The organism is Plantactinospora endophytica (genome assembly GCF_016862915.1).
GTDB lineage: Bacteria > Actinomycetota > Actinomycetes > Mycobacteriales > Micromonosporaceae > Plantactinospora > Plantactinospora endophytica.
In genome coordinates this window covers 170513-227769 of record NZ_BONW01000022.1, presented here as the reverse complement: position 1 = coordinate 227769, position 57257 = coordinate 170513, and the positions used below count along the sequence as shown (strand labels likewise).

Below are 57257 nucleotides of genomic sequence, written 5' to 3'. Positions count from 1 at the left end.
GGCACGAGCGCGGCCAGGAGATCGCCGGCCGGACGTACCCGTTCGACGACCGGGTCGAGCTGGCCGCCGCGCTGGCCGCCCGGTTCGGCACCCTGGTGGAAGGCCGCCGATGATCCCGCTGACCCTGGCCGAGCTGGCCGCCGCAGTCGACGGCCGGCTGGCCGCCGCCGACCCCACGGTCCGGGTGACCGGGCCGGTCGAGTTCGACTCCCGCAAGGTGCGCCCCGGCGGGCTCTTCGTGGCCTTCCCCGGGGAGAAGGTGGACGGGCACGACTACGCGGCGACGGCGGTCGCCGACGGTGGTGCGGTGGCGGTGCTCGGCTCCCGGCCGGTCGACGGGGTACCGATGGTGCTGGTCGACGACGCCCGGGCCGCGCTCGGCAGGCTGGCCCGGGCGGTGCTGGACCGGCTGCCCGAGCTGACCGTGATCGGGTTGACCGGCTCGTCCGGCAAGACCACCACCAAGGACCTGGTCGCCCAGCTCACCGCCCGGCTCGGCGCCGCCGTGGCACCGCCCGGCTCGTTCAACAACGAGCTGGGGCACCCGTACACGGCGTTGCAGGCCGACGCGGAGACCCGGTTCCTGGTGCTGGAGAAGGGCGCCCGAGGGCTGGGACACATCCGCTACCTGTGCGAGATCGCGCCGCCCCGGATCGCGGTGGTATTGAACGTGGGCGTGTCGCACATCGGCGAGTTCGGCTCGCAGGAGGCGATCGCCCAGGCCAAGGGCGAACTGGTCGAGGGGCTGCCGGCGGACGGGCTCGCCGTGCTGAACGCCGACGACGAGCGGGTACGCGCCATGACGGCCCGTACCGCCGCCCGCACGGTGCTGGTCGGCGAGGCCGACGACGCCGAGGTACGCGCCGAGGACGTCAGCCTGGACGATCGCGGGCGGGCGTCGTACACCCTGGTCACGCCGGAGGGGCGGGCGGCGGTACGGCTCGGCGTCAGCGGGCGGCACCAGGTCGGCAACTCGCTCGCGGCGGCGGCGGTGGCCCGGGAACTCGGCATGCCGCTGGCCGAGCTGGCGGAGGCGCTCGGCGGGCTCGGCCTGCCCTCGACCCGCCGGATGGACGTCTTCGACCGTACCGACGGGGTGACGGTGATCGACGACTCCTACAATGCGAACCCCGCCTCGACCTCCGCCGCACTGCGGGCGCTGGCCGGGATGGGTGAGCGGCGGCGGTCCTTCGCGGTCCTCGGCTACATGGCCGAACTGGGTGATTTCGAACGGGACGGGCACGAACAGGTCGGCCGGCTCACGGCCGAGTTGGGCATCGACCGGCTGATCGTGGTCGGTGAGCCGGCCGCGCCGATCCACGACGGCGCGGTGGCGATCGCACATTGGGGAGGAGAGTCGGTGCTGGTTACCGATCAGGCGGCGGCGGTCGAGGCGCTGCGCCGCGAGTTGCGGCCGGGCGACATCGTCCTGGTGAAGGGCTCGCGCTACCGCACCTGGGAGGTGGCCGACGCGCTGCGCGCCGAGGCCGTTCCGCCGACCGGGGGCGGTGCCCGATGAGCGTGCCGCTGGTCCGGGTGTCGGTGGCGGCGGAAGGCGTCGCGGCGTGAGGGCGGTCATCGTCGCCATCTTCGTGGCGTTCCTGATCTCGCTCTTCGTCACACCGGTCGCGATCAAGGTGTTCACCCGGCTCAAGGCGGGGCAGCCGATCCGGGCCGAGGGCCCGATCATGCACCAGGGCAAGAAGGGCACGCCGACGATGGGCGGCGTGGTGTTCATCGTCGCCACGGTGATCGCGTACGTCGCCGGGCACCTCGCCCTGACCACTCTGCCCGAGGCGCAGATCGCCCAGGTCACCCCGACCATCACCGCACTGGTGCTGCTCGGCCTGATGGTCTTCTCCGGTGCGGTCGGCTTCCTCGACGACTTCCTCAAGGTCCGCAAGCGGAACAGTGCCGGGCTGAACAAGCGGGGCAAGCTGCTCGGGCAGATCCTGGTCGGCGCCGTCTTCGGGGTGGTCGCCCTCTACTTCCCGAGTACCGCCGGCGTGACCGTCGGCAGTACCGCGCTCTCCTTCATCCGGGACATCAACGCCCTGGAGGTCGGCAAGGTCGCCTCGGTCGTCATCTTCATCTTCGTGGTGATGGCGACGACCAACGGGGTGAACCTGACCGACGGGCTGGACGGGCTGGCCACCGGTGCCTCGGTGATGGTGCTCGCCGCGTACGCGCTCATCGCGTTCTGGCAGTACCGGCACTGGTGCGCGGACACGGACTACGCCCGGGGCGGTGCGTACTGCTACGAGGTGCGGGATCCGCTCGAAATCGCGTTGATCGCCGGAGCGGCGGCCGGGGCGTGTGTCGGCTTCCTCTGGTGGAACACCTCGCCGGCCCGGATCTTCATGGGCGACACCGGGGCGCTCGGCCTGGGCGGACTGATCGCCGGCATGGCGATGGCCACCCGGACCCTGCTGCTGCTGCTGATCCTGGGCGGACTCTTCGTGATCATCACGATGTCGGTGGTCATCCAGATCATCTCGTTCCGCACCACCGGGAAACGGGTCTTCCGGATGTCGCCCCTCCAGCACCACTTCGAGTTGGCCGGCTGGAGCGAGGTCAACATCGTCGTCCGGTTCTGGATCATCGCCGGGATCGGCGTGGCGATCGCGCTGGGCCTGTTCTACAGCGAGTTCCTGGCCTCCGTCACCTGACCGCCCCGACGAAGCTCCGTCCTCGGCGCTGGGACACGCCGTACCGGTCCGACACGCCGGCCGGTCACCTGCGCCAGGGTGGCCGGACCAGCGTCGATGATGGGCGGATGGGGGAGGACGAGGGGTCGGCGCGGTGACCGAGGAACAGCCACGACGGCCGGCGGGCACCGGCGCCCCGCGACCGGGCCGGACCGGCGATACCGGGCGTCCGGGCCGGACGAGCGATACCGGGCGTCCGGGCCGGGCCGGGGAGGACGGCGCGCGCTCCGGCGACACCACGCGCTCGGGCCGGGCCAGGGAAGGCGCCACCCGCTCCGGCGACACGCCACGGTCGAGCCGGGCCGGCGAGGGCGGCGGGCGGTCCGGGGACAGCGCACGTACGGCCCGTGCCGGGGACGGTGGCAGCCGGTCCGGCGACGGTGCGCGTACGGCGACGGACGGCGGTACCCGACCGGCCGGCGCCGGATCGTCGGGTGACGCCGCCGGGCAGCCGGCCGGCGTCGACCTGGCCGGCGGGCTCGCCGCGCTGCGCGGCCTGCTGGCCCGGCCGCTCGCCTCCTACTACCTGCTCATCTCCAGCGCCGGACTGCTGCTGCTGATCGGGCTGACGATGGTCTTCTCGGCGACCAGCGTCCGGGCGTCCGCCGCCGACGGCAACGCCTTCGCGATGGTCGCCAAGCAGGCGCTCTTCGCGCTCATCGGGCTGGGGGCGTTCTGGGCCTGCCAGCGCCTGCCGGCCCGGACGTTCCGGGCGGTCGGGCTGCCGACCCTCGGCGTCGCGGTGCTGCTGCTGGTGGTGCTGGACGTGCTGCACCTGTGGGACAAGCTGAACGGCGACGGGGACGCCGTCCTCGGCCCGCTGGAGGCCCGGCTGCTCTGGCTGTACATCGGACCGATCCAGGTACAGCCCTCCGAGTTGGCGAAGTTCGGCCTGGTGCTGTGGGGCGCGGACATGATCGCCCGCAAGGGCGCCGCGCTGGGCTGGTGGCGGGAGCTGGCCACCCCGCTGTTCCCGGTGGTGGGCCTGCTCTTCCTGCTGGTCGGCTACAACGACCTGGGTACGATGCTCTGCCTGCTCGCCGTGGTGGTCGGCCTGCTCTGGGCGGCCGGCATCCGCAAGCGGGTCTTCGGCGCGCTCAGCGTGCTCGGCCTGGTCGGGGTCGGGCTGCTGGTCGCCGCCGCTTCGATCGGGGCCGGCTCCGGCGAGAGCGACCAGAAGAACTACCGGCTGGCCCGGCTCACCATGTTCTTCGACCCGCCGCCGCCGGACGAGTGCGGGCTCACCGACTGCTATCAATACCTCCAGGCCCGGTACGCGATCGACAACGGCGGCTGGTTCGGCGTCGGGCTCGGCAAGAGCAGCCTGAAGTGGAACTGGCTGCCCGAGGCGCACAACGACTTTATCTTCGCCATCCTGGCCGAGGACCTGGGCGTGGTGGGCTGTGCGGTGGTGCTGAGCCTGTTCGCGGTGCTGGCGTACACCGGGTTGCGGATCGCCCGCCGCGTCGCCGACCCGTTCCGCCGGCTGGCCGCCACCGCCGCGACCGCCTGGCTGATCAGTCAGGCAGTGATCAACATCGGCGGGGTGGTCGGGCTGCTGCCGATCACCGGGCTGCCGCTGCCGTTCATCTCCGACGGCGGCAGCGCCCTGGTGGTGACGCTGGCCGCGATCGGCATGCTCGCCTCGTTCGCCCGTGCCGAACCGGATGCCGCGCGGGCCCTGCACGCCCGTCCGGCGCCCCGATGGGTACGGCTACTCTGGGCCCCGTTGCCGCCGCTTCCCTCGGCGCGCCGCCGTGGGAAGGTTGCCGCGCCGGCCCCTCGGGAACCCGCGTCCGGGTCCGGGTCCGGGAGGCGGCGGGAGTCCGAGGCCGGGCCAGCAGGTGGCCGGGCGAGGCGAGGGCGCGCCGGTACGGCGAGCGAGAGGAGACGCTGATGGGTCCGCTGCGGTCGGTGGTGCTAGCGGGAGGAGGCACGGGAGGGCACATCTACCCGTTGCTGGCCTTCGCCGACTGCCTGCGCCGGCACGACCCGGGGGTACGGATCACCTGCCTCGGCACCCCGAAAGGGTTGGAAAACGACCTGATTCCGCCGCACGGCTACGATCTGCGGCAGATCCCGGCATATCAGCTCCCGCGGTCGGTCAACATGAACCTGATGCGTACGCCGGACCGGATGTGGAAAGCCGCCCGGGCCGCCGGAAAGGTGATCGACGAGGTACGCGCCAACGTCGTCATCGGGTTCGGTGGCTATGTCTCGGTGCCCGCCTACCTCGCCGCGTGGCGCCGGGAGCTGCCGATCGTGATCCATGAGGTGAACGTGCCGCCGGGGGTGGCGAACCGGCTCGGCATGAAGTTCACCAAGCACGTGGCGGTCGGCTTCCCGCACCAGCCGGCCCAGGCCGAGTCGCTGCGCGACGCCCGGGTGGTCGGCGTACCGCTGCGGCGCGGCATCACCAGCATCGACCGGGTGGCGCACCGGGCCGCGGCCCGCCGGCAGTTCGGCCTGCACCCGGACCTGCCCACCCTGTTCGTGGCCGGTGGTTCGCAGGGCGCCCGCTCGATCAACCTGGCGGTGGCCGGTGCGGCCAAGTCGCTCGCCGCCGCCGGGGTGCAGGTGCTGCACGTGATCGGCGCCCGCAACGAGCCGGTGAACGTACCGCACGACCTGCCGGTGCCGTACGTGACGCTGCCGTACCTCTCGCAGATGGAGCTGGGCTACGCCGCCGCCGACCTGATGCTGGGCCGGGGCGGGGCGATGACCTGCGCCGAGGTGGCCGCCATCGGGCTGCCCACGGTCTACGTGCCGTACCCGCACAGCAACCAGGAGCAGAAGCGCAACGCCCTGCCGGTGGTCGAGGCCGGCGGCGGGCTGCTGGTCGACGACTCGGAGATGACCGCCGCCTGGGTGGAGCACACCGTGATCCCGCTGATCCGCGACCCGCGCCGGCTGGCCGCGATGGGTGCCGCCGCTGCGGCGTACGGCCGGCGCGACGGCGACGAGGCGCTGCTCGACTTCGTCTACGAGGCGGTCGCCCGATGAGCCGACGTCTACGGGGCGGTCGCCCGATGAACGGACGTCGACGAGGCGCTGCTCCGACGGGCCGACGTCTACCCGGCGGCGGCCCGGTGAGCCGACGACGCGGCGGCGGCCCGACGAACCGCACCGGTCCGCTGCCGGACCGGGCCCCCGAAGTGGGTACGGCCGAGGCCGGCAACCCGGTGACCGCACGGATTCCGAGTGGAAGGCTGGTGTCATGAACACCGCGCAGTTCAGCCCGGTCGGCACGCTCTCCGCCGAGGACCTGGGCAGCATCCACCTGATCGGGGTCGGCGGGGTCGGCATGAGCGGCCTGGCCCGGCTGCTGCTCACCCGGGGGCTCCGGGTCTCCGGCAGTGAGCTGCGGGAGTGGCCGGCGCTGGCCGGGCTGCGGGCGTTGGGTGGGACCATCCACATGAGCCACACGGCGGCCAACCTGGACGGCGTCGACACCGTCGTCTACTCCACCGCGATCCCGCAGGACCACCTTGAACTGGTCACCGCCCGGGAGCGCGGGCTGCGGGTGCTGCACCGCTCGGAGGCGCTGGCCGCTGCGATGACCGGCCGGCGCACCATCGCGGTTGCCGGCACCCACGGCAAGACCACCACCACCTCGATGGTGACGCTGGTCCTCCAGCACGCCGGCCAGGACCCGTCGTTCGTGATCGGCGGCGAGATCTCCGAGGTGGGCTCGAACGCCCACCACGGCAGCGGAGAATACTTCGTCGCCGAGGCGGACGAGAGCGACCGCTCGTTCCTGCTCTACCGGCCGTACGTCTCGATCATCACCAACATCGACGAGGACCACCTCAACACCTACGGGGACTACGCCGGTCTGGAGGAGGCGTTCGCCGACTTCGCCCGGCTGACCGACCCGGAGGGGTTCGTGGTGACCTGCGCGGACGATCCGGGTACCCGACGGATGGCGGAGACGCTGCGTGCCGAGGGCCGTACCGTCTACACCTACGGCACGGCGGAGGACGCCGACCTGCGGCTCACCGAGCTGGTCTCGTCGGCCGGCGGCGTACGCTATCTCGCCGCCCTGGACGGCGAGCCGCTGGGCGAGATCCGGCTGCCGGTGCCCGGCGCGCACATCGGGCTGAACAGCGCGTCGGCGGTGCTCACCGCCGGCCGGCTCGACCTTCCGCTCGACTCCGTGACGTCGACGCTGGCCGCCTTCCCCGGGGTACGCCGCCGGTTCGAGCGCAAGGGCGTGGTGGCCGGCGTCCAGGTCTACGACGAGTACGCCTACCACCCGACCTCGATGACCGCCGCGTTGAAGACCCTGCGCGAGGTGGCCGGTGACGGTCGGCTGATCGTCGTCTTCCAGCCGTACCGGGTCTACCGGACCCGGGACCTCCAGGCCGAGCTGGCCACCGCGCTCGCCATCGCGGACGAGGTGGTGGTGCTGGAGGTCTTCGGCCCGGGTGAGGTCCGGGCTCCCGGCGAGGGCGGCGCGGCGCTGACCGAGGCGGTCGACCTGCCGGCCGACCGGAAGATCTTCCTGCCCTCCTGGGAGGACGTACCGGCCGAGGTCGCCCGGCGGGCCCGCCGGGGTGACGTGGTGGTGACCATGGGTGCGCCGCCGATCTCGCTGATGGGCGACGAACTGCTCGACGCGCTGGCCGGCGGCTCGTCCGCCGGGCAGCCGGACGGGACCGGGACGCCGGGCGTCGGGCAGGAGGCCGGGGCGACCCGGCCGCCGCGCGCCGCCGGGGCGGCCAGCGACGCCGGATGAGCCCGGGCGCGTCCCGGGGCCGGTCCGGCGGTCCGCCGCCGGGTGGCCGGGGCGGCGGTCCGCCGCCGGGTGGCCGGGGTGCCGCAGGACGTGGTGCGGGCCGGTCCGGTCGGGCCGGCCCGGGTACCGGCGGCACCCGCTCCGGCGCGGCCCGGTCCGGAGTCGGCCGGTCCGGCACGGGGCGCGGCACCGACCGGGGCTGGCGGCTGGTCCGGGCCGGTACGGACGCGGTGCCGCCGTCGGTACGCCGCTTCACCCGCCGGGCCCGGCAAAACCGGGTACGCGCCGCGCTGCCGTGGACGCTCTCCGCCGGGATACTCGTGCTCGTGCTGGCCGCCGCCGGGATCGTGTACGGCACTCCGCTGCTCGGCTTCCGGACGCTCCGGGTCGTCGGCGCCACCCTGGTCACCGACGACCAGGTACGCCAGGCTGCCCGGGTGACCGACGGCGTACCGCTGGCCCGGGTCGACCTCGACGCGGTCCGGACCCGGGTGGCCGAGTTGCCGCCGGTGGCCCGGGCGACGGTGTCCCGGCAGTGGCCGAACACCCTGCGGGTCGAGGTGGTCGAGCGGACTCCGGTCGCGGCGGTGCCGCAGAACCGGCGTTTCCTGGTGGTCGACGGCTCCGGGGTGGTCTTCCAGACCCGTGCCGACCGTCCGGCCGGGCTGCCGCTGGCCCGGCTCGGTACGCCCGGTCCGGACGACGCCGCCACCAAGGGGGCGCTGACCGTGCTCGCCGCGCTCACCCCGGAACTGCGGGACCGGCTCACCGAGGTGACGGTGGAGGGTCCGGCCCGGATCACCGTCACGTTGCGCGGCGGCCGTACGGTGCTCTGGGGCGACGCCTCGCGCAGCGACACCAAGGCGCAGGTGGCGACGTCGTTGCTGGCCCGGAAGGGCGACACCATCGACGTACGGACGCCGGACGTGGTGACCATCCGCTGAGCCGGTGGGCGGTGGATGTCGCCGTCCGTCGGTCGGGCAGGTCGACACGCCGGCCGGGTGGTCGGTCAGTGACGTTTATCGGCGGGCGTGCCGACACGCCGCGCAGGTCCTTGGGTTCGGCCGCGCGTCCGCATACGTTGCCCCGAGAGGATCAATGGTTGACATAACTGTAAGCCTCTAGTAGAGGGTGAGGGTTACCCTTCGCCTCCTCGTACCGAATGGTTGTCGGCCAAGCTCCGACGGATCGCCGGGCGGGGTGGGCGGCCCCCCGCCGAGATCGAAGGAAAGGACCCCGATGACACCTCCGCACAACTACCTGGCGGTCATCAAGGTCGTCGGCATCGGCGGCGGCGGCGTCAACGCCGTCAACCGGATGATCGAGGTCGGGCTCAAGGGCGTCGAGTTCATCGCGATCAACACCGATGCCCAGGCCCTGCTGATGAGCGACGCCGACGTCAAGCTCGACGTGGGCCGGGAGCTGACCCGGGGGCTTGGCGCCGGCGCCAACCCGGACGTCGGCAAGAACGCCGCCGAGGACCACCGCGACGAGATCGAGGAGGTGCTCAAGGGCGCCGACATGGTCTTCGTGACCTGCGGTGAGGGCGGCGGTACGGGTACCGGCGGCGCGCCGGTGGTGGCGAACATCGCCCGTAAGCTGGGCGCGCTGACCATCGGTGTGGTGACCCGGCCGTTCTCGTTCGAGGGCAAGCGCCGCCAGGTGCAGGCCGAGGCGGGCATCGACGAGCTGCGCAACCAGTGCGACACCCTGATCGTGATCCCGAACGATCGGCTGCTCGCCCTCGGCGACCGGGGCATCAGCATGATGGACGCGTTCCGGCAGGCCGACCAGGTGCTGCTCTCCGGTGTGCAGGGCATCACCGACCTGATCACCACCCCGGGTCTGATCAACCTGGACTTCGCCGACGTGAAGAGCGTGATGAGCGGTGCCGGCAGCGCGCTGATGGGCATCGGCAGCGCCCGGGGGGACAACCGGGCGGTGGAGGCGGCCGAGGCGGCCATCTCCAGCCCGCTGCTGGAGCAGAGCATGGACGGGGCCCGGGGGGTGCTGCTCTCCATCGCGGGCGGCTCCGACCTCGGCCTCTTCGAGATCAACGACGCGGCGCAACTGGTCACCGACGCCGCCCACCCGGACGCGAACATCATCTTCGGTGCGGTCATCGACGACGCGCTCGGCGACGAGGTACGGGTGACCGTGATCGCGGCCGGCTTCGACGGCGGCGCCCCGGCGTACAAGCCGGTAGAGCAGGCCCGCAAGGTCAGCCCGCCGGCCGTCGCGCCGGTCTCGCCACCGCCTCCGCCGCCGGTGCAGGCCCCGCGCCGGGTGCTCTTCGACGACGTGGACGTGCCGGACTTCCTCAAGAACGGTTCCTGAGCCACCAGATGACCGAACCACCCCTCCCGGCGCCGGACGACGAGCGCCGGGCACAGCTCGCGGCCAACCTGGCCCGGGTGCGGTCCCGGATCGACGCCGCCTGTGCGGCGGCCGGTCGGGACCCGGCCGGGGTCACCATGGTCGCCGTGACCAAGACGTACCCGGCCGCCGACGTGACGTTGCTGGCCGGGCTGGGTGTGCGCGACGTGGGGGAGAACCGCGACCAGGAGGCCGCGCCGAAGGCGGCCGAGGTGGCGGCGGCCGGTGCCCGGGTGCGCTGGCACTTCGTCGGGCAGCTCCAGCGCAACAAGGCCCGATCGGTGGTCCGGTACGCCGACCTGGTGCACTCGGTGGACAGCGTACGGCTGGCCGACGCCCTGGCCGACGCGGCGGCGCGGCACCGGGAGGCGCCGCTGGAGGTGCTGGTCCAGGTCAACCTGGACGGTGCCGCCGACCGGGGTGGTGCGCTGGTCGCCGGGGACGACCCGGACCGGTCCGTCGACCGGGTGGCGGCGGCGGTCGCCGGGGCGGACTCGCTGCGGCTGGCCGGCGTGATGGCGGTGGCACCGCTCGGCGCGGAACCGGAGCCCGGGTTCGCCACGCTGGCCGAGGTCGCGGCCCGGCTGCGGGTCGAACATCCGGCGGCGCTCGCGGTGTCGGCCGGGATGAGTGGTGACCTGGAGGCGGCGGTCGCCTACGGCGCGACACATGTACGGATCGGCAGCGCGTTGCTCGGAATGCGTAGCACGCTGCGGTAGCCTGGCAACCGGACACCAAACTACATCAGTGTTGTTTGAGGCGGCATCCCCACTGGCGGGGGTCGGGGTGAGACCGGTTTCACGGTCGTGCCAGGGGTTGCCGTCTCGGGCCGGTGGGCACTGCCAGTGTTCACGCGCGTGACAGGGGCACGGCACGGGGGGTGTGTGTCGCACGGCGGACGGAGGGGCGCGGGATGGGTGCACTGCGCAAGGCGGGGGTCTGGCTCGGGCTCGTCGAGGAGGACGACGAGCGGGCCTACGACGACGGTGGCTACGAGAAGAGTGGCTACCGCGAGTCGCGTTACCGGCAGAGCCGGTATGCCGACGAGTTCGCCGACGAGGACGAGGAGCAGGACGAGGCACCGCCGCCGCCCCGGCCCCGGGCGGGTGAGCGGACCCGGCTGGCCGAGCGCAACGTCGGTCGGTCCGTCGACCACGACCGCTCCGACGGTGACCGTCCGGAGCGGAGCGACCGCGCGGAGCGATCCAGTGTGCGGTCGATCAGTCGGCCGAGCAGCGCGGAGCCGTCCGGTGCGCTGACGTACCAGACCCGGGACAATCTCGCGCTCGCCCCGCAGCCGCAGTTGCGTGAGCGGGCGGTCCCGGTCGAGCAGCCGGAGCAGCGCTACCAGATCACCACGCTGCACGTCACGACGTACCGCGAGGGTCGCACCATCGGCGAGCACTTCCGGGACGGCGTTCCGGTGATCATCAACCTCACCGAGATGGACGAGGCCGATGCCCGCCGATTGGTCGATTTCGCGGCCGGTCTGGCGTTCGGGCTACGCGGTACGATCGAGCGCGTGACCAACCGGGTGTTCCTACTCTCACCGGCCAACGTCCAGGTCACCGCGGAGGACAAGGCCAAGATCGCTGAGGGTGGGTTTTTCAGCCTGAGTTAGCCCGACCGAGGGATCCGCCTGCCGTGCTTCTGTCCATCCTGTTTCAGGTTCTCTACCTGATCGTCTACGTCTTCCTCCTGGTGCTTTTGGCCCGGTTTGTCCTAAGTGCCGTCTTGCAGTACGGTCGTCGCTGGCAGCCGAACCGGGGAGCGGCGGCGGGAATGGAATCGGTGTGGAGCGTCACTGATCCGCCCCTCAAGGCGTTGAGGCGTGTGATCCCGCCATTGCGAATTGGTACCGTGAGCATCGACCTGGCCTCCCTTGTGCTCCTGGTTATCCTGTTCGTGCTGATGAGATTCGTGTTAGGGCCGTTGATCATCAGGTCAACAACCTGGTGACCAGCGTGCCGCGCGGCCGCAACTGACCCGAGGAGTTTCGATGCCGCTGACCCCGGCCGACGTGCACAACGTCGCCTTCAAGAAGCCGCCTATCGGCAAGCGGGGGTATGACGAGGAGGAAGTCGACGCGTTTCTGGACGAGGTCGAGCGCGAGCTCGCCCGTCTGATCGAGGAGAACAACGAGCTGCGCGCCCAGGTGGAGCGCGGCGGTCGTGGCGGCGCACCAGCCGGCCCGAGCGCCGACCCGCGACTGGCCGCCGAGCTCAACGACGTCAAGGCACAGCTCGACCGGGTGCAGCGCGACAAGGCCCAGGCCGAGCAGGCCGCCCGCGCGATGCAGGCCGAGCTGGAGCAGGTCCGGGCCCAGGGCGGTCCGGCGGTCGGTGGCGCCGACGGCGAGCAGCAGGCTCTCCGGGTGCTGATGATGGCGCAGCGGACGGCCGACGACCACGTCTCCGACGCCCGCCGCGAGGCCGACAAGCTGCTCTCCGACGCGCGCACCAAGGCGGAGGAGGTCACCCGCGAGGCGCGGGCCAAGGCCGACGCCCTGGAGCGGGACGCCCGCCAGCGGCACCAGGAGGCCATGGGTGGCCTGGACGCCAAGCGGACCGCGCTGCAGAAGCACATCGAGGAGCTCAAGCAGTTCGAACGTGAGTACCGCACCCGTCTGAAGGCATACCTGGAGAGCCAGTTGCGCGATCTCGACGGGCGTGGCCAGGGCCTTGAGGTGGAGATGACCCGGACCGACGGCAATCGGTCCGGTGGCAGCACTCCCGGCCTGGCCACCGCGGGCCTGACGAACTCGTACGGCGGGGGCAGCCGCTCCGGCGCACTCGAGACCGGGCGCTGATCCCGCCCAGGGACCAGCGCGGTACGACAGGACGCCGTACGACAACCGGAACCGATGCGTCGGGGGTGAGCCGTGATAGTCGGCAGTCTGGTGCTCATCCTCGCCGCCGTCGCGCTGCTCGTGCTCGGCCTGGCCAGCGGGTCGAGCGGGCTGCTGATCAGCTCGATCGCGGTCAGTCTGCTGGCCGCCGTCGCGCTGGTGGTGGGTGCCCGGCAGGCGGCCGGGGTCCGGGGCGCGGCCAACGGCCACGTCGCGGACGGACCCGGTGACGACGAGCTGGTCACGCACGGCGGCGGCGAGGCGGGCGAAGCCCGTCGTCGCCGGCCACCGACCAGCAGCCGGATGGCGCCGACCGACCCCCGGCTCGCCGGTGCCGGCCGGGACGGCGCGACCGATCCGTTCCCCGAGAGCGGGTCGGTGCTGACCGACCCGGTCGAGGTGACGGTTCCGACCCAGGCCACCCGGCAGGGTGCCGACGACGACACCGGCTGGCGGCAACCGGCCGGAACGCCGGAGGCGTCCGTGGCCGCTCCGGCCGGGCAGGGCGAGCCGGACGACGACGTACCGGCGGACGAGCCGGCGCCCCAGCCGGTCTCCGAGGCCGACGCCGCGCTGGTCGCCGCCCTGCTCGACGACGTGTACGTGGTCGACGGCCGACCGCGCTACCACCTACCGGACTGTCCACACCTGTCCGGGCGGGAGAGCGAACCGATTCCGGTGAGCGAGGCGGTGGAGCTCGGCTTCACCCCGTGTGGGCGCTGCGAGCCGGACACCGCCCTGCTCACCGATGCACGTCCGGGCTGACCGCCGGGCCGGGGTGCCGACGGCTTCCCGGGCACCGGAGGCGTGCACAGCTCCGGTGCGGACGCCGTGACCGAGCCCGTGGCGGTGACGGTCGCCGTCCGGGTCAAGCCCGGCGCGTCCCGGGCCCGGGTCGGCGGCCGGTTCGACGGCCCGTACGGACCGGCGTTGGTGATCGCGGTGCATCCACCGGCGGCGGACGGCCGGGCCACCGAGGCGGCCCGGCGGGCGCTCGCCGAGGCGCTCCGGCTGCGGCCGGCTGCGGTCAGCCTGCGTACCGGCGTGGCCAGCCGCGACAAACTCTTCCTGGTCGACGGTGCCGACCCCGGCATCGACGCCCGGTTGCGCCAACTCCGCGACGGACCGCCGGAGTGAACGCTCTTCCACCCGCCCTCGTGGTCTGTCGTGGCCGGTGGCGGGGATCGGGGTGCCTGCGTCGCAGCTTCCGGGCCGAGCAGACCCCGGTGCCGGCCCCGCCCCGTGCGCGGCGGCCGTGACCGACCGGCTCGACATCGCCCTGCTGATCGGCGCGGCGGTACTCCTCGTCGCCGTCGGCGCGGTCCGGCTCTCCACCCGGCTCGGCGTGCCGAGCCTGCTGGTCTACCTCGCCATCGGGGTGGGGATCGGCGAGTCCGGTCTCGGCATCCGGTTCGACGACGCCGAGCTGACCCGGGCGCTCGGCTTCTGCGCGCTGATCGTGATCATCGCGGAGGGCGGCCTGACCGCCCGGTGGTCCACGCTGCGACCGGTACTCGGCATCTCCGTCACGCTGGCCACCATCGGGGTGGTGGTCAGCATCGGCGTGGTCGGGGTGGTGGTGCACGCCCTGCTCGGCCTGGACTGGCGACTCGCGCTGCTCTACGGCGCGGTGCTCTCCTCCACCGACGCGGCGGCGGTCTTCGCCACGCTGCGCTGGCTGCGGTTGCCGCGCCGGCTGGTGGCCACCCTGGAGGCCGAGTCGGGGATGAACGACGCCCCGGTGGTACTGCTCGTGGTGCTGCTCTCCACCTCGTCGCTGGCCGGCCACGTCTGGTGGTACGAGGTGCTGCTGGTCTGCTACGAGCTGGCCGTCGGCGCCGTACTCGGCTTCGGGGTGGGGATGCTCGGCCGGTGGACACTGCGCCGGGCGGCCCTGCCGTCGTCCGGGCTGTACCCGATCGCCGCCGTCGGCCTGACCGTGCTGGCGTACGGGGTGGCCACCGTGTCGCACGCCTCCGGGTTCATCGCGGTCTACGTGGCCGGAGTGGTGCTCGGCAACTCCCGGCTGCCGCACCGGCAGGCGATCCTCGGCTTCGCCGACGGGTTGGCCTGGCTGGCCCAGATCGGCCTGTTCGTGCTGCTCGGTCTGCTCAGCTCGCCGGGGCGGCTGGAGGACGCGCTGCTGCCGGCCGTGGTGGCGGGGCTGGCGCTGACCTTCCTGGCCCGGCCACTGTCGGTACTGGTCAGCGCGGTCGGGTTCCGGGTGGGGCTGCGGGAGCAGGGGTTCCTGTCCTGGGCCGGGCTGCGCGGGGCGGTGCCGATCGTGCTGGCCACCATTCCGCTCTCCGAGGGGCTGCCCGGTGCCGACCAGCTCTTCGACACCGTCTTCGTACTCGTGGTGATCTTCACGCTGGTGCAGGCCGGCACCCTCGGGCCGGTGGCCCGCCGGCTGCGGATCGTCGCCCCGGCCGAGCTGACGGAGCTGCGGGTGGAGACCGCTCCGCTGGAGCGGATGCAGGCGGACCTGTTGCAGTTGGAGATCCCGCCGGGGTCCCGGCTGGTCGGCGTGCACCTGGACGAGCTGCGGTTGCCGATCGGCGCCTCGGTGACGCTGGTCTCCCGGGACGGGGTCGGTTTCGTGCCCGGCCCGGACACCCGGCTGAAGGTCGGGGACAGCCTGTTGATCGTGGCCACCGCCCGGGTGCGGGACGAGGTCGAGCGCCGGCTGCGGGCGGTGAACCGGCGTGGCCGGCTGGCCCGGTGGTTTGGGGAGTACGGCGACGACCGCAACAAATGATGCTATCGTTCCTTTCGCCCGGTTTGAGGATTATTACGGGTTGAAATCGGTAACATCGGTGCGGCATGTTGTCGGACGTCTGTACGTTCCGTATTCTTGCCAACCTCCGGAGTGCGCGGCGTCCCGCCGCGCGCCCGTTTTGCAATTGGGGGACGTCGTGGTCGGACGGGCGGGCATCGGAGGCGGAACGGCCGGAAAGTCCGGTTCGTCGCTCGCCACCGACACCGCCCGGCAGCCCCGCACCGTCGCGCGGCACAGTCGTCCGGCGTCCCTGGGACCCGGCGGTGGCGGATCCCGCCGCCGGCAGCACCCCACCGGTCGCACCCGCCGGAGCGACCGGATTGCGCAGGACCCGCCGGACCGTCACGGGAGCGTCGGAGGTTCCTGTCCAGGCACGGCCGATCGCCGCGGAGTCCGCGGCCGAGGGAGCGACGATGGCTAAGCCAGCAGAGACCAGGACCGCCGGCCGCAAGTCGGCACCGAAGGCCGCGCGCAGTGCCGCGGAGACCGAGAAGATCCGCGCCGCGCTGGCGGCCCGCCGGGACGAACTCCGTGCCGAGTACGATCAGACGCTGAGCGAGATCACCGAGCTGCAGCGCGACCGGTTGACCGACTCGGCCGGGGACGACCAGGCCGACACCGGCACCAAGACGTTCGAGCGGGAGCAGGAGATCTCCCTCGCCAACAGCATCCTGGAACGCATCACGCAGGTGGAGCGGGCCCTGGAGCGGCTTGACGAGGGCAGCTACGGCTGGTGCGAGCGGTGCGGCAACCCGATCCCGGTGGAGCGGCTCGCCGCGTTCCCGTCCGCCACGCTGTGCGTCTCGTGCAAGCAGTTGGAGGAGCGCCGGTGAGCCCCGGCGGGTGGTGAACCTCAGGAAAGGGACTCCTGCTGAACATCGACGACGAGCGGACGACCATCGACGACGAGCCGGCCGCCGAGGCCCGGACGACCGGGTCCGGTCCGGACGGCACCGCACCGGGGCGGGTCCGGCGGGTGGCCGTCACGGTGCTGCTGACCACCGCCGTACTGGCCTGGCTCGCCGATCTCGGCACGAAGCATCTCGCCCTGGCGACCCTGAGTGACCAGGATCCGGTACGCCTGCTCGGCGGAGCGGTCTACCTGACCCTGACCCGGAACAGCGGGGCCGCGTTCAGCCTCGCCTCCGACCACACCTGGGTGTTCCCGCTGGTCACCGCCGGGGTCATCGGCTGGATCGGCTGGATGGCCGTCCGGCTGCGCTCGCTGCCCTGGGCCGTCTCGCTGGGTCTGGTGCTCGGCGGCGCGCTCGGCAACCTGACCGACCGGATCTTCCGCGCGCCCGGCCCGTTCGTCGGGCACGTGGTCGACATGGTCAGCCTCTTCGACCCGTACGGGCAGGTCTGGCCGATCTTCAACCTGGCGGACAGTGCCCTGGTCAGCGGGGTCGTCCTGGCGGTGCTGCTGGAACTGACCGGCCGGCAGCGGGACGGCACCCGACTGCGCTCCCGACGCAGCGAGGACGCCGGAGCACCCGGCACGGCCACCGACGGCTCCGGCCCGTCCGGCCCCGACGCCGGCCCTGTCACCGGCACGTCCGGCACTGTCAGCGAGGGCTCCGGCCCTGTCGCCGGCACGTCCGGGACTGTCAGTGGCGGGTCCGGCACCGACACCGAACGGCGGGACGCGTCATGACCTCCATCTCCGACGCGGGCCAGGTACGCCCCACCGGCGACCGTCGCTCGCTGCCGGTGCCCGACGGGCTCGACGGCATGCGGCTGGACCAGGCGGTGTCCCGGCTGTTCGGTCTCTCCCGCACGGTGGCGGCGACGCTGGTCGAGGCCGGCGACGCGCTCGTCGACGGCGCTCCCCGGCCCAAGTCCGACCGGGTCGCCGCCGGATCGTGGCTCGAGGTGCTGCTGCCGGCGCCGCCCGTCGCGCCGACCGTGATCCCCGAGACGGTACCCGGCCTGCGGGTGGTGCACTCCGACGACGACATCGTGGTGGTCGACAAGCCGGTCGGCGTGGCGGCGCACCCGAGCCCGGGGTGGAGCGGGCCGACCGTGATCGGCGGGCTGGCCGCGCTCGGGCACACCATCGCGACCAGCGGCGCCGCCGAGCGCCAGGGGATCGTGCACCGGCTCGACGTCGGCACCACCGGCGTAATGGTGGTGGCCAAGAGCGAGCAGGCGTACACCCTGCTCAAGCGGGCCTTCAAGGCCCGTGAGGTGGAGAAGCGCTACCACGCGGTGGTGCAGGGCCACCTCGACCCGCTGCGCGGGACGGTGGACGCGCCGATCGACCGGCACCCCACCCACGACTACCGCTGGGCGGTGGTGGCCGGCGGCAAGCCGAGCATCACCCACTACGACACCCTGGAGGCGTTCCCGGCGGCGAGCCTGCTCGACGTACGGCTGGAGACCGGGCGTACCCACCAGATCCGGGTGCACCTCTCCACCCTGCGGCACCCCTGTGTCGGTGATCTGACATACGGCGCCGATCCCACCCTCTCGGCCCGGCTCAAGCTCAACCGTCAGTGGCTACACGCCCGCGAGTTGGCCTTTGTCCACCCCCGGACGGCCGAGCAGGTCCGGTTCGTCAGCGACTACCCTGACGACCTGGAACTTGCACTCCGTATCCTGCGCGACTGACCGACCGGCAGGGATCACCCGACGAGGGGGAGTTCGCCCGTGCGCCTCGGCGACCTGTTGCGACAGTTGGACCACCGACTGTTGCCGCCCCTGGCCCGGGGCATGGCCCAGCTCGGGCACGGCCGGCTGCGTCTCCGGCTGCTCACCACGGTCGCGCTGCTCTGCTCGGCGGCCGTACTGGTCACCGCCGTGTGGGCGGCCGATCGGCAGCCGGCCGGCGACCAGACCGTCGGCGAGGTGACCCGGGTCGGGGTGGGGCAGGGCCAGTCCATCCCCGGCTACGTCGAGGCCACCCGGGGCGAGTTGCGGGCGCTCGTCACGGCCGGCCCGAGCGGCCCGACCCAGCCGACGTACGCCCTGGTGACCATGTCGGCCTATCTGGCACCGGACCGGTTGGCCCCGGTGCTGACCGGGATTCCCGTCTCGGAGGTGTTCGCCCGGCTGTGGCGCCCCGGCACCCAGACCGAGATCGTGCGGATCCCGGCCCTGCGCGTCCCCGAGGACGTCGTCGCCGGGATGTCGGAGGTCGCGGAGCGCAAGGACGCCGAGGTCCGGGACTACCAGGAGCGGATCGCCGGGGTCACCGGCGACGGGGCCCGGGAGCGGGAACTGCGCCAGTTCTACGAGAGCGGTGCCCGGGTCGCCGACGAGGAGGCGACCGCGTACCGGGCGCCGTGCTCGTGCGTCTACGCGGCGGTGGTGCGTGGCGAGCCGGCCGCGCTGGAGCGGATCGCCGGCCGACCGGAGGTCCGGGCCGTGGACCCGGCGCCGGAGGTGCAGCGGCTGGACCGTACCGTCTTCACCCCGCCGCTGCCCGAGCAGAGCGACGTGGCGCGTCCGCCGGCCGACGTGAGCCTGCCGGCCGTGGACGGCCAGCCGACCGGCGGGCCGGGCCCGGGCAGTGTGCCGGACGCCGATCCGGCCGCGCCGCCGACCTCGGCCGACCCGGCGGCCGAACCGCCCGCCGAACTGCCGGTGATCGTGACCACCGGCCCGGCCGGGCCCGGCGCGACGGAACCGCCGCCGACGGTGGAGACGCCGACCGAGGACCGCCCGCCGGAACCGGACCCCACGGCCATCTCGTCGCCGGCCGAGATACCGTCGGAGCGTCCACCGCCGGTGGAGGCGCCACCGGCCGAGTCGCCCGCCACCGGGTCGACCGGCGGGGCGTGACGGTGGTCGGCACGACGGACATCTGGTCGGCGGCGGGCACGCCGACGGCGGTGGGTGCACTCCCTAGGTGGCCCGAATAGGGTTTGCTTCGTAGCCTGTCAGGGCGGGGACCGATGGTGCTGGGAGGGGCGAGCCGTGGACGGCACCGAGACCGGCTGGGGCCGGCCGGCAGAATCAGCGCCGCGTTGGCGGGCGCTGCTCGACCGGGCCCTGCACGGTGGCCGCACCGATGAGCAGCAGGTTCTCGACGAACGGTCCGAGGCGGCGCCGTCGCCGGAGGGCGGTCGCGGCGCCGGCCGGTCCGCCGGCAGCGGCTACCCGGGGCGGCCGGAGGGCGACTCCCGGGGAGCCGCTCCCGGCTATCCGGCGGCATCCGGCTACCCGGCCGCACCCGGCTACGGCGGTCCCGCCGAGCACCGGACCGGGCCGGGACATCCGGGTGAGTCCCGCTACGCCGCCCTCGAAAACGGTTACCGGCCCGACCCCGGATTCGGCGTCGGACGGCCGGCCGAGCCCGGTTACCGGCCCGAACCCGGCTATCCGGCCGATTCCGGCTTCCGGCCCGGCCCGGACTACCGACCGGGTGCCGACCGGCGCGAACCCGACTACCCGCCCGGCGGCTACCGACCCGAACCCGGCTACCGGCCCGAGCCGGTAGACCCCTACCGCCCCGAACCGGCCGACCAGGGTTTCTCCGGCGAGTCCCGGTACGCGGCGCTGGGCAGCGGCTACCAACCGCCGCCGGTGGTGCCGGCACCGCGTCCGGCCCTGCCCGGTCCGCCGGTACCGGCCCGTCGCCCGGACCAGGGCGCCGGCCCGGCCCTGCCGCAGCGTCCGGCACCGCCGCCCGCCGGGCGGCCGATCCCGGCGCCCCGCAACTCGCTGGCGCCCCCGGCCGCTCCGGCGGCGCCGCCCACGGCGCCGCCGCCCGGTCCACCGGCCGCCGGCTATCCACCGGTGGACGTCGGGTACGCGCCGGTGTCCCGCCGCGCCAGCATCGACCCCTACCCGTCCCGACAGCAGCGGTCGGCCGACCCGGAGGTGGAGCGGGCGAGGAACGTGCTCCGGCGCGACCTCGGCTCGCCCCGGGTGGTCGCCTTCGCCAACCCGAAGGGCGGCGTGCACAAGACCACGGCGACGGTGCTCGGCGCGGCGACGGTCGGCAGCGTACGCGGGCGCGGTGTGCTCGCCTGGGACGACAACGAACTGCGCGGCACCCTCGGCCTGCGGGCCGGAAGTGCCCGGCACGCCCGGACGATCCGGCACCTGGTCGCCGACCTGATCGAGGTCGAGGCGCTGCCGGACAACCAGTTGATCGAGCGGCTCGACGACTACCTGCGGCACGCCTCCGACGGCTCGTACGACGTGCTGGCCGGTGAGGAGAGTCCTCGGTTCGCCCAGCGCCTCGACCAGCACACCGTCCGGCGGGTGCTGGAACTGCTCCGCCGCACCCACGACGTGATCTGCGTGGACACCGGCAACAACGTGGAGAGTTCCAACTGGCAGACGGTGCTGCGCGCCGCCGACCAGTTGGTGGTGACCACGGTGCCCCGGGAGGACGCGGCGTTCACCGCCGACTGGATGCTCGACCTGTTGCACGACATCGGCATGGGCGAGCTGGCCGACAACGCGGTCACCCTGCTCTCCTGTCCGACCCCGGGCCGTTCGCCGCTGCTGGACGACCTGAAGCGGCACTTCGCCACCCGGACCCGGGCGGTGGCGGTGGTGCCGTACGACCCGGCGCTGGAGACCGGCTCGTCGATCGAGTACGCCTACCTGGCGCAGGAGACCCGGGACGCCTGGCTCCAGGCGGCGTCGATGATGCTGGAGCCGTTCGCCCGCTGACCCGGGGTCGCGCCGTCGCTCCGGGGCGGAGTGTCTGCGGGTCGGCGTCCGAGGTCAGGCGGCCGAGCTGGCGACACGCCCGGGTGCGGAATGTGGGGCACCTCGCCCGGCCGTGTCAAGCCTGGAGACGCGACGGCCCTGGGACTAGGCTCGGGGGCCGGCGGTCGCGCGTCGGGGTACGCGCCCTGCCGTCGGGGCACCGATCGTGCCGTCCGGCCTGCGCTCGCCAGCCGCGTCGCGGGGCCGTTGGGGGATGCGTCGCTGGGTGACCGGCAGCCGCCGTCGACCGTGGTCGGCGGACCGGCCGGCAGCCGCATGAGGGAAGGGGGCCCTGGGTGTCTGACTCGTTCGTGCACCTGCACGTGCACACCGAGTACTCGATGCTCGACGGGGCGGCCCGGCTCAAGGAGTTGTTCGCCGAGACCAACCGGCTCGGCATGCCGGCACTGGCGATGACCGACCACGGCAACCTCTTCGGCGCGTACGACTTCCACAAGCAGGCCAAGGCCGCCGGGGTGACCCCCATCATAGGCAGCGAGATGTACGTGACGCCGGGAACTGACCGGCGGGAGCGGACCCGGGTGCGCTGGGCCGACGGCGGCGAGAACGACGTCTCCGGTGGTGGCGCGTACACCCACATGACCATGCTGGCGGCGGACGCCGACGGCCTGCGCAACCTGTTCCGGATGCAGTCCCGGGCCAGCCTGGAGGGCTACTACTTCAAGCCCCGGGCGGACCGGGAACTGCTGCACCAGTACGGCAAGGGGATCATCGCCACCACCGGCTGCCCCTCCGGCGAGGTGCAGACCTGGCTGCGGATCGGCAACTTCGACAAGGCGTGCGAGTCGGCGGCCGAGTTCCGGGACATCTTCGGGGCCGACAACTACTACCTGGAGGTCATGGACCACGGGCTCGACATCGAGACCCGGATCCGGCAGGACCTGATCCGGCTCGGCAAGAAGCTCAACCTGAAGCCGGTGGCCACCAACGACCTGCACTACACGTACGAGAAGGACGCCGAGGCGCACGAGGTGCTGCTCTGCGTCCAGTCCGGCTCGACGCTGGCCGACCCGAAGCGGTTCAAGTTCGACGCCCGGGACTTCTACCTGAAGTCGCCGGCCGAGATGCGGGCGCTCTGGGACGCCGAGGTGCCGGGGGCCTGCGACAACACGTTGGAGATCGCCGAGAAGATCGGTGACTACTCGGCGCTGTTCGCCTCCCGCAACCTGATGCCGCAGTTCCCGGTGCCGGCCGGGGAGACCGAGGAGACCTACCTGCGCGCCGAGGTGATGCGCGGGCTGGAGCGGCGGTTCCCGGGCGGGGTGCCGGAGGACCGGCGCAAGCAGGCGGAATACGAACTCGACGTCATCATCAAGATGGGCTTTCCGGGCTACTTCCTGGTCACCGCCGACCTCATCGCGTACGCCAAGCGGGAGGGGATCCGGGTCGGACCGGGGCGTGGCTCGGCGGCGGGTGCGCTGATCGCGTACGCGCTCGGCATCACCGAGCTGGACCCGATGGCGCACGGCCTGCTCTTCGAACGGTTCCTCAACCCCGACCGCGTCTCGATGCCCGACATCGACATGGACTTCGACGAGCGTAGGCGCGGTGACATGATCCGCTACGCCACCGAGAAGTACGGCGAGGAGCGCGTCGCGCAGATCATCACGTACGGGACGATCAAGGCCAAGGCGGCGATCAAGGACGCGGCCCGGGTCCTCGGGTACCCGTTCGCGATGGGCGACCGGATCACCAAGGCGATGCCCCCGGCGGTGATGGGTAAGGACATCCCGCTCGGCGGCATCTTCGATCCCGGTCACCCGCGTTACCAGGAGGCGGCCGAGTTCCGGCAGCTCTACGACGGCGACGGCGAGGTACGCAAGGTCGTCGACACCGCCAAGGGCCTCGAAGGGCTCAAGCGGCAGTGGGGGGTGCACGCGGCGGGCGTGATCCTGTCCCGGGATCCGCTGCTCGACGTGCTGCCGATCCAGAAGCGCGAGCAGGACGGCTCGATCATCACCCAGTGGGACATGGGTGCCTGCGAGACCATCGGCCTGCTCAAGATGGACTTCCTGGGCCTGCGCAACCTGACCATCATGGACGACGCGCTGGACGCCATCCGGGACAACCGGGGCGAGGACCTGGTCCTGGAGGACCTGCCGCTGGACGACAAGGCGACGTACGCCCTGCTCGGCCGGGGCGACACCCTCGGGGTGTTCCAGTTCGACGGCGGCCCGATGCGGGCGCTGCTCCGCTCGATGGCACCGGACAACTTCGAGGACATCTCGGCGGTCGGTGCGCTCTACCGACCCGGTCCGATGGGCGCCAACGCGCACAACGAGTACGCCGACCGCAAGAACAACCGCAAGCCGGTGGTGCCGATCCACCCCGAACTCGCCGAGTCGTTGCAGGACATCCTCGGTGACACCTACGGGTTGATCGTCTACCAGGAGCAGGTCATGGCGATCGCCCAGAAGGTCGCCGGCTACACCCTCGGCGCCGCGGACCTGCTGCGCCGGGCGATGGGCAAGAAGAAGAAGGAGATCCTCGACAAGGAGTTCAAGCCGTTCGCCGCCGGCATGAAGGACAACGGCTACAGCGACGCGGCGATCAAGACGCTCTGGGACATCCTGGTCCCGTTCTCCGACTACGCGTTCAACAAGGCGCACAGCGCCGCGTACGGGGTCGTCTCCTACTGGACCGCCTACCTGAAGGCGAACTACCCGGCCGAGTACATGAGCGCGCTGCTCACCTCGGTCGGCGACGACAAGGACAAGTCGGCGGTCTACCTGGCCGAGTGCCGGCGGATGGGCATCAAGGTACTGCCGCCGGACGTCAACGAGTCCAACGCCCGGTTCGCCGCCGTCGGCGCCGACATCCGGTTCGGGCTGGCCGCCGTACGCAACGTCGGCGCGAACGTGGTCGAGTCGATCCGCCGCTCCCGCAAGGAGAAGGGCAACTTCACCGACTTCTACGACTACCTGCGCAAGGTCGACGCGGTGGCCTGCAACAAGAAGACCATCGAATCACTGATCAAGGCCGGCGCCTTCGACTCGCTCGGACACACCCGCAAGGGGCTGCTGGCCGTACACACCGACGCGATCGACTCGTTCATCGCGCTCAAGCGCAACGAGGCCGTCGGCCAGTACGACCTGTTCGGTGACGCGTTCGGCGGCGGTGACGACGCCGGGGCCGGCGGCGGCATGGTGGTGACCCCGCCGATCCCGACGGGCGAGTGGGACAAGACCGACCTGCTCACCTTCGAGCGGGAGATGCTCGGCCTCTACGTGTCGGACCATCCGCTCTTCGGGGTCGAGCACGTGCTCGCCGCCGCCGCGGACATGTCCATCGCGGCACTCGGCGAGGAGGGCGGGGTCGCCGACGGGCAGGTGGTGAACCTGGCCGGCATCCTCTCCGGGGTACAGCGCCGGATCACCAAGCAGGGCCGGGCCTGGGCCTCGGCCACCCTGGAGGACCTCGGCGGCGCGGTCGAGGTGCTGTTCTTCCCGAACACCTACGAGCTGGTCGGGCAGTACATCGCCGAGGACGCCATCGTGGTGGTCAAGGGCCGGGTGGACCGCCGTGACGACCAGCCCCGGCTGATGGCGATGGACATGTCGATGCCGGAGATCACCGCGGCCGACGAGGTCAAGCCGGTGGTGCTGGCGCTGCCGCCGTCCCGCTGCACTCCACCGTTGGTGGAACGCCTCCGCGAGGTGCTGACCAGCCATCCCGGCTCGGCGGAGGTGCACGTCAAGCTGGTGAACGGCTCCCGGGCCACCCTGCTGCGGCTCAGCCCGCTGCGGGTCGCACCCACCACCGCGCTGATGGCCGACCTGAAGGCGCTGCTCGGGCCGAGCGCGGTCGCGGGCTGAGCCGGGCGGCGTCGAGCGGCGTACGCCGTGGCCCGGTTGCACCGCTCGGGTCGCGCGTTGACGGGACTGGCCCGGTCGCGTCGGTCGGGGTGGCGCGTCGAACGGCCTGGCCCGGTCGCGCCGGTCGGGGTCGCGCATCGATGGGCCCGGCCCCGGTCGCGCCGGTCGGTGTCCAGCGTCGGAATCGGGCGTGGTCGGTTGGGCGGTGCTGGCGGTCGGGCAACGTCCGGGTCGGGCAACCTCCGGGTCGGGCCTCCGGACGCCGGCCGGGCCTGAGAGGATCATTTCGTGAGTCCGGCAGCCTCCCCTTCCGACCGCCCGCTCGGCGACGGCGACGGCGGGCTTCCCGCCGCACCGTCGGCTCCGCCCCCGGCAGCACCGACCCCGCCGTACGGCGGCGGCTTCGCCGGGACGGCACCGGGTACTCCGGGCGGACCGCAACCGGTCACCCCGGCCGGGCTGGCACCGGGTACGCCCGCCGGGGCGGCGCCGGAACCGCTCGCCTGGCCCGGCCCGACTCCGGTCGCCTCGTCCAACGGCATCTCGCCTGAGCAGCCGAGGCCGGGGACCGAGGAGTTCCCGTCCGTCCCGTCAGGCACCACGGCACCGCCGCCTGCCGGCGCCGTGCCACCGCCGGCTGCTGGTGACCGGGGGCGCCGGCTGCGGCGCGGCGTGCTGACCGGTGCGGGTGCGCTGCTGGTGCTGATCCTGCTGGGAGTTCCGTTCGGCCTGCTCTGGTCGGCCGTGTCACCGGGGGTGCCGGTGGTGCAGACCGAGGACGGCGCGCTGCTGGCCGCGCCCCAGCCGGAGGAGTTCATCGCCGCCGACGGCTGGTTCAGCCTGCTCGGGTTCGGCCTCGGCGTGCTGGCCGCGATCGCGATCTGGCTGCTGCTACGCCGGCACCGGGGACCGGTCGGCATCCTGGTGGTGGTGCTCGGCATGCTCGGCGCCGCCGTGCTCGCCTGGCAGCTCGGCCGGCAGATCGGTCTTTCCGGCTACGAGCGGCTGCTGGCCAGTGCCCCGCCGGGCGCCACGTTCAGCAAGCCGCCGGACCTGCACGGCGGGCAGTACGACCTGCTGCTCGGGTTCATCCCCGCCATCCAGGACCTGCTGGTGCCGGCGTTCGGCGCGGCGGTGATGTACACCCTGCTGGCCGGTTGGTCCCGGTATCCGGGGCTGCGGCCTGAGAGCGAGCCGGAGCCGTGGCCGGGGGGCGCCCCGGCACCGTGGCCCGGGCCCGATCCGGCGCCCCGGCCGGTCAGTTGGGACTTGCCGGTACCGCCAGCTCCGCCAGCGGCACCGGCACCGCCCGTACCTGACGCAACAGAGCCGCCTCGCGATTGAGCAGCCGGAGTTCCGCGCTCAGCCGCCCGGCGGTGTCCGGCGTCGCAAGCAGCCGCTGCCGGTCGGTGAGGGTGAGCGCGGCGGTCGCGGCCACCAGGTGCGACAGCACCGTCGGGTCGTCCGGCAACTGCTCGGAGATCTCCTCCGGGTCGTCCCGGACCAGCGTGAGATAGCGGCGGAAGACCGACAGCACCCGGGGTGCCAGCAGGTCGGCGAGCTGTTCCTGGCCGGCCGGCTCGGGCAGCCACTCCACCTCGGCGGTCAGGTACGGGGTGGGCCCCTCCTCGACCTCGGCGATCCGGAACCGTCGGCGGCCGACGGTGACCACGTCCAGCCGGCCGTCCGGCAGCTCGGTCACCTGCCGGAGTTCGGCGGTGCAGCCGACCTCGTGCAGGGTGACCGGCGAGCCGTCCGGGCGCCGGCCGGTCGGCTCGGGCTGGCCGGGCTGCGGCTCGGACCGGGATTCCGGCTCGGGTCCGGATGCGGTCGGCGCCGACCCGCCGCTGCGGATGGCCACCACACCGAACTCCCGGGGCGTGCCGTCAGGCAGGCCGCGCAGGTGCCGCATCAGTTCGAGATAGCGCGCCTCGAAGATGTGCAACGGCAGGACGAGACCGGGGAAGAGCACCGTCCCGAGCGGAAACACCGGCAGCCGCGCGTCCACCGTCCGACTCTAGCCCGTCGGCCCCGGCAGTGAACCGGCCTGGCCGGCCGATCGTGCCACCGGTCGGCCGTTCCGCCTGGTGGCCGGGGATGGACTCCGGCAGGGTGGCCGGGGGATGGGCTTCGACCGGGTGGCCGAGGGTCGGTTTCGGCCGGGTGGCCCGGGTCACCGTCCCGCCCGCTGGGCGGGCGCGGTCCGATCGGTGGGCGCCGAATAGACTGCCAAGGGTGTTGAACCGGATCGACCTGCGCGGTGGTTGGCGCGACCCGCGCGCGCTGCTGCCCCGGGCCCAGCTTGACGTCTCCGTGGCGGTGGAGAAGATCCGCCCGATCGTGGAGGCGGTCCGCGAGCATGGCTTCACGGCGATCCGGGACGCCACCCATCGGCTCGACGGGCTGCTGCTGGACCGGTTCCGGGTGCCGGCCGAGGTGATCACGGCGGCCGAGTCGACCCTGGAGCCGGAGGTCCGGGCCGCACTGGTCGAGGCGATCGACCGGGCCCGCCGGGTGCACGCCGACCAGCGGCGGGCCGAGGTGACCACCGAGGTGGTCCCGGGCGGCACCGTCACCGAGCGCTGGGTACCGGTCGACCGGGTCGGGCTCTACGTCCCCGGCGGCCTGGCGATGTATCCGTCGACCGTGGTGATGAACGTGGTGCCGGCCCAGGCGGCCGGGGTCCGCTCGCTGGTGGTGGCGAGCCCGCCGCAACCGGAGAACGGTGGCCTGCCCGACGCCCGGGTGCTGGCCGCGTGCGCGCTGCTCGGCGTCGAGGAGGTGTACGCGGTCGGCGGCGCCCAGGCGGTCGCCATGCTGGCGTACGGGGCGACCACGGACGCCGAGGGCGAGACCCGGTGCGAGCCGGTCGACATGATCACCGGGCCGGGCAACATCTGGGTCACCGCCGCCAAGCGGCTGCTCCGGGGTGTGGTCGGGATCGACGCCGAGGCCGGTCCCACCGAGATCGCCGTACTCGCCGACGACACCGCCGACCCGGTGCACGTGGCCGCCGACCTGATCAGCCAGGCCGAGCACGACCCGCTGGCCGCCAGCGTGCTGGTGACACCCTCCGAGGAACTCGTCGAGGCGGTCGACCGCGAGCTGCGCCGGCAGGTCCCCGAGGCCAAGCACGCCGACCGGATCGGCACCGCGCTCGGCGGGCCGCAGAGCGGAGCGGTGCTGGTCGACGACCTGGAAGCCGGGCTGCGGGTGGTGGACCTCTACGCCGCCGAGCACCTGGAGATCCAGACCCGGGACGCCCGCGCCTGGGCGATGCGGGTACGCAACGCCGGGGCGATCTTCGTGGGCCCGTACGCGCCGGTGTCGCTCGGTGACTACTGCGCCGGCTCCAACCACGTGCTGCCGACCGGCGGCTGCGCCCGGCACTCCTCGGGACTGTCGGTGCAGTCCTTCCTGCGCGGCATCCACATCGTCGAGTACGACGAGGCGGCGCTCCGGGACACCGCCAAGCACGTGGTGACCCTGGCCAACGTGGAGGACCTGCCGGCGCACGGCCAGGCGGTACGGGTCCGGTTCCCGGAGAGCCTCGGCGGGACGTTCCCGGAGAGCACCGACGGGGCGGTCCAGGAGAGCACCGGCGGGGTGACGACGTGACCTCCCTCGACGACCTGCCGATCCGCGACGACCTTCGCGGCCGTAGCCCGTACGGGGCGCCGCAGCTCGAGGTGCCGGTGCGGCTGAACACCAACGAGAACTCGTACCCGCTGCCGGAGCCGGTGGTGGAGGCGATCGGCAAGGCGGTCGCGGCCGAGCTGCGGGACCTGAACCGCTATCCCGACCGGGACGCGGTGGCGCTCCGGGCCGACCTCGCCGACTACCTGGGGCACGGGCTGGGCACCGCCAACGTCTGGGCGGCGAACGGCTCCAACGAGGTCCAGCAACAGCTTCTCCAGGTCTTCGGTGGGCCGGGGCGGACGGCGCTCGGCTTCACTCCGGCGTACTCGATGCATCCGCTGCTGGCCAGCGGCACCGGCACCGCCTGGCGGGACGGCAACCGGGGTGCCGACTTCGGGCTGACCGCCGCCGACGCCGTCGCGCAGGTCCGCGCGCACCGGCCGGACCTGGTCTTCCTCTGCTCGCCGAACAACCCGACCGGTACCGCGCTGGACCCGGCGGTGCTGGACGCGGTACTGGCCGAGGCGCCCGGCATGGTGGTGGTGGACGAGGCGTACGCCGAGTTCGCCCGGCCCGGCACCCCGACCGCGCTGGCGCTGCTGCCCGGCCACCCTCGGCTGGTGGTGACCCGGACCATGAGCAAGGCGTTCGGTTTCGCGGGCGGGCGGCTCGGCTACCTCGCCGCCCATCCGGCGGTGGTGGACGCGGTGCAGCTCGTCCGGCTGCCCTACCACCTGTCGGCGCTCACCCAGGCCGCCGCCCGGGCGGCGCTGGCGCACCGGGACACCCTGCTCGGCACCGTCGAGGCGATCAAGGAGCAGCGCGACCGGATCGTGGCCGGCCTGCGGTCGGGCGGCCGGACGGTCGCGGACAGCGACGCCAACTTCGTACTCTTCGAGGTCGGCGGCGACCAGCGGGTGGCCTGGCGGGCGCTGCTCGACCGGGGCGTGCTCGTCCGCGACGTCGGGCTGCCCGGCTGGCTGCGGGTCACCGCCGGCACGCCGCAGGAGACCGACGCCTTCCTCGGCGCCATAGACTCGATACCGGCCGGAGAATCGGTACCTGCCGGCCAATCGGCGCCGACCGGCACCGGCACTGGCACCGCCTCCAGCACCGACCCGGCCGGTTCCGGTGTGCCACCGGTGGTCACCGGGCCGGCGCCGACCGACTCCGGGACGGCGTGATGCGTTACCGAACAGCAGGTCGGCCGACCCGGACAACCGGTCGGCCGGCCCGGACACCGAAAGGTCCTACCGTGAGCAGAACCGCCCGGGTCGAGCGGACCACGGCCGAGACCAAGGTCCTCGTCGAGTTGGACCTCGACGGCTCCGGACAGGCCGACATCACCACCGGCGTCGGCTTCTACGACCACATGCTCCACCAGATCGCCCGGCACGGCGGCTTCGACCTGACCGTGCACACGGTCGGCGACCTGGAGATCGACGCACACCACACGATCGAGGACACCTCGCTGGCCCTCGGCACCGCCTTCGACGAGGCGCTCGGCAACAAGCTCGGCATCCGGCGGTACGGCTCGGCCACCATCCCGATGGACGAGGTGCTGGTCCGGGCCGCCGTCGACCTCTCCGGGCGGCCGTACGTCGTGCACGACGAGCCGGCGCTGGCGCCGTACATCGGGCCGGTCTACCCGACCAGCATGACCCGGCACATCTGGGAGTCCTTCGGGCAGTCGGCGCGGCTGACCCTGCACGTCTCGGTGCTGCGGGCCGCTCGGCCGGGCGGCCACCCGGACGCGCACCACGTGGTGGAGGCACAGTTCAAGGCGGTCGCCCGGGCGCTGCGCGAGGCGGTCGGCATCGACCCCCGGTCGGCCGGTACGGTGCCGAGCACCAAGGGGCTGCTCTGATGGACGCCGTCCTGCCGGTGGCGCTCTTCGCGCTCGGTGGCGTACTGATCGGTGGCGCGTGGTCGCTGCACCGCCAGGGAGCGCCGCGCCGGGCACTCGTGATCGTCGGCGTGCTGGCCGTGCTGGCCACCGCCGGGGGCCTGCTGTGGCTCGTACCGGGCGAGGGCGGATGACCGCCGCAACGGCGCCGCTGCCCCGGGTGGTGGTACTCGACTACGGCTCCGGCAACCTGCGTTCCGCCCAGCGTGCCGTGGCCCGGGCCGGTGCCGAGGTGACGGTCACCGACGACCTCGACGCGGCAGCCGCCGCCGACGGTCTGGTGGTGCCCGGCGTCGGCGCCTTCGCCGCCTGCATGGCCGGGATCGAGGCGCTCCGGGCCGGCCCGGTGATCGCCGAACGGGTCGCGGCGGGCCGCCCCGTACTGGGCATCTGCGTCGGCATGCAGGTCCTCTTCGAGTACGGCGAGGAGCACGGCGTGGTCACCAAGGGCCTCGGCCTGCTGCCCGGCGGGGTGACCGGGCTGGCCGCCGAGCGGGTACCGCACATGGGCTGGAACACCGTCGCGCCGCCGCCCGGCTCCCGGCTCTTCGCCGGCCTGCCGGCCGACGCCCGGTTCTACTTCGTGCACTCCTACGCCCCGACGGACGTGGCCGGGCTGGCCGCCGCCGGTGCGCTGCCGACCACCGCCGAGCACGGTGGACGGTTCGTGGCGGCGGTGGAGCGCGGGCCGCTGTCGGCCGCCCAGTTCCATCCGGAGAAGTCCGCCGAGGCCGGCCGGGTGCTGCTGCACAACTGGCTGGCCACGCTGTGAGCGCGTCCCGGCCGAGGCCCGGCCCGGTACACCGTCGGCGGTCCGCCCGGTGTGGAGTCGGTGGTTGGGCTCGGTGTGCTGTCGGCGAGGTGATCGGGCTTGCCGCCGGTGGACCGGTCGGGCAGGCTGCCGGCGGAGAGGTGTCGCCCGGTGAGTAAGGAACGGGCGAGGCGCCGTGCGGTCCGGCTGGCCGAGGCGGAGCGGGACCGGGCCGCCCGCGCGCGGCGGGTGGCCCGGCGTCAGCGTCGGCGTGCCCTGTTACGCCGGATCACCCCGCGACTGCCGGACCGGCGTACCGGGCGGTTGTTCGCCCGGCGCAGCCGGGGTGAGCGGGCCGCAGTGGTCGTACTCTCCGTGGCGGCGGTGACCGGCATCTGGCTGCTTGTCGACGAGTTGGCCCTCCGACTCGGCCTGATCGCACTGCTGCTGCTGGTGCTGCCGGCAGTCGTGGTGATCGCACTCGGCCGCCGGACCTGAACGTCGACCAGCACCGCCAACGACCAGCATGATCATCGACCAGCACCGTCATCCGCAACCGAGGAGAGCACGTTGAGCCTGACCCTGCTTCCCGCCGTCGACGTCGCGGACGGCCAGGCCGTCCGCCTGGTCCAGGGCGCCGCGGGCAGTGAGACCAGCTACGGCGACCCGCTGGAGGCCGCCCTGGCCTGGCAGAACGACGGTGCCGACTGGATCCACCTGGTCGACCTCGACGCCGCGTTCGGCCGGGGCTCGAACGCCGCACTGCTGGCCGAGGTGGTCCGCCGGATCGACGTCAAGGTGGAACTCTCCGGCGGGATCCGGGACGACGAGTCGCTGCGGGCGGCGCTCGGCACCGGGGCGGCCCGGGTCAACATCGGCACCGCCGCGCTGGAGGACCCGCAGTGGTGCGACCGGGTGGTCGGCGAGTACGGCGACCGGGTGGCGATCGGGCTGGACGTGCGCGGCCGTACCCTCTCCGCCCGGGGCTGGACCCGGGACGGCGGTGACCTGTTCGAGGTGTTGGAGCGGCTCGACAAGGCGGGCGCGGCGCGGTACGTGGTGACCGACATCACCAAGGACGGCACGATGCGCGGACCCAACCTCGATCTGCTGCGCGAGGTCTGTGCCCGTACCGACGCGCCGGTGATCGCCTCCGGTGGCGTCTCCACCCTCGACGACCTGCGGGCGCTCGCCGCGCTGGAGCCGATCGGCGTGGAGGGCGTGATCGCCGGCAAGGCGCTCTACGCCGAGGCGTTCACCGTCGCCGAGGCGCTGGCGGTACTCCGCGAGGCGTGACCGGACGGCGACAGCAGGTCGTCGGCGGACCGTCAAGCCCGGCCGGCTGAGCCGTCGGTCACGTGATCGGAAGCGCGCCTGGTCGGGCGCGGGAACCCGGGCGTATCTTGGGCCGGCCGGCGGGCCAGCGGGGGTTCGGCGGCGACGGAACCGGAAGGAGACGTGAGCGACCATGCGGGTGCTCTACACCGCCCAGGCCCGGTCCACCGGAGAGGGGCGGGACGGTCACGTCGCCACCTCGGACGGCATCCTCGCGCTGGACCTCGCCGCGCCCAAGGAGATGGGCGGGGAGGGCGGCGCCACCAACCCGGAGCAGCTCTTCGCCGCCGGGTACGCGGCCTGCTTCCACTCGGCGCTGAAGCTGCTGGCCCGGCGGGACAAGGTCGACGTCGCCGGGTCCAGCGTCACCGCCGACGTGGGGCTCGGCCGGACCGACAGCGGCGGTTTCGGCCTGACCGTCACGCTCAACGTCGAGGTGCCGGGGCTGGACCCCGAGACGGTACGCGAGCTCACCGCCAAGGCGCACGAGCTGTGCCCGTACTCGAACGCGGTGCGTGGCAACGTCGACGTCACCCTGACGGTGGCCGGCGACGCCAACGGTTAGGCTCGGCGCATGACGGTGGCGGTACGGGTGATCCCCTGTCTCGACGTGGACGCGGGGCGGGTCGTCAAGGGGGTCAACTTCGTCGACCTGCGGGACGCGGGCGACCCGGTCGAGCTGGCCGCGGCGTACGACGAGGCCGGTGCCGACGAGCTGACCTTCCTCGACGTCACCGCCTCCTCCGACGACCGGGGCACCATGCTCGACGTGGTACGCCGGACCGCCGAGACGGTCTTCATCCCGCTCACCGTCGGCGGCGGCGTACGCAAGGTCGCCGACGTGGACGTGCTGCTCCGGGCCGGGGCGGACAAGGTCGGGGTGAACACCGCCGCGATCGCCCGCCCGGAGTTGATCGCCGAGATCGCCGAGCGGTTCGGTCGCCAGGTGCTGGTGCTCTCGCTCGACGTCCGGCGTACTCCCGCCGGCACCGAGACCGACAGCGGGTTCGAGGTGACCACGCACGGCGGCCGGCGCGGCACCGGGATGGACGCGGTCGGCTGGGCGGCCCGTGCCGCCGAGCTGGGCGCCGGGGAGATCCTGCTCAACTCGATGGACGCGGACGGCACCAAGTCCGGATTCGACCTGGAGTTGATCGGGGCGGTACGCCGGGTGGTGGACGTACCGGTGGTGGCCAGTGGCGGGGCCGGTGCGGTGGCGCACTTCCCGCCGGCGGTGGCGGCCGGTGCGGACGCCGTTCTCGCCGCCAGTGTCTTCCACTTCGGTGAGTTGAGCGTCGGCGAGGTCAAGGACGCGCTGCGCGGCGCAGGCCACCCGGTCCGCTGACCACCACGACCTCCGAGCTGACACTTCCCGCAGCACTACGCACCGAAGTCGCGCCTCGGGCGCCGTCGCCGACCACTGTGCCGCTTCACTCACAACTACGACCGGTCCAGGGGCACCGGTCGGCTGGCGAGCCGTCGTGCCGGACTACTGACCGCTGTTCTCGGGCGAGCGGCGCGGCATCGGCAGGGTGAACCGGGCGGCGTACTCCTGCACCGCCGCCGCGTGCTCGTCCTCGGCCAGTTCCCAGTCGTGGCTGCCGGGAGAGTGCCGGCGGGTCAGCACGCCGTGCACCGTCTCGACGGTGGTGGCGAGGCCGCCGTGCGGCCGGGTCCGCCACAGGTGCTCACCGGCGGAGGTGACCCGGAACCAGCCGTCCGAGACGGTGATCAGACCGGCGCCCACCAGGCGGCGCACCGCGGCCTCGATCTCGTGCCGGGCCGGAAGAGCCCGGTTGAGATGGTCTGCGGTGGAGAGCACGTCGGCGAGCCGGACGCCCTCCGGCCGACGCGTGCTGCTCGACCGTCGGTGCCGGCCGGCGCCGCCCGCGATGATCAGCGATACGAAGATCCATGCGTCGGACCAACGCCATCCCTCATCCCCCATGGGAGAAATGATGCCGTGCCGCGCCATCCGACGGAACCGTTGTGCACAGGTTCATTCCGTGGACCCGGGACGACCGGCCCTCCACGAGGGACGATCGGGCCAGATCGACGATCTTTTCGCCCGCCCGCGCGCGTCGTTCGGCCCTCGGCCCGGCCTGATCGGCCGGCGCCCGGTCCCGTCGGCAGGTCCCGTCAGCCGGTTGAGTCAGCCGGTCCCGGCGTCGGTGACCGGGCGGGGCAGGCCGCCCGGGTCCGCCGGCGGCACCGGTCCGGCCGGCCCCGACGGTACGGTGAACATCGGGATGAAGGCGTGCACCAGCGGGCCGATGGCGAGGGCGTACGCCACGGTGCCGATCCCGACCTGGCCGCCGAGGGCGAACCCGATCGCCAGTACGGTCAGCTCGATCACCGTGCGGACCAGCCGGATGGAGCGGTGCGGCCGGCGGGCCACGTAGCCGGTCATCAGTCCGTCGCGCGGGCCGGGGCCGAGCCGGGCACCGATGTACAACCCGGTGGCCAGGCCGTTGAGCAGGATGCCGGCGGCCAGGAAGCCGATCTGGGTGGGCAGGTCCTCGATGGTGGGCAGCAGAGCCAGTGCGAGGTCGACGGCGAGCCCGATCACCACGACGTTGCTCACCGTGCCGAGCCCGGGACGCTGGCGCAGCGGGATCCACAGCAGCAGTACGAGGGCGCCGACGGCGATGGTCACGGTGCCGAACGACGCTCCGGTGAGCTTGGACAGCCCCTGGTGGAAGACGTCCCAGGGGTCGAGCCCGAGGGAAGCCTCGACCATCAGCGCCATGCTGAACCCGTAGAGCGCCAGGCCGACGTAGAGCTGTCCGAGACGCCGGGCGAGCCGGTCGCCTCGGTTACCCCGATCGCCTCGGTTGCCAATTTTTGCCATGCGTGCCACTCTGAGGGCCAATCCGGCGGCTATGAAGGGCCAATCGAGGTGAAGTGGCTATGACCAGCCTCGTCCGAGGGTCACAACTGGGACGCATGCTCGGACAGTGGCACGCACTTCCGGGGCGGCGACGCAGCCCCGACTACGTTGCCCTGGCCGGCGCGGTGCGCGGGCTGCTCGCCGACGGCCGGCTGCCGCTGGGCGTACGGCTGCCGGCCGAGCGTGAGCTGGCCGAAGCGCTGCGGGTCAGCCGGACCACCGTCACCGCCGCCTACCGGGAACTGCGGGAGAGCGGGCACCTGAACAGCCGGCGGGGGGCGGGCAGTTGGACCACGCTGCCGGGCGGTCACCGGGTGGCCAGTTCGGGACTGTGGACGCCGCAGGACGACCTGGACATGATCGACCTCGGCTGCGCCGCGCTGGCCGCCCCGGCGGAACTGGCCTCGGCCGCCCGGGCCGCCGCCGAGGACCTGCCGCGCTACCTCGGCGGTGCCGGCTACCACCCGACCGGGATCGTCGAGCTGCGCACGGCGGTGGCGCGGGCGTACACCGAGCGTGGCCTGGCCACCAGCCCGGAGCAGATCATGGTGACCAACGGCGTGCAGCACGCCCTGGACCTGGTGCTCCGGCTCGCGCTGCCGACCGGCGGCAGCGTACTCGTGGAGTCGCCGACCTATCCCAACGCGCTCGCCGCACTGGCCGCGCGCCGCGCCCGGATCGCCACCCACGGCCTGGCCACCGAGGGTACCGGCTGGGACGCCGACCTGCTGCTCGGCAGCCTGCGGCAGACCCGTCCCCGGCTGGCCTACCTGATCCCGGAGTTCCAGAACCCGACCGGTCACCTGATGCCCGCCGAGCTGCGGGAGCGGGTGGTGGCGACCGCACACGCCAGCGGCACCGACCTGGTCGTCGACGAGTCCTTCGTGGACCTCGTGCTGGACGGCACCGAGATGCCCCCGCCGACCGCCGTCTTCGACCGGCACTCCCGGGTGGTCACCATCGGCGGGATGAGCAAGCCGTACTGGGGCGGCCTGCGAATCGGCTGGATCCGTGCCTCGGCGCCGCAGGTGCAGCGGCTGGCGGCGGCCCGGGTCGGGGTGGACATGGCCGGTCCGGTGCTGGACCAGCTCGTCGCGGTACGGCTGCTCGCCGACGCCGAGACGATCGTGTCGGCCCGCCGGGCGGAGCTGACCGCCCAGCGCGACGCCCTGCTCGCCGCGCTCCGCGCGGAGCTGCCCAACTGGCGGGTACGTACCCCGGCCGGCGGCGTGACGCTCTGGGCCGAGCTGGACGGGCCGATCGCGAGCGCGTTGGCGAGAGCCGCCGAGGAGGCCGGGGTACGCCTCGCACCCGGCCCGAGGTTCGGCCTCGACGGCACCCTGGAACGTTTCCTTCGGCTGCCGTTCACGCTGCCCGCCGCCGAACTGACCGAGGCGGTACGGCGGATCGCCGCCGTGCGGTACGACATCGACCGGGTGGAGCGACCGCACTGGCGGGAGCCGGTGGTCATCGCCTGAACGCCGAGCACCCGGCCCTCCGACGCCTCGGCCCTCCGACGCCCTGGCCCCGAGCACCCGGCCGTCGTTGGACCGGGCCGTCGTTGGACCGGGCCGTTCAAACCCTGGCCCTCGTTGGGCCTGGCCCTCGGTTGGACCGCCCCGCCGTTGGACCGGGCCCGGGACGACAACCCGGCCCTGACCTCGGCGGGGTGGCCCCTCGGTGCTGCTGGCCCGTCTGCCTGGGATCATCGACCGGTGACCATGATCGACAAAATCGCCTGGATCCGCCTCGAACAGGGCCGGATCCTCAGTTCGCGCTCGCACGGCAAGGACGTCTACTACCTGCCGGGCGGCAAGCGGGAGCCCGGCGAGACGGACCTGGAGACCCTGGTGCGGGAGATCGGCGAGGAACTCAGCGTAACGATCATGCCGGAGACCGCCGAGCCGGTCGGCGTCTTCGAGGCGCAGGCGCACGGCCATCCGGCCGGCCGGGTCGTCCGGATGACCTGCTACGCGGCCGACTACCGGGGCGTACTGCGACCGGCCAACGAGATCGCCGAAGTCGTCTGGCTGGGCTACGGCGACCGGCACCGGGTCTCCCCGGTCGACCAGGTGATCTTCGAGCACCTCTCCGACACCGGCAAGCTGCGCTGAACCGTCCGCCGACGAGTTGCGCTGAGGCGTTCGCGGGCGAGTTGTGCTGGGCCGTCCGCCGATGAGTTGCGATGAATCGACTGCCGACGAGTTGCGCTGAACCGTCCACCTGCGAGTTCGGCTGAGGCGTCTGCCGGCGAGATGTGCTGCGGGCCGTGCGCCGGAGAGTTGTGCAGAGCCGTCTGGCCGGCGGGCTGGGCCGTTCGCCAGCCCTCGGCGATCAGGCCGGGTAGCCGGCCCGGGGGATGGCCGCCAGGCTGGGCAGGCGCAGCCGGGATGCCGGGGAGGTGGTCAGGCTGGCCCAGACGATCTTGCCGTCGGTGCCCCGCAGTACGCCCCAGTTGGCGGCCGAGCGGGTCACCATGGCCAGCCCGCGACCGCGTACGGCGAGGGGTTGGTGCGGGCCGGCCGGGTTCGTCGACTGACGCCGGGGCAGCGCCGGTACGCCGTGGTGCCGGTCGGCGACCGCGATCCGTAGCCGCTGCCGGTGGTGACAGAGGGTCAGATCGATGTCGGTGCCGGCGTGCTCGACGGCGTTCGCCACGAGTTCGGAGGCGACGAGTTGGGCGTCGTCGGCGACGTCGGTCAGCCGCCACCGCTCGCAGCACTCCCGGACCAGTCCACGCGCGGCGCTCACCGCCTGGGGTACCGGTGCCAGCCGTCGGTGGGCCCGCCGGGCACGGGGCGGAACGGGGTAGGGCCGGACCCGGCCGAGCGCCTCGGTGAGCCGGGAGTAGAGCCGGACCCGCCGGGTCGGCAGCCGGCGGAGCAGTTCGGTCAGGGCCGAGGCCGGCGCGCAGACCAGCACGGTCACGCCACGCCGGCAGGACTCCCGGAGCATCACCATCGCCGGCAGCAGGGTCGGCAGCAGCTTGTCCGGGGCGATCCGGGTGCAGTCCACGGCCACGTACGGCGGGTGGTGCGCGGCACAGCGTGCCAACGCCCGCTGCAACGTGTACGCCTGCCCGACGCTCCACCGGCCCGCCATCGTGATCACCAACGCGCCCGTCTCCACGTGCGCCGCGACCGTGGCCACCATCACCGCAACCCCCTAACCGCACAGGTGCCCCGCGACCGGCCGCCTGGTCGACCCGCCGTGCACCTGACCCTGCACTTACCCCGGTGACCCTCCCGTGAAGCGGGCCAGATGTCACGTTGTCCGCCGGTAGCCGGGCGTGGACGGTCGGTAGCGATCACGAGGGCGGCGCCGACCGAGATGTGAGCTGGGCGGGTGTGCGGCGAGTCCGACCGCGACTTCCCTGGTCAGGGCGTTCGGGGACCCGGCGTACCGGGTCCCCGGCCGGCGGGTCAGATCTGGGCGAGGGTGCCCTCGTACATCTCGTCGATCTCGGCCTTGAAGCTGCTCTCCACGGCCCGGCGCTTGATCTTCATCGACGGCGTCATCTCGCCGTCCTCGACGGTCAGGTCGCGGCTCAGCACCGTGACCTTCTTGATCGTCTCCCAGCGGTTGAGCTTCTCGTTCAGTTCCGCGACGTAGCCCTCGACCATCGCGCGCGCCTCGGCCGAACCGACGATCTCGGCGTACGGGCGGCCGGCCAGGGGACCGTTGGCGGCCCAGGTGGCGATCGAGTCGGGGTCCAGCGAGACCAGCATGGTGCAGTAGTTGCGGGCCTGCCCGATCACCACCACCTGCGAGGTGTACGGGCAGAGCGCCTTGAACACGCCCTCGATGTACGACGGCGAGATGTACTTCCCGCCCGACGTCTTGACCAGGTCCTTCTTCCGGTCCGTGATCTTCAGGAAGCCGTCGCCGTCGAGTTCGCCGATGTCACCGGTGCGGAAGAAGCCGTCCTGGGTGAACGCCTCGGCGGTCTCGCCGGGCAGGTTGTGGTAGCCCCGCATCACCGGCATGCCACGGAGCAGGATCTCGCCGTCGGTGTCGATCCGGCATTCCAGGTCGCCCATGGCCTTGCCGACCGTGCCGATCTTGAGCGCGCCGGGGCGGTTGACGAAGTTGCCGGCGCTGGTCTCGGTCAGCCCGTACCCCTCGGAGATGGGCAGGCCGGCGGCGGCGAAGAAGGTCGCGATCTCCTGGCTCAGCGGCGCCGCCCCGGAGACGAGTACCCGGATCCGGCCGCCCAGCCGGGCCTGGAGCTTGCTGAAGACCAGCTTCTCGGCGAGCCCGTAGCGCAGCCGCAGCCCGGCCGAGACCGGCGTGCCGGCCTGTTCCAGGGCGACCTTGTGCTTGCCGGTCCGTACCGCCCAGGCGAAGATCTTCGCCTTCGCGCCGCCCGCCGTCTGCGCGGTGGTGACCGCCCGGTTGTAGACCTTCTCGTAGATCCGGGGCGCGCCGCACATCAGCGTCGGCCTGACCACTCCGAGCAGGTCGACGAGCTTGTCCAGCCGGCCGTCGACGTAGGTGGGCATGCCGACGTGGATCACGCCGCAGATCAGCGTCTTGCCGAACGAGTGCGACAGCGGCAGCCAGAGGTACTGCAGGTCCTCGGCCTTGATCAGCCCCAGTTGCGCCTGGGCCACGCCCTCCCAGCACCATCCGGCGTGCAGCAACTCGACGCCCTTGGGCCGTCCGGTGGTGCCGGAGGTGTAGATCAACGTCGCCAGGTGGTCCTGGTCGATCCCGGCGACCACCCGGTCGATCAGGTCCGGGTCGCTCTCCAGGGCCAGCGCGCCCTGCACCTCCAGGTCGGCGAGGGTGAGCTGCGGCGGGGTGGCGGCCGGGTCGGCCGGCCCGTCGATCACCACGACGTGGGTCAGCGCCGGCAGCTCCACCCCGGCGATCTTCGCCGCCTGCTCGGCGTTCTCGGCGATCAGCACCTTCGAGCCGGAGTCCGTGAGGATGTAGGCGGTGTCCTCCGGCTCGGTGGTCGGATAGACCGTGGTGGTCGCGCCACCGGCACACATGATGCCGAGGTCGGCGAGGACCCAGTCGAGCCGGGTGTTGGCCAGGATCGCCACCCGGTCCTCGGAGTCGACGCCGAGGCCGCGCAGCCCGGCCGCGATCGCCTTGGCGCGCTGGCCGACCTGTGCCCAGCTCAGCCAGACCGGGCCGGAGTCGTCCGGGGCGGGGTGGGCGAAAGCGTCCCGGTCGGGGGTGGCCGAGACACGCTTCAGGAACATGTCGGGGATGGACCGGTAGGGGACGTCGAGAGCCATGGCGGGGGCAGCCTCCGGATATCGTCGCGTGACGGTGATCACGTTAAATCGCGGTTACCGTACGGTATTGGTTCCTCCAGCGCCACGGCTAGTCCCGATCGGTCCGGGTAGCCACGCCGATCGGATCGCCCGCCCACGGCCTCACCTCGCCGTTTCCGCCGGTCGACCGGGAACGGCTCCGAGTGGCAAACCCGAAATTTCCGGGTACGTCTCTAAGCTATCCAGACGTCGGCCCAGGTCTGGCCGGCAGGTAGCGCCGCCGGAGGCGGGGCGCGGAGGTCATCAACCACGGGTGAGGGTGATCAGCCATGGGTCATGCAGGACCGGTCATGGAAAGTCTCGGTCGCGGCGACGCGGTACCGGGCCATGTCATCCACCTTCCGGTTGCCGTACACACCCTGCACGCCGCGACCGAACTGGCCGCGCGGCTGGCGGAGTCGCTGGCCTTCCTGCCGGAACTCGACGCCGGCGAGGTCACCGTCTCGGCCGAGGACGCGCAACACGAGCGGTACCGGGTGTTCTGCGACCGGCTGCTGTTCGGCACCGGCCGGTGCGGCGAGCGGGAGGGACACCGGGGCGCCTGTGTGGCCGGTACCGCCGGTAACGTGCCGACGACCGGGCATCGGACGTTGATCGACGCGACGTAGGGCGGTCGGGCCGGCGTGGCTGCCGCCCGGCCGCCCGACCGCCCGCTCCTCGATCAAATACCGGACATCCTCGGTGGCATCTCCGAATTCCACGGCGGCGAACGCCAGCAGCAGCCCTGGACGACACCACCGTCGAGCGGATCAGTCGTCGTCGCGGTCGTCGCGGTCGTCGTCCTTGTCATCCTTGTCGTCGTCCTTGTCGCGGTCGGTCTTGACGATCTCGCCGGTGGCCGCGTCCACGTCCACCTCGATCTCCCAGCCGTCCTTGACCAGCTCCACACTCCACACCTCGCGGCCGTGCTCCCGCTCCCGCTCGACCTCCTCAAGCTGGCCACCACCCGCGCTGGCCAGGGCGATCTGCACGGCCCGCGCCGAGTCGACCGATCCGGCCGGTGCCGCGCCGGTCGGGCCGGGCGATCCGCTCGGCGCGCCTGACGGGGTACCGCTCGGCCCGGTCGTCGGACCGCCGGTCGGGTCGGTGCCGGGCGTACCCGTCGGTTCGGAGCCGGGCGTACCGGTCGGGTCGCCGGGCGCGGTGGTGGCCACCGCCGCACCGAAGCCCTGCCGCTCGCCCTCCGCCGCGCTGGCCCCGATCGCGGTACCGACGACGGCGGCGGCCGCCAGCGCGCCGCCGATGCTCAGGACCAGTGTCTTACGCCGCATCGCAGTCTCCTCGATCGTCGCGAACACCCGGTGCGGTGTTCTGCGACAGAGGTTCGCCCGGATCGGGATAGCGGCGCGCTGTGCGAACCCTAAGCCTCGGTAAAGAACCGAGAACTGGGGCCCTGGATCCACGGCCGCCGGCGCGAGGAAGAGCGGTGCGACCCGGCCGGCGCGGGGAAGAGCGGCGCAGCCAGTTTGGCTCGGGAAGTCCGCTGCGGCCAGTCCGGCGCGGGGAGTAGCGGTGTGGCCGGGCCGGCGCGGGAGGACCTGGGCGACCTGGCGGCCGGTGCGGGGAGAGCGGTGCGGCCGGACGGCCGGAGTAGGTCAGCGTGGTGCCGCCCCGGGCTGCGGCTCTCGGGCGGCGAGCGGTGGTCCGAGGATGACGGTCACCCGCGCTCCGCCGCCGTCCGCCTCGGACAGTTCCAACCTGCCGCCGCTCTCCCCGGCTGCCCGGCGGGCGATGTCCAGCCCCAGCCCGGTCGAGCCGGCCGCGCTGGCCCCGCGCCGGACCAGGGCCGCCGGGTCGCCCGGGGCCGGGCGTGGTCCGACCAGCGGCGGCGGCAGTCCGGGACCGCTGTCGGTGACGGTCAGCCGGGCGCCACCGCCCGGCCGTTCGGTCAGCGCGATGGCGAAGCCGGTCCCGTCCGGCGTGTGCGCGAAGACGTTGCCGAGCAGGGCGTCGAGCACCGCCGCGAGGTCGTCGGCGCTCAGCCGTACCGGCAGCGGACGGTCGACCAGGTCGAGTCCGACCGCCCGGCCGGTGTCCTCGGCAAGTACGGTCCAGAAGGCGACCCGCTCCCGGACCACCGCCGTGGCGTCGCAGGCCGCTGCGGTACCGGTGTCGGCGCCCCGCCGCCGGGCCTGCCGGATCAACCCGGTCACCGCCCGCTCCACCGCGTCCACCCGGTCGGTGATCCGGGCCGCCTCCTGCGGGTCGGCCAGCGACTCGGACTCCAGCCGGAGCGAGGTCAACGGGGTACGCAGCCGGTGCGACAGGTCGGCGAGCTGCTCGCGTTCGTCCCGCAGCAACTCCTGGATCCGGGTGGCGAGGTGGTTGAGTGCACCGGCAACCGCCCGCAGTTCCGCCGGACCGGACGGTCGGGCCCGCGCGGTCAGCTCCGCCCCGGCCAGCCGGTGCGACACGGCCGACAGTTCGGTGATGGGTGCGGTCAGCGACCGGGCCAGCCGGTCGGCGACGGCGAGGCCGAGCAGCAGCAGCGCCACTCCGAGCCCGGCGAGTACCAGCCAGGACCGGTAGACGCCCCGGGTCAGCTCGTCGTCGGGTACGAAGGTGCGGATCACCGCCGTACCGTCCGGGCGGCCCTGCACCGCGACCAGGATCTCCCGGCCGTCCTCGTCGGCGACGGTAAGGCTCTCGCCCCGGGCAGCCAGCTCCACCCCGTCGGTGCGTGGTACCGAGGCGCCGAGGACCGCGCCGTCCGGCAGGAAGACCGTGACCGGCCGGTCGGCGGCGGCGCCGACCTGCTCGGCGGCCAGCCGCAGCCCGTCCGGGCCGGTGGTGCCGACCAGCGGAACCAGCGCCTGCACCTCGGCGGTGGCGTCGGCCACCGTCCGGTCTGCGGCGACGTCGCGCAGCAGCACCGCGAGCGGGACCAGGAAGGCCAGCAGCACCAGGCCGGTGGTGGCGGCGACGAGCAGGATCAGCCGTCGCCTCACGACTGCGCCCCGGGTACGTCGAGCCGGTCCGCCCCGGGTACGTCGAGCCGGACCCCCACCCCGCGCACGGTGTGCAGGTAGCGGGGCTGCTGTGCGGTCTCGCCGAGCTTGCGGCGCAGCCACGACAGGTGTACGTCCACCGTCTTGTCCGCGCCGCCGTAGGGCAGTTGCCACACCTCGGTGAGGAGTTCCCGCTTGCTCACCACCCGGCCGGCCCGGACGGCGAGGTAGTGCAGCAGGTCGAACTCCCGGGGCGTCAGTTCGAGCGGTGCTCCGGCCAGGGTCGCCTGGCGGCCGGCGGGGTCGACCCGCAGTTCCCCGACCGCCAGTATCGCCGGAGCGTCCGCCGGGCCGGCACCACGCCGCAGTACCGCCCGGATCCGCGCGTCCAACTGGGCGGCGGTGAACGGCTTCACCACGTAGTCGTCGGCGCCCGCGTCCAGCCCCCGGATGATCTCGGCCTCCTCGTCCCGGGCGGTCGCGATGATCACCGGTGTGCTGTTCACCGCCCGGAGCATCCGGAGTAGTTCCAGCCCGTCCAGGTCGGGCAGGCCCAGGTCGAGTACGACGAGGTCGGGCCGGTCGTCGAGGACCCGTTGCAGCCCGGTCATCGCGGACTGTACGGCGGCCACCGCGTGCCCCCGGTCGCGCAGCGCGTGCAGCAGCGGGGTACGGATGGCCGGGTCGTCCTCGATCAGCAGTAGGCGCGCCACACCCGCACGGTAACCCGGAGATGCTGCCCGGTGCCCGGTCAGCACACCGCCGCCGGGACTGCGGTCGAGGTGCTATCTTAGGGCTCCTAAGTTATTGGTTAGTGTGCGAAAGGTCGACATGCCACGCCGGGGTCTGACGAGTGAACGGGTCTCGGCCGCCGCGGCCGAGCTGGCCGACGAGGTCGGGCTGTCCCGGCTGACCGTCGCGGCGGTCGCCCGGCACTTCGGGGTCTCGGACGCCGCGCTCTACGCGCACGTGCGCAGCCGCGACGCGCTGATCGAGCAGGTGGCGGTCCGGGCGGCAGCGACCTTCGCCGACCGGCTCGGGCTGGCTGTGGCCGGTCGGTCCGGCCGGCGGGCGCTCGTCGGGTTCGCCGACGCCTACCGTGCGTTCGCGGTGGCGCACCCCGGGCAGTACGCGGCGACCCAACTGCCGCTGCCGCCCGAGATCGGCACGGCCTCGGCGGGACATCTCCGCATGATCGAGCTGAGCTACGCGATGCTGCGGGGGTACGGGCTCGACGAGCCGGGCCGCACCGACGCGCTGCGCTTCGTACGCAGCACCTTCCACGGGTTCGCGACGTTGGAGACGGTTGACGGGTTCGGCCATCCCCGCGACCTCGACGCGTCCTGGCGCAGCCTGCTCGACGCGGTGCACACGACCCTGACCAACTGGCCGACCAGCGACGAGGGTGGCCAGCGAGCCAACGGAGGTCAGCAAGCCAACGGGAACCAGGGAGCCAACAGGGGCCAGCAAGCCAACGGGGGCCAGCGAGCCAACGGGGAACAGGGAACAGGGGACAGGAAATGAGCAGTTCCGAGAGCCACGAACAGGATGTCCGGTCGGCGGACGGCACCCGCCTGGTGGTCCGGCGGACGGGGTCCGGCGACCCCGTCGTGCTGGTACACGGGTCGGGTGGCGGACTGCGGTCCTGGGCCGCCGTCGCCGGCCGGCTCGCCGCCGAGTACGAACTGTGGATGCCGGCCCGGCGCGGCTACGGTCCGAGCGACGTACCGTCCGGGGTCAAGTCGTTCAAGGACGAGACGGCCGACCTGCTCGCGGTCATCGAGGCGGCGCGCGGGTCCTCGGGGCGGCCGGTGCACCTCGTCGGCGGCTCGTACGGGGCGACCCTGGCGCTGCACACGGCGGCGGCGGAGCCGGGCGGGCTGCGCTCGCTCGCCCTCTTCGAGCCCCCGCTCTTCGCGGCCGGGCCGGAGACGGTGCCGCTGCTCGACCGGTATAGGGCCGCCTTCGTCCGGGACGACGCCGAGGCGATGGCCGCCGTGCTGAACGAGGTGACCCGGGTACCGGCCGAGGTGGTCGCGGCCTTCGCCGCCGCTGCGGGTGACCGGAAGCCCGATCCGGCCGAGGCACGGCGCTCGGCGATCGGCTGGCTGCACGATCTCGAAGCCCTGGCAGACGATGGCACAGACCCCGCCCGCTGGTCCGCGATCAGTCTGCCGACCCTGCTCATGCAGGGGGCGGAGACCTGGGAACCTATGCCCAGCACGATGAATGCGCTGGCGGCGGCGCTGCCCCGGGCGCGCCGGATCAGTTGGCCGGGACAGTCGCACTTCGTGACCATGACGGCACCCGCCCTGGTCGCCGACGCCCTGCGCGAGTTCTTCACCGAGATCGGATAGCCGGAGCGGGCGTGTGGTCGGGTAGCCGGACGGCCCGCGCGCTCGGGTAGCCGGACGGGAACGTGCGGTCGGGTAGCCGGACGGCCCGTCGGGACGGGAACGTGCGGCGGGGTCGGCCGCGCAGGATCGGGCGGCTAGAGAGCCGGGGTGGGGCCGTTAACTGTTCTTTAGGGTCCACCGGCGCCGGCCTTAACGCGGCGGCGGGCATCATCGGAGGATGCGTCGACGTACCCTGCTCGCCGTCGCCGGCTGGCTGCTCGCCGCGCTGGTCGCCACCGGTACCGGGCTGGCCGCCGTACAGGTGATCGGTGCCGGACTGACCGGGCCGGCGGGTGAGCTGCGCAGCCCGGCCGAGGTGTCCCGGGCGCTCGCCGCCACCCCACCGCCGACCGGCTTCGCCCCGCCGGCCGCCGGAGGTTCCGCCCCGCCGTCCGGTCCGGTCCCGTCCGGCGGGACCGTCGGCGCGACACCGACCACCACGGGCCCGTCTCCCGGTGTCCCGACCGGCGCCGACGACTCGCGCCGGTTGCTCTCCACCCCGGGCGGCACGGTGGTGGCCGAGTGCGCGGGCCGGCAGGTGTGGCTGACCGCCTGGACGCCGGCCCAGGGCTACCGGGTCGGCGAGGTCGAGCGCGGCCCGGACGACGACGCCGAGGTCACCTTCCACGGCTCGGGCCAGCGGATCGAGGTCGAGGTCGAGTGCGCGGACGGCAAACCGGTACCGACCTGGAAGACGCACGGCGGCGACGACTGACGAGTCGGCAGGTCACCGGGGAAGATGAGCCGCGGCGGGTTGCCCCGGCAGTCCGACGGAGGTCGATTCCGGCAGACGGAGGACGGGTCGGCAGGTCGCAGGGGAAGGTGAGCCTCGGCGGGTCGCCCGGGAGCGTCCGCCCCGGCATCTCGACGGAGGTCGATTCCGGCAGACGGAGTGGATTCCGGCAGGTCGGCGCGGCGGTTCACCGGTAGCGGCCGGCGCCGAGCGACCAGTCGTAGCTGCCCCGGATCCAGGCCCGGCGGGCGGTGACGAATCGGAGGGTGTCGGTGTCCGCGCCGGTGAGCAACGCGGACTCCAGCCTCAGGTACGCCCGCAGCCCGGCGTTGAACCGGCGGGCCGCGTCGAGCAGTCCGGCCTGCTCCTCCCGCCCGGCCGACTGGGCGAGTACGACGATCAGGTTGTGCCCGTCCCGCCCCTGCCGGCGCTCCTTCGCGTACGAGAAGACGTCGTTGCACCAGCAGACCAGGTCGGCGGCGAGGTCGTCGAGGCTGGCCGCGTCCAGGTCGCCCCGACAGGTGGCCTCGGCCAGGCCCCCGTACGCGAGGTCGGTCAGGGTGAAGCTGGGGCGTACCCCGCCGGTGTGCCGACGCATCTGGAGGTACTCGGCCACCGCCGGTACCCGGTCCCGTTCCCGGTTCGCCGCCTCCCAGAGCAGGGCCAGCAGGTAGTCCCGCATCTGCCCGACGAACCGGAGCAGCAGCCGGGGCGAGCCGTGTGCGCGTACCCGTCGGCACAGGTCGTGCAGGGCGGCGGCGGTCGGGCCGGCGACGGCGGCCAGCTCCGGCGGTGCCGGCCCGCCGAGCAGGTCGAGTACGTCGAGCAACTGCCCGACGACCGGGGCGAGTCGGGCCGGGTCCTCGCCCAGGCCGTCGTCGTCGCAGTGGTCGTCGAAGGTGAACAGCCAGGTGAACAGGTCGCAGAGCAGCCGGAGGTGCTCCGGCCGGGCGTCCGGGCAGGCGCGGCCGGCCAGGTCTGCGGCGTTCGCCCGGTCCAGCCGGCGGACCGAGGCGGTGCTGCGGACCAGGCCGAGTTCGGCGGCCCACCGGGTGGACTGCGGGCGGACGTGACCGACATGTCCGCTGATCCGGGCCGGGAAGGGCGGACGGGTCAGCGACACCAGGGCGAAGGCGCGCATCGGGTCGTCCGGCCCCCGGTGGGGGTCAGATCCCGAGCTTCGCGGTCCGCAGCCGGTCGGTGAGGGCGGCCGGACCGACCAGTTGCACCCGGGCGACGCGCTGCCGGCCGAACAGGAACATGATCAGCTCGCCCGGCGAGCCGACCATCCTGACCTGTTCGCCGCCGGCCCCGGCGGTGGTCTCGCCGTGGTCGGGTGCCTGGATCAGCAGCGCGGCCGGAAACCGGCGCAGCGCCATCCGGGCCATCGTCGGGATGCGTTTCCAGAGCGCGGCCCGCTGCCCGGCCGGCAGTTCCCGGGGTTGCCAGTCGGGCCGGGCCCGCCGGACGTCCTCGTGGTGCACGAAGAACTCGGTCAGGTTGGCCAGTTCGTTCACCGGTGGCAGCGTCATCGGGTTCCACCGGGGCGGGCGCCGGACCAGCTCGACCAGGGCCGGATAGGGCTTCGCGGCCACCGTCGCCTGCACCCGGGCGCCGTGCTCCCGTAGTGGCGGGAGCAGCAGTCCGGCCGCCGCGTCGGGACGGCGTTCCCGGACCACCAGGTGGGCGGCGAGGTCCCGGGCGGCCCATTCCGGGATGATCGTGGGCGCGTCCGGCCCGAGCGCCAGGAGGAGATCGGCCAGGGACTGTCGCTCCGTGTCCGCGTAGCGGGGCATGCCTTGATCGTAATCCTGATCCGGCCGGGAGCCGTGCCACGAGCCGGCCGGTCTGCGAGCCGCATTACGGCGGGAAGCCGGACCAGCGGCGGTTCGCCGATGTCCGGCAGGCGGCGGCATGGGGAACAGGTTGTGACAGCAGACACAATCGGGGCGGAGTCGGTCCTCGCCGGGCCAATCGGTTCGTCATCCCCATCCCTGATCGGTAAGGATGAGCTGGACGCAGGTGGCTTACGGCGGGGGACGGGCGTGGCGGGCAAGACAAGCCGGGACATACTTCTCAGGGGGCTCAGGGTCCTCGGCTACGCGGTCCGCGAGGAGCCCCGGATCTTCTCCGTCGCGGTCGGCGGAAGCGTCCTCTACAGCTTGTTGATCATCGCCAGCGCGTACGTGATCGGCGCCGTCGTCGGTGACGTGGTGGTGCCCTCGCTGGAGGATGGCCGGTTCGACCTCGCTGCCGTGCTGCTGGCCGCCGCCGCGTTGCTCGCGGTCAGCCTCGGCCGGGTGCTGGGCATGTTCGGCCGCCGGCTGGGCGCCGGGTTCATGCAGTACCGGTTGCAGGCCAGCTACCGCCGTCGGATCACCCGCCGCTACCTCGAACTCCCGCTCTCCTGGCACCACCGGCACGCCACCGGCACCCTGCTCTCCAACGCCAACTCGGACGTCGAGGCGGCCTGGTTCCCGATCGCGCCGCTGCCCTTCGCGGTCGGCACCCTGGTGATGCTGGTCGCGGCGATGGGCTCGCTGTTCGTCACCGACTGGGTACTCGCCCTGGTCGGGGTGGCGATCTTCCCGGCGCTGTTCGCCCTCAACGTGGTCTACTCCCGACGGATGGCTCCCCGGCAGGCCCGGGCCCAGCAGATGCGCGCCGAGGTGAGCGCGATCGCGCACGAGAGCTTCGACGGCGCCCTGGTGGTCAAGACGATGGGGCAGGAGGCCCGGGAGACGGCCCGGTTCGCCGCCCAGGCTGGCGAACTGCGGGACGCGCTGATCTCGGTCGGTCGGCTCCGGGGCGTCTTCGACCCGATGCTGGAAACCCTGCCGAGCCTCGGCACCCTGGCCGTGCTGCTGGTCGGCGCGGTCCGGTTGAGCCAGGGGGCGGTCACCATCACCGAACTCGTCAGCGTGGCGTTCCTCTTCACCGTGCTGGCCTTCCCGGTCCGGGCGATCGGCTGGGTCCTCGCCGAACTGCCGCGCAGCGTCGCCGGCTGGGACCGGTTGCAGTCCGTGCTCACCGCGACCGGTGAGATGCCGTACGGCGAGACCACCCTGGACCGCCGGGACGACCGTCCCGCGACGCTCGTCTTCGACCGGGTCACCTTCGGGTACGCCCCGGCCGAGTCGCCGCCGGCCACCGCGCCCGCCGAGCCGGGACTCGCCACCGAGCAGCCGGAGGCGGCGGCCCGGCCGGTCGGGGTACCCGCGCCGACCGGACCCGCTCCCGCCGCGCCGACCGCCACCGGGCCGGTACCCGTACTGCACGAGGTCTCGTTCACCGTGCCGGCCGGCCGCACGGTGGCGCTGGTCGGGCCCACCGGCTCCGGCAAGTCCACGATCGTCTCCCTCGCGGTACGGCTGGTCGACCCGGACGCCGGCACGGTGACCCTGGACGACGTCGACGTACGCTCCCTCACCGCCGCCTCGCTCGCCGGCAGCACCGCGCTGGTGGCGCAGGTGCCGTTCGTCTTCGACGACACCATCCGGGAGAACATCACCCTGGGCCGGGACGGCATCACCGACGACGACGTCTGGGCGGCGCTGCGGCTGGCCGAGGCGGACGGCTTCGTGGCGGCGCTGCCGGACGCGCTGGACACCCTGGTGGGCGAGCGTGGTGCGGCGCTCTCCGGCGGCCAGCGGCAGCGGCTCACCCTGGCCCGGGCACTGGCCGGCCGGCCCCGCCTGCTGGTGCTGGACGACGCCACCAGCGCCGTCGACCCGAGGGTGGAGGCGGCGATCCTGGCCGCGCTGCGGGGTGGGCGGACGGCGTCGACCGACATCGCCGGCCCGCCCGGGCCGGGGGCGTCGATCCTGGTGGTGGCGTACCGGCGGGCCACCATCGCGCTCGCCGACGAGGTGGTCTACGTCGAGCACGGCCGGGTGGTCGGCCGGGGCACCCACGCCACGCTGCTGCGTACCACGCCGGGGTATGCGGCGCTGGTCACCGCGTACGAGCGGGCCGAGGCGGAGCGGGAGCGGGAGCGGGCGTACGAGGACCCCCGGCGAGACGAAGAGGTGCAGGCGTGAGCACGACGACGGCGGGAGCGGTACCGGAGCGGGTGGAGAGCGCCTGGGGCACCTTCCGGCGCGGCCTGGCGCTCTCGCCGGAGCTGCGTACCGGGCTGGCCGGCACGCTCGGGCTGGCCCTGGTCTCGATGGTCGGCCGGGCCGCCGTACCGGTGGCGATCCAGCAGGGCATCGACCGGGGCCTGCGGGCCCCCGGCGGCCCGGACCTCGGGGTGGTCGGCTTCGTGGTCGCCGCCACCGCCGCCGTGCTGGTGGTGACCACCATCTGCGGGTACCTGATGATGCGGCGGCTCTTCACGGTCAGCGAGACGGCGCTGGCCGGGGTGCGGGTCCGGGCCTTCCGGCACGTGCACGACCTGTCGACGCTGCACCAGCAGGCGGAGCGGCGCGGCTCGCTGGTCTCCCGGGTCACCAGCGACGTGGACCAGATCACCCAGTTCCTCCAGTGGGGCGGGGTGATCCTGCTGATCAACCTCGGCCAGGTGGTGGTGACCACCGTGGTGATGGCGGTCTACTCCTGGCAGTTGACCCTGGTGGTGTTCGCCGCGTTCATCCCGGCCCTGGCGGTGATCCGGATCTTCCAGAAGCGGCTCGCCGCCGCGTACGGGGTGGTCCGGCAGCGCCTCGGCGCGATGCTGGCGGCGATCTCCGAGACCGTGGTCGGCGCGCCGGTGATCCGGGCGTACGGCGTGGCCGGCCGGACCGCCGACCGGCTGGACCGGACCATCGACGCGCAGCGCCGGGCCCAGCAGCGGGCGATCCGGACCAGCGTGGTCAGCTTCTCGACCGGCGAGATCGCCGCCGGGCTGGCCCTGGCCGGGGTGGTGGTGCTCGGGGTGAAGCTCGGCGTCGACGGTGCGCTGGGCATCGGCGAACTCACCGCCTTCCTCTTCCTGGTCACCCTCTTCATCCAGCCGGTGCAGATCGCCACCGAGGTACTCAACGAGGCGCAGAACGCGGTCGCCGGCTGGCGCCGGGTGCTGGACGTGCTGGACGTGGCGCCGGACGTGGCGGACCCGGGCGAGCAGGGTGTGGACCTGCCGGCCGGGCCGGTCGACATCCGGTTCGCCGGGGTCGACTACCGCTATCCGGGCGGCCCGCCGGTGCTGGTCGACGTCAACGTGGACATCCCGGCGAAGACCCGGGTCGCGGTGGTCGGCGAGACCGGCAGCGGCAAGACCACCTTCGCGAAGCTGCTGACCCGGCTGATGGACCCGTCCACCGGTGCGGTGCTGCTCTCCGGGGTGCCGCTGGACCGGGTACGGTTCGGCTCGCTGCGCTCCCGGGTGGTGATGGTGCCGCAGGACGGCTTCCTCTTCGACTCGACGGTCGCCGAGAACGTCCGGTTCGGCCGGCCGGAGCTGACCGACGAGGAGTTGGCGCTCGCCTTCACCGAACTCGGGCTCGGCGACTGGGTGGACGGGCTGCCGGCCGGGCTGGCGACACCGGTGGGGGAGCGCGGCGAGGCGCTCAGCGTGGGCGAGCGGCAGTTGGTCGCGCTGGCCCGGGCGTACGTGGCCGACCCGGACCTGCTGGTGCTGGACGAGGCGACCAGCGCGGTCGACCCGGCCACCGAGGTACGCCTGCAACGCACCCTCGACGCGGTGACCCGGGGCCGGACCACGGTGGCGATCGCGCACCGGCTCTCCACCGCGCAGGCCGCCGACGAGGTGATCGTGGTGGACCGGGGCCGGATCGTGCAGCGTGGTCCGCACGAGGAACTGGTCAGCGACCCGGAGTCGGTCTACGGGCTGCTCTACGCGTCCTGGTTGGAGCAGACGAGGTAGCGGACGGGAAGCACCGGCGACGTGATGGACGGGAAGCACCGGCGACGTGATGGGCGGGGAGTGACGGCGACGAGCTGGACGACGGGGTGACGGCGACGAGATAGACGACGTCCGCGCGATAGGTTAGCCTGCCCTTACTAAGGAGAGGCTAACTCGTGTCGGAGGTCGACGTCATGCAGCCCAGCCCCGCAGAGGTGGCCCGTACCCTGGCCGCCGGCCGGCTCGCCGGCACCGCCCAGGTCGCGTACCGGCCCGGGCCGCACCAGGTCCGACACGCCACCGACCCGTCCGGCCGGATGCTGCTGCTCGTCTCGGTCGTCAACAACCTGGCGGCGGCACTCCGGCCGACTAGCGGCGGCCGGGGTACGGCGCTGGTGCTGGACGTACGGGACCTGCCGCCGGCCGCCGGGGCGCCGTCGCTCGGCCGGGTCTGGCTCTCCGGCTGGCCGGAGCCGCTGACCGGAGCGGAGGCGCGACTGGCAGCAGTGGACTTCGCGGACGTCGTACCGACCGGGGACCTGCTCGACGTCGGCCGGGGATTCACGCTCTACCGCTTCGAGCCGGCCGAGATCCGGCTGGAACGGGGCGGCACGGTTCGGCACGTCGAGCCGGCCGAGTACGCGGCGGCCGAACCGGATCCGCTGCACGGGTTGGAACGGGACCTGCTCGCCGACCTCGCGGACCACCACGGACCGGAGATCGCCGCGTTCCTCCGGCGTCAGCTCGGCGACGTCGTACCGCCGGCCGGCGCGGACGAGCCGGCGCCCCGGGTGGTCCGGCTCGACCGGTACGGCATGGTGGTGGCGTTCGGCGGACGTGCCCGCTGCCGGGCCCGGCTCGCCTTCCCTCGCCCGCTGCGCGGCCAGGCGGACCTGGCGGAGCTGCTGCATCCGGTGCTCTGCCGGCGCCGGCACCAACCGGACCAGTCGATCCGCCCGGACCAGACAACGCCCGCCGGCCAGCCACCGCGCCCGGACCAGGACCGGCCCGCCGCCACCTCACCCGACCAGGCCTGGTCGGACCGGTAACCCGAACAGGCCGGCCGACCCGGACAGCCCCAGGCCGGCTGACCCGGACAGCAGATCGGCCGCCCCGGACAGCAGGCCGGCCGCCCCGGACAGCAGGCCGGCTGACCCGGACAGCAGGCCGGCCGACCCGGACAGCCCCAGGCCGGCTGACCCGGACAGCAGATCGGCCGCCCCGAACAGCAGCGGGCCGGCTGACCCGGTGCGGGGCACCGCGTCCGTTGGTCGGGATGGCCCGTGCCGTCCCGCCGGGGGCCGGGGTCAGCCCCCTGCGGGCCGCTCCGGTGCACCGGTGAGCTGGCCGAGGTCGCCGGTCAGATAGCGCTGCACCGTCGGCCCGACCGCCGCGACCACCATGTCCGGCGGTGCCGAGGCGAGCGGCTCCAGCCGCAGGATGTACCGGACCATCACCATCCCGGCCATCTGGCTGGCCACCAGCGACGAGCGCAGCGGCGCCTCCGCCGGGTCGATCTCGAGCAGCCCGGTCGCCCGGCGCAGCACCTGGGTCTCCAGGAACTCCCGGAGCAGCCGGGCGGTCCACTCGTTGTTCATCGCGGACCGGAACAGCGCGGCCGCGGCCGTGCCGGCGGGGGAGTCCCAGACCCGCAGGAACGTCCGGACCAGCCGCTCGCCGACCCCGTCGATCCCGTCGGCGGCGATCTGCGGCAGCAGTTCCTGCGGATCGAACGGGATGTCGATGGTGGCCAGGAAGAGCTGGTCCTTGGTGCCGAAGTAGTGGTGGACCAGGGCCGGGTCGACCCCGGCGCTGGTGGCGATGGCTCGGATCGAGGTGCGGTCGAAGCCGCGTTCGGCGAACGCGTCCCGGGCGGCTCTGAGGATCACCTCCCGGGTGTCGGGGTTGCCCGGTCGCCGTCCGCTCCGTCGTGCCATCGCCGTCCTCGTACTCGTCTTCTCCGTGGCCGCCGGCCGGCGCCCGCCTCCACCCGTGGACGCCGGCCGGCGGTGCGGACCGTCAGCCGGTGCGCCGCCGCAGCGTGGCCGCCGCGAGTACCAGGGCGACGACCACCGCCGCCGCGACGATCGCCACGTCGCGCCACATCGTGCCGGTCGGCTCGGCGTACGCGCCGACCTGCTGTAGCGCCTCGACGGCGTACGACAGCGGCAGGGCGTCGCTGATCGCCTGTAGCCAGCCGGCCATCTGGTCCCGGGCGACGAACAGACCACACAGCAGGATCTGCGGGATCACCACGACCGGCATGAACTGTACGGCCTGGAACTCGGTCTGGGCGAAGGCGCTGCAGAAGAGCCCGAGCGCGACCCCGAGTACGGCGTTGACCACCGCGATCAGCACCACCAGTCCGGCGTTGCCGGCGGTGGAGAGGTCGAACAGCCAGTACGCCACTCCGGCCGCGACACCGGCCTGTACCGCCGCGGCCAGTCCGAACGCGAGACCGTAGCCGAAGAGCAGGTCCAGCTTGCCCAGCGGAGTGGTCAGCAGCCGTTCGAGCGTGCCGGAGGTGCGCTCGCGGAGCATCGCGATGCTGGTCACCAGGAACATGATCACGAACGGGAAGACGCCCAGCATCACCAGCGCGATCCGGTCGAAGACGCCCGGCTGTCCCGGCGGCGCGGGCTGGTCGCCGAACATGTAGTAGAGAAGCGTGAGCAGCAGGGCCGGCACCACCAGCAGCATCGCCACGGTACGCCGGTCGTGTCGGAGCTGGCGCAGGATGCGGCCGGTGGTGGCGGCCAGGATTCGCAGGCTCATCGACCCGTCCTCCCCTCGGCGGCCGGAGTGAGTCCGTCCTCGGCGGAGTCGACGGAACCGGCCGGAGTACGGCGGTCCTCGGCGGAACCGGCCGGAGTACGACCGTCCTCGGTGGGGTCGGCCGACTCGTTCGCCCGGATCAGCCGCAGGAACGCCTCCTCCAGGTCGTCGGTGCCGGCCGCGCCGCGTACCGCCGACACGGTGTCGTCGGCGATCAGCCGGCCCTCCCGGATCAGCAGCAGCCGGTCGCACCGGGCCGCCTCGTCCATCACGTGGCTGGAGACCAGCAGCGTGGTGCCCTCGGCGGCCATCGCGTGGAACCTCTCCCACAGCTCGGCCCGGAGCACCGGGTCCTGGCCGACGGTCGGCTCGTCCAGGATCACCACCTCCGGGCGGCCGACCAGGGCGCAGGCCAGCGAGGCCCGACTGCGCTGGCCGCCGGAGAGGGTGCCGACGAGCTGGTCCGCCGCGCCGGCCAGGCCGACGTCGGCGATCGCCCGGTCCGCCTCGGCCCGGCCCAGGCCGTAGAGCCGGCCGAAGTAGCGGGTGTTCTCCCGGACGGTCAGGTCCGGGTAGACGCTCGGCGCCTGGGTCAGGTAGCCGACGCGGCGGCGCAGCCCGCGCGCCCCGGCCGGCTCGCCGAGCACGGTGACCGTGCCGCCGGCCACGACCTGTACGCCGACGATGGCCCGGAGCAGCGTGGTCTTGCCGCTGCCGCTCGGGCCGAGCAGGCCGGTGACGCTGCCGCGCGGGACGGTGCAACTGATTCCGTGCAGCACCTGCCGCTTGCCACGGCTCACGACGAGGTCTCTGACCTCGATCGCGGTCTCCATGGAGCCTCCCTCCGAGAACTCACCAACTCAAGAACTCACCAACTGTTGAAATCAACGCTAGTTGAAATCTTGGCGGCTGACAATCGCCGACCGGGATGCGGCGGCTTCGAGGTGCTGTCGGTTTTCCGGCGACAATGGGCCGGGTACCGGGACGACGTGGGCGCCGGGTTCCCAGGACGGCAGGGGGACGGGCGGCGGACAGCGGACAGCGGACGGAGTGGAAGTGATGCACAAGCGCAGGGTCGGTGCCATCGGACCGGAGGTGTCGGCGGTCGGGCTCGGCTGTATGGGGATGAGCATGGCGTACGGGACCCGGGACGACGAGGAGTCGGTGCGTACCCTGCATCGCGCCCTCGACCTCGGGGTGAACCACCTGGACACCGCCGACATGTACGGGCGGGGGCACAACGAGGAACTGCTCGGCCCGGTCGTCCGCAAGCGCCGCGACGAGGTGTTCCTGGCGACCAAGTTCGGCAACCGGTTCAGCGGCGAGGGCAACACCACCGCCTCCCCCGGCGCGTACGTCGACAGCAGCGGGGCATGGGCCCGGGAAGCCTGCGACGCCTCGCTGGCCCGGCTCGGCGTCGACACCATCGACCTCTACTACCTGCACCGGCGCAATCCCGAGACGCCGATCGAGGAGACCGTCGGAGCGATGGCCGACCTCGTGGTCGACGGCAAGGTGCGGTTCGTCGGGCTCTCCGAGGTGAGCCCGGCGACCCTGCGGGCGGCGCACGCCGTACATCCGGTGGCCGCCGTGCAGATGGAGTACTCGCTGTTCAGTCGGGACGTCGAACGGGAGATGCTGGCGACCTGCCGGGACCTGGGCGTGGCGCTGGTGGCGTACTCGCCGGTGGGCCGGGGGCTGCTGACCGGCACGATCAGCGGCCGGGAGCAGCTCGACGCCGAGGACTTCCGCAACCGGGCACCCCGGTTCGCCGAGGAGAACATGGCGGCCAACCTGGAGCTGGTCGACCGGGTCCGGGCGGTGGCCGCCGAGATCGG

The 57257-nt window shown here is 73.1% G+C and carries 50 protein-coding genes and 4 pseudogenes (2 of these 54 running past the window's edge); 41 read left to right on the top strand and 13 right to left on the bottom strand.

The genetic code is table 11. The features are described from left to right. The 22 genes and pseudogenes from Pen02_RS24715 to Pen02_RS24610 all read left to right on the top strand — a co-directional run. Window positions 1-113: the 3' end of a UDP-N-acetylmuramoyl-L-alanyl-D-glutamate--2,6-diaminopimelate ligase gene (locus Pen02_RS24715; protein ID WP_203868455.1), read on the top strand. It extends 1459 nt beyond the left edge of the window; the window shows 113 of its 1572 coding nt (coding positions 1460-1572); its start codon lies off the left edge, out of view; the stop codon is at window positions 111-113. Continuing rightward, window positions 110-1519 carry a UDP-N-acetylmuramoyl-tripeptide--D-alanyl-D-alanine ligase gene (locus tag Pen02_RS24710; RefSeq protein ID WP_203868454.1) on the top strand — a complete coding sequence of 470 codons (1410 nt, stop codon included), beginning with the start codon at window positions 110-112 and terminating at the stop codon, window positions 1517-1519. Before Pen02_RS24715 ends, Pen02_RS24710 begins: the two co-directional genes overlap by 4 nt. A gap of 46 nt (window positions 1520-1565) precedes the next feature. Next, the gene (gene mraY, locus Pen02_RS24705; protein WP_203868453.1) at window positions 1566-2669 is read left to right on the top strand and encodes a phospho-N-acetylmuramoyl-pentapeptide-transferase; all 1104 of its coding nucleotides are present in this window, start codon (window positions 1566-1568) and stop codon (window positions 2667-2669) included. A gap of 505 nt (window positions 2670-3174) precedes the next feature. Continuing rightward, the gene (locus Pen02_RS24700) at window positions 3175-4605 is read left to right on the top strand and encodes an FtsW/RodA/SpoVE family cell cycle protein (protein WP_239141237.1); all 1431 of its coding nucleotides are present in this window, start codon (window positions 3175-3177) and stop codon (window positions 4603-4605) included. After that, the gene (murG, locus tag Pen02_RS24695; RefSeq protein WP_203868452.1) at window positions 4605-5711 is read left to right on the top strand and encodes an undecaprenyldiphospho-muramoylpentapeptide beta-N-acetylglucosaminyltransferase; all 1107 of its coding nucleotides are present in this window, start codon (window positions 4605-4607) and stop codon (window positions 5709-5711) included. Before Pen02_RS24700 ends, murG begins: the two co-directional genes overlap by 1 nt. A 214-nt stretch (window positions 5712-5925) precedes the next feature. After that, a complete protein-coding gene (gene murC, locus Pen02_RS24690; protein WP_203868451.1) occupies window positions 5926-7446 on the top strand; it encodes a UDP-N-acetylmuramate--L-alanine ligase in 1521 nt (506 codons plus the stop codon). Beyond that, window positions 7443-8390: a cell division protein FtsQ/DivIB gene (locus tag Pen02_RS24685; RefSeq protein WP_203868450.1), complete on the top strand. Its 948-nt coding sequence runs from the start codon at window positions 7443-7445 to the stop codon at window positions 8388-8390. The genes murC and Pen02_RS24685 overlap by 4 nt, the downstream gene beginning before the upstream one ends. A 295-nt stretch (window positions 8391-8685) precedes the next feature. After that, complete coding sequence (ftsZ, locus tag Pen02_RS24680; protein WP_203868449.1) at window positions 8686-9783, top strand: cell division protein FtsZ; 1098 nt, start codon at window positions 8686-8688, stop codon at window positions 9781-9783. A gap of 8 nt (window positions 9784-9791) precedes the next feature. After that, entirely contained in the window at window positions 9792-10541 is a 750-nt protein-coding gene (locus Pen02_RS24675; RefSeq protein ID WP_203868448.1) for a YggS family pyridoxal phosphate-dependent enzyme, read from the top strand. A 194-nt stretch (window positions 10542-10735) separates the two neighbouring features. Beyond that, window positions 10736-11443, top strand: a complete 708-nt coding sequence (locus Pen02_RS24670) for a cell division protein SepF (RefSeq protein WP_203868447.1) — start codon at window positions 10736-10738, stop codon at window positions 11441-11443. A 23-nt stretch (window positions 11444-11466) separates the two neighbouring features. Next, window positions 11467-11781: a YggT family protein gene (locus Pen02_RS24665; RefSeq protein ID WP_203868446.1), complete on the top strand. Its 315-nt coding sequence runs from the start codon at window positions 11467-11469 to the stop codon at window positions 11779-11781. 40 nt (window positions 11782-11821) lie between these two features. Further along, window positions 11822-12631: a DivIVA domain-containing protein gene (locus Pen02_RS24660; RefSeq protein WP_203868445.1), complete on the top strand. Its 810-nt coding sequence runs from the start codon at window positions 11822-11824 to the stop codon at window positions 12629-12631. A gap of 72 nt (window positions 12632-12703) precedes the next feature. Then, complete coding sequence (locus Pen02_RS24655) at window positions 12704-13435, top strand: hypothetical protein (protein ID WP_203868444.1); 732 nt, start codon at window positions 12704-12706, stop codon at window positions 13433-13435. Between the two features lie 66 nt (window positions 13436-13501). Next, window positions 13502-13807 (top strand): DUF167 domain-containing protein, encoded by a 306-nt coding sequence (locus Pen02_RS24650; RefSeq protein ID WP_203868443.1) that lies wholly within the window; start codon window positions 13502-13504, stop codon window positions 13805-13807. Window positions 13808-13925: 118 nt separating this feature from the next. Beyond that, window positions 13926-15428 (top strand): potassium/proton antiporter, encoded by a 1503-nt coding sequence (locus Pen02_RS24645; protein ID WP_203868442.1) that lies wholly within the window; start codon window positions 13926-13928, stop codon window positions 15426-15428. A gap of 434 nt (window positions 15429-15862) precedes the next feature. Next, on the top strand, window positions 15863-16282 hold the full coding sequence (locus Pen02_RS24640; RefSeq protein ID WP_203868441.1) for a TraR/DksA family transcriptional regulator: 420 nt from the start codon (window positions 15863-15865) through the stop codon (window positions 16280-16282). Between the two features lie 38 nt (window positions 16283-16320). Further along, a pseudogene (gene lspA, locus Pen02_RS24635) lies at window positions 16321-16944 on the top strand (signal peptidase II); the annotation flags it as partial. A 155-nt stretch (window positions 16945-17099) separates the two neighbouring features. Further along, on the top strand, window positions 17100-18059 hold the full coding sequence (locus tag Pen02_RS24630; RefSeq protein WP_203868440.1) for an RluA family pseudouridine synthase: 960 nt from the start codon (window positions 17100-17102) through the stop codon (window positions 18057-18059). A gap of 39 nt (window positions 18060-18098) precedes the next feature. After that, entirely contained in the window at window positions 18099-19232 is a 1134-nt protein-coding gene (locus Pen02_RS24625; RefSeq protein WP_203868439.1) for a hypothetical protein, read from the top strand. A 135-nt stretch (window positions 19233-19367) separates the two neighbouring features. Then, window positions 19368-21077 carry a MinD/ParA family ATP-binding protein gene (locus Pen02_RS24620; protein WP_203868438.1) on the top strand — a complete coding sequence of 570 codons (1710 nt, stop codon included), beginning with the start codon at window positions 19368-19370 and terminating at the stop codon, window positions 21075-21077. 335 nt (window positions 21078-21412) lie between these two features. Continuing rightward, a complete protein-coding gene (gene dnaE, locus Pen02_RS24615; RefSeq protein WP_203868437.1) occupies window positions 21413-24952 on the top strand; it encodes a DNA polymerase III subunit alpha in 3540 nt (1179 codons plus the stop codon). A 288-nt stretch (window positions 24953-25240) separates the two neighbouring features. Further along, window positions 25241-26296, top strand: a complete 1056-nt coding sequence (locus Pen02_RS24610) for a DUF2567 domain-containing protein (protein WP_239141212.1) — start codon at window positions 25241-25243, stop codon at window positions 26294-26296. Here Pen02_RS24610 and Pen02_RS24605 read toward each other — a convergent pair. Beyond that, window positions 26211-26960, bottom strand: coding sequence for an LON peptidase substrate-binding domain-containing protein (locus Pen02_RS24605; RefSeq protein WP_203868436.1), 750 nt, complete (start codon window positions 26958-26960; stop codon window positions 26211-26213). The two genes, Pen02_RS24610 and Pen02_RS24605, sit on opposite strands and share 86 nt — an antisense overlap. 227 nt (window positions 26961-27187) lie before the next feature. Between Pen02_RS24605 and hisD the strand changes: the two are divergent. The 9 genes and pseudogenes from hisD to hisF form a co-directional block, all read left to right on the top strand. Continuing rightward, window positions 27188-28495, top strand: a pseudogene (hisD, locus tag Pen02_RS24600) (histidinol dehydrogenase); the annotation flags it as partial. Window positions 28496-28566: 71 nt separating this feature from the next. Beyond that, window positions 28567-29634: pseudogene (locus Pen02_RS24595) on the top strand (histidinol-phosphate transaminase); the annotation flags it as partial. 212 nt (window positions 29635-29846) lie between these two features. Further along, window positions 29847-30458, top strand: a complete 612-nt coding sequence (gene hisB, locus Pen02_RS24590) for an imidazoleglycerol-phosphate dehydratase HisB (protein WP_203868433.1) — start codon at window positions 29847-29849, stop codon at window positions 30456-30458. Beyond that, window positions 30458-30631, top strand: coding sequence for a CG2302 family histidine operon protein (locus tag Pen02_RS24585; RefSeq protein WP_203868432.1), 174 nt, complete (start codon window positions 30458-30460; stop codon window positions 30629-30631). Before hisB ends, Pen02_RS24585 begins: the two co-directional genes overlap by 1 nt. A gap of 17 nt (window positions 30632-30648) precedes the next feature. Next, on the top strand, window positions 30649-31269 hold the full coding sequence (hisH, locus tag Pen02_RS24580; RefSeq protein WP_203868523.1) for an imidazole glycerol phosphate synthase subunit HisH: 621 nt from the start codon (window positions 30649-30651) through the stop codon (window positions 31267-31269). 150 nt (window positions 31270-31419) lie between these two features. Continuing rightward, a complete protein-coding gene (locus Pen02_RS24575; RefSeq protein ID WP_203868431.1) occupies window positions 31420-31746 on the top strand; it encodes a hypothetical protein in 327 nt (108 codons plus the stop codon). A gap of 72 nt (window positions 31747-31818) precedes the next feature. Next, the gene (gene priA, locus Pen02_RS24570; RefSeq protein WP_203868430.1) at window positions 31819-32544 is read left to right on the top strand and encodes a bifunctional 1-(5-phosphoribosyl)-5-((5-phosphoribosylamino)methylideneamino)imidazole-4-carboxamide isomerase/phosphoribosylanthranilate isomerase PriA; all 726 of its coding nucleotides are present in this window, start codon (window positions 31819-31821) and stop codon (window positions 32542-32544) included. A gap of 172 nt (window positions 32545-32716) precedes the next feature. After that, complete coding sequence (locus Pen02_RS24565) at window positions 32717-33148, top strand: organic hydroperoxide resistance protein (RefSeq protein ID WP_203868429.1); 432 nt, start codon at window positions 32717-32719, stop codon at window positions 33146-33148. A gap of 9 nt (window positions 33149-33157) precedes the next feature. Further along, entirely contained in the window at window positions 33158-33928 is a 771-nt protein-coding gene (gene hisF, locus Pen02_RS24560; protein WP_203868428.1) for an imidazole glycerol phosphate synthase subunit HisF, read from the top strand. Window positions 33929-34072: 144 nt separating this feature from the next. On the opposite strand, the gene Pen02_RS24555 is transcribed toward hisF, so the two are convergent. Both Pen02_RS24555 and yczE read right to left on the bottom strand, forming a co-directional pair. Continuing rightward, the gene (locus Pen02_RS24555) at window positions 34073-34531 is read right to left on the bottom strand and encodes a hypothetical protein (protein ID WP_203868427.1); all 459 of its coding nucleotides are present in this window, start codon (window positions 34529-34531) and stop codon (window positions 34073-34075) included. A 204-nt stretch (window positions 34532-34735) separates the two neighbouring features. Then, the gene (yczE, locus tag Pen02_RS24550) at window positions 34736-35434 is read right to left on the bottom strand and encodes a membrane protein YczE (protein WP_203868426.1); all 699 of its coding nucleotides are present in this window, start codon (window positions 35432-35434) and stop codon (window positions 34736-34738) included. Window positions 35435-35493: 59 nt separating this feature from the next. On the opposite strand from yczE, the gene yczR reads away from it, so the two are divergent. After that, window positions 35494-36951, top strand: a complete 1458-nt coding sequence (yczR, locus tag Pen02_RS24545; protein WP_203868425.1) for a MocR-like transcription factor YczR — start codon at window positions 35494-35496, stop codon at window positions 36949-36951. 237 nt (window positions 36952-37188) lie between these two features. After that, on the top strand, window positions 37189-37587 hold the full coding sequence (locus Pen02_RS24540; protein ID WP_203868424.1) for an NUDIX hydrolase: 399 nt from the start codon (window positions 37189-37191) through the stop codon (window positions 37585-37587). 220 nt (window positions 37588-37807) lie between these two features. On the opposite strand, the gene Pen02_RS24535 is transcribed toward Pen02_RS24540, so the two are convergent. Together Pen02_RS24535 and Pen02_RS24530 are read right to left on the bottom strand one after the other, a co-directional pair. Then, window positions 37808-38626, bottom strand: coding sequence for an ATP-binding protein (locus tag Pen02_RS24535; RefSeq protein ID WP_203868423.1), 819 nt, complete (start codon window positions 38624-38626; stop codon window positions 37808-37810). 269 nt (window positions 38627-38895) lie between these two features. Beyond that, a complete protein-coding gene (locus Pen02_RS24530; RefSeq protein WP_203868422.1) occupies window positions 38896-40722 on the bottom strand; it encodes an AMP-dependent synthetase/ligase in 1827 nt (608 codons plus the stop codon). A gap of 329 nt (window positions 40723-41051) precedes the next feature. Here Pen02_RS24530 and Pen02_RS24525 point away from each other — a divergent pair, with 329 nt between their 5' ends. Beyond that, complete coding sequence (locus Pen02_RS24525) at window positions 41052-41369, top strand: hypothetical protein (protein WP_203868421.1); 318 nt, start codon at window positions 41052-41054, stop codon at window positions 41367-41369. Between the two features lie 141 nt (window positions 41370-41510). Here Pen02_RS24525 and Pen02_RS24520 read toward each other — a convergent pair whose 3' ends face one another. The 3 genes from Pen02_RS24520 to Pen02_RS24510 all read right to left on the bottom strand — a co-directional run bounded on the left by Pen02_RS24520 (window position 41511) and on the right by Pen02_RS24510 (window position 44422). Then, complete coding sequence (locus tag Pen02_RS24520) at window positions 41511-42032, bottom strand: PepSY domain-containing protein (RefSeq protein WP_203868420.1); 522 nt, start codon at window positions 42030-42032, stop codon at window positions 41511-41513. A 324-nt stretch (window positions 42033-42356) separates the two neighbouring features. After that, entirely contained in the window at window positions 42357-43709 is a 1353-nt protein-coding gene (locus Pen02_RS24515) for a sensor histidine kinase (protein ID WP_203868419.1), read from the bottom strand. Next, window positions 43706-44422: a response regulator transcription factor gene (locus Pen02_RS24510; protein WP_203868418.1), complete on the bottom strand. Its 717-nt coding sequence runs from the start codon at window positions 44420-44422 to the stop codon at window positions 43706-43708. Before Pen02_RS24510 ends, Pen02_RS24515 begins: the two co-directional genes overlap by 4 nt. A gap of 118 nt (window positions 44423-44540) precedes the next feature. Between Pen02_RS24510 and Pen02_RS24505 the strand changes: the two genes are divergently transcribed. From Pen02_RS24505 to Pen02_RS24495, 3 genes are all read left to right on the top strand, one after another. Then, window positions 44541-45233: a TetR/AcrR family transcriptional regulator gene (locus Pen02_RS24505; RefSeq protein WP_203868417.1), complete on the top strand. Its 693-nt coding sequence runs from the start codon at window positions 44541-44543 to the stop codon at window positions 45231-45233. Then, the gene (locus Pen02_RS24500) at window positions 45230-46066 is read left to right on the top strand and encodes an alpha/beta fold hydrolase (protein WP_203868416.1); all 837 of its coding nucleotides are present in this window, start codon (window positions 45230-45232) and stop codon (window positions 46064-46066) included. The genes Pen02_RS24505 and Pen02_RS24500 overlap by 4 nt, the downstream gene beginning before the upstream one ends. 217 nt (window positions 46067-46283) lie before the next feature. After that, a complete protein-coding gene (locus Pen02_RS24495) occupies window positions 46284-46820 on the top strand; it encodes a septum formation initiator (RefSeq protein WP_203868415.1) in 537 nt (178 codons plus the stop codon). A 205-nt stretch (window positions 46821-47025) separates the two neighbouring features. Here the strand turns inward: Pen02_RS24495 and Pen02_RS24490 are convergent, their stop codons facing one another. Beyond that, on the bottom strand, window positions 47026-47979 hold the full coding sequence (locus Pen02_RS24490; protein ID WP_203868414.1) for a terpene synthase family protein: 954 nt from the start codon (window positions 47977-47979) through the stop codon (window positions 47026-47028). Between the two features lie 25 nt (window positions 47980-48004). Beyond that, window positions 48005-48634: a TIGR03085 family metal-binding protein gene (locus Pen02_RS24485; protein WP_203868413.1), complete on the bottom strand. Its 630-nt coding sequence runs from the start codon at window positions 48632-48634 to the stop codon at window positions 48005-48007. A gap of 249 nt (window positions 48635-48883) precedes the next feature. On the opposite strand from Pen02_RS24485, the gene Pen02_RS24480 reads away from it, so the two are divergent. From Pen02_RS24480 to Pen02_RS24470, 3 genes are all read left to right on the top strand, one after another. Further along, window positions 48884-50878, top strand: a complete 1995-nt coding sequence (locus Pen02_RS24480) for an ABC transporter ATP-binding protein (protein WP_239141208.1) — start codon at window positions 48884-48886, stop codon at window positions 50876-50878. After that, the gene (locus tag Pen02_RS24475; RefSeq protein ID WP_203868411.1) at window positions 50875-52665 is read left to right on the top strand and encodes an ABC transporter ATP-binding protein; all 1791 of its coding nucleotides are present in this window, start codon (window positions 50875-50877) and stop codon (window positions 52663-52665) included. The genes Pen02_RS24480 and Pen02_RS24475 overlap by 4 nt, the downstream gene beginning before the upstream one ends. A 173-nt stretch (window positions 52666-52838) precedes the next feature. Next, window positions 52839-53693, top strand: coding sequence for a DUF2470 domain-containing protein (locus Pen02_RS24470; RefSeq protein ID WP_239141235.1), 855 nt, complete (start codon window positions 52839-52841; stop codon window positions 53691-53693). Between the two features lie 258 nt (window positions 53694-53951). On the opposite strand, the gene Pen02_RS24465 is transcribed toward Pen02_RS24470, so the two are convergent. The 3 genes and pseudogenes from Pen02_RS24465 to Pen02_RS24455 form a co-directional block, all read right to left on the bottom strand. Then, window positions 53952-54581 carry a TetR/AcrR family transcriptional regulator gene (locus Pen02_RS24465; protein ID WP_203868410.1) on the bottom strand — a complete coding sequence of 210 codons (630 nt, stop codon included), beginning with the start codon at window positions 54579-54581 and terminating at the stop codon, window positions 53952-53954. Between the two features lie 82 nt (window positions 54582-54663). Continuing rightward, window positions 54664-55419, bottom strand: a complete 756-nt coding sequence (locus Pen02_RS24460) for an ABC transporter permease (RefSeq protein ID WP_203868409.1) — start codon at window positions 55417-55419, stop codon at window positions 54664-54666. Between the two features lie 119 nt (window positions 55420-55538). After that, window positions 55539-56252 (bottom strand): annotated as a pseudogene (locus Pen02_RS24455) (ABC transporter ATP-binding protein); the annotation flags it as partial. Window positions 56253-56478: 226 nt separating this feature from the next. On the opposite strand from Pen02_RS24455, the gene Pen02_RS24450 reads away from it, so the two are divergent. After that, window positions 56479-57257: the 5' portion of an aldo/keto reductase gene (locus Pen02_RS24450; RefSeq protein ID WP_203868407.1), read on the top strand. The gene runs 223 nt beyond the window's last position; the window shows 779 of its 1002 coding nt (coding positions 1-779); the start codon lies at window positions 56479-56481; its stop codon lies off the right edge, out of view.

What these genes read in the sequence shown, in the direction of transcription:
- Pen02_RS24710 (WP_203868454.1), top strand. Translation starts at nt 110, where the DNA reads ATGATCCCGCTGACCCTGGCCGAGCTGGCCGCCGCAGTCGACGGCCGG.
- murG (WP_203868452.1), top strand. Translation starts at nt 4,605, where the DNA reads ATGGGTCCGCTGCGGTCGGTGGTGCTAGCGGGAGGAGGCACGGGAGGG.
- murC (WP_203868451.1), top strand. Translation starts at nt 5,926, where the DNA reads ATGAACACCGCGCAGTTCAGCCCGGTCGGCACGCTCTCCGCCGAGGAC.
- Pen02_RS24685 (WP_203868450.1), top strand. Translation starts at nt 7,443, where the DNA reads ATGAGCCCGGGCGCGTCCCGGGGCCGGTCCGGCGGTCCGCCGCCGGGT.
- ftsZ (WP_203868449.1), top strand. Translation starts at nt 8,686, where the DNA reads ATGACACCTCCGCACAACTACCTGGCGGTCATCAAGGTCGTCGGCATC.
- Pen02_RS24675 (WP_203868448.1), top strand. Translation starts at nt 9,792, where the DNA reads ATGACCGAACCACCCCTCCCGGCGCCGGACGACGAGCGCCGGGCACAG.
- Pen02_RS24670 (WP_203868447.1), top strand. Translation starts at nt 10,736, where the DNA reads ATGGGTGCACTGCGCAAGGCGGGGGTCTGGCTCGGGCTCGTCGAGGAG.
- Pen02_RS24660 (WP_203868445.1), top strand. Translation starts at nt 11,822, where the DNA reads ATGCCGCTGACCCCGGCCGACGTGCACAACGTCGCCTTCAAGAAGCCG.
- Pen02_RS24640 (WP_203868441.1), top strand. Translation starts at nt 15,863, where the DNA reads ATGGCTAAGCCAGCAGAGACCAGGACCGCCGGCCGCAAGTCGGCACCG.
- Pen02_RS24630 (WP_203868440.1), top strand. Translation starts at nt 17,100, where the DNA reads ATGACCTCCATCTCCGACGCGGGCCAGGTACGCCCCACCGGCGACCGT.
- Pen02_RS24585 (WP_203868432.1), top strand. Translation starts at nt 30,458, where the DNA reads ATGGACGCCGTCCTGCCGGTGGCGCTCTTCGCGCTCGGTGGCGTACTG.
- Pen02_RS24565 (WP_203868429.1), top strand. Translation starts at nt 32,717, where the DNA reads ATGCGGGTGCTCTACACCGCCCAGGCCCGGTCCACCGGAGAGGGGCGG.
- hisF (WP_203868428.1), top strand. Translation starts at nt 33,158, where the DNA reads ATGACGGTGGCGGTACGGGTGATCCCCTGTCTCGACGTGGACGCGGGG.
- Pen02_RS24555 (WP_203868427.1), bottom strand. Translation starts at nt 34,531, where the DNA reads ATGGGGGATGAGGGATGGCGTTGGTCCGACGCATGGATCTTCGTATCG.
- yczE (WP_203868426.1), bottom strand. Translation starts at nt 35,434, where the DNA reads ATGGCAAAAATTGGCAACCGAGGCGATCGGGGTAACCGAGGCGACCGG.
- yczR (WP_203868425.1), top strand. Translation starts at nt 35,494, where the DNA reads ATGACCAGCCTCGTCCGAGGGTCACAACTGGGACGCATGCTCGGACAG.
- Pen02_RS24535 (WP_203868423.1), bottom strand. Translation starts at nt 38,626, where the DNA reads ATGGTGGCCACGGTCGCGGCGCACGTGGAGACGGGCGCGTTGGTGATC.
- Pen02_RS24530 (WP_203868422.1), bottom strand. Translation starts at nt 40,722, where the DNA reads ATGGCTCTCGACGTCCCCTACCGGTCCATCCCCGACATGTTCCTGAAG.
- Pen02_RS24525 (WP_203868421.1), top strand. Translation starts at nt 41,052, where the DNA reads ATGGAAAGTCTCGGTCGCGGCGACGCGGTACCGGGCCATGTCATCCAC.
- Pen02_RS24520 (WP_203868420.1), bottom strand. Translation starts at nt 42,032, where the DNA reads ATGCGGCGTAAGACACTGGTCCTGAGCATCGGCGGCGCGCTGGCGGCC.
- Pen02_RS24505 (WP_203868417.1), top strand. Translation starts at nt 44,541, where the DNA reads ATGCCACGCCGGGGTCTGACGAGTGAACGGGTCTCGGCCGCCGCGGCC.
- Pen02_RS24500 (WP_203868416.1), top strand. Translation starts at nt 45,230, where the DNA reads ATGAGCAGTTCCGAGAGCCACGAACAGGATGTCCGGTCGGCGGACGGC.
- Pen02_RS24495 (WP_203868415.1), top strand. Translation starts at nt 46,284, where the DNA reads ATGCGTCGACGTACCCTGCTCGCCGTCGCCGGCTGGCTGCTCGCCGCG.
- Pen02_RS24490 (WP_203868414.1), bottom strand. Translation starts at nt 47,979, where the DNA reads ATGCGCGCCTTCGCCCTGGTGTCGCTGACCCGTCCGCCCTTCCCGGCC.
- Pen02_RS24485 (WP_203868413.1), bottom strand. Translation starts at nt 48,634, where the DNA reads ATGCCCCGCTACGCGGACACGGAGCGACAGTCCCTGGCCGATCTCCTC.
- Pen02_RS24470 (WP_239141235.1), top strand. Translation starts at nt 52,839, where the DNA reads ATGCAGCCCAGCCCCGCAGAGGTGGCCCGTACCCTGGCCGCCGGCCGG.
- Pen02_RS24465 (WP_203868410.1), bottom strand. Translation starts at nt 54,581, where the DNA reads ATGGCACGACGGAGCGGACGGCGACCGGGCAACCCCGACACCCGGGAG.
- Pen02_RS24460 (WP_203868409.1), bottom strand. Translation starts at nt 55,419, where the DNA reads ATGAGCCTGCGAATCCTGGCCGCCACCACCGGCCGCATCCTGCGCCAG.